The 55685-nt window shown below is 64.5% G+C and carries 46 protein-coding genes and 1 pseudogene (1 of these 47 only partly in view); 27 read left to right on the top strand and 20 right to left on the bottom strand.

What is annotated here, in order from left to right; all coding sequences use genetic code 11:
- The 5 genes from ACIPW4_RS11865 to ACIPW4_RS11845 form a co-directional block, all read left to right on the top strand.
- Positions 1-567: SRPBCC family protein (locus ACIPW4_RS11865; protein WP_400657958.1), on the top strand; the 567-nt coding region annotated here is incomplete at its 5' end.
- Positions 567-1043 carry an aromatic-ring-hydroxylating dioxygenase subunit beta gene (locus ACIPW4_RS11860; RefSeq protein WP_400657971.1) on the top strand — a complete coding sequence of 159 codons (477 nt, stop codon included), beginning with the start codon at positions 567-569 and terminating at the stop codon, positions 1041-1043. The genes ACIPW4_RS11865 and ACIPW4_RS11860, both read left to right, overlap by 1 nt.
- Positions 1044-1053: 10 nt before the next feature.
- Complete coding sequence (locus ACIPW4_RS11855; RefSeq protein WP_400657956.1) at positions 1054-1785, top strand: SDR family NAD(P)-dependent oxidoreductase; 732 nt, start codon at positions 1054-1056, stop codon at positions 1783-1785.
- A gap of 48 nt (positions 1786-1833) precedes the next feature.
- Positions 1834-2793 carry a PDR/VanB family oxidoreductase gene (locus ACIPW4_RS11850; RefSeq protein ID WP_400657954.1) on the top strand — a complete coding sequence of 320 codons (960 nt, stop codon included), beginning with the start codon at positions 1834-1836 and terminating at the stop codon, positions 2791-2793.
- An 11-nt stretch (positions 2794-2804) separates the two neighbouring features.
- Positions 2805-3302: a flavin reductase gene (locus ACIPW4_RS11845; protein ID WP_400657952.1), complete on the top strand. Its 498-nt coding sequence runs from the start codon at positions 2805-2807 to the stop codon at positions 3300-3302.
- Between the two features lie 69 nt (positions 3303-3371).
- On the opposite strand, the gene ACIPW4_RS11840 is transcribed toward ACIPW4_RS11845, so the two are convergent.
- The gene (locus tag ACIPW4_RS11840) at positions 3372-3851 is read right to left on the bottom strand and encodes a MarR family winged helix-turn-helix transcriptional regulator (protein WP_400657949.1); all 480 of its coding nucleotides are present in this window, start codon (positions 3849-3851) and stop codon (positions 3372-3374) included.
- Between the two features lie 174 nt (positions 3852-4025).
- Between ACIPW4_RS11840 and ACIPW4_RS11835 the strand changes: the two genes are divergently transcribed.
- Together ACIPW4_RS11835 and ACIPW4_RS11830 are read left to right on the top strand one after the other, a co-directional pair.
- The gene (locus tag ACIPW4_RS11835; protein WP_400657946.1) at positions 4026-5135 is read left to right on the top strand and encodes an amidase; all 1110 of its coding nucleotides are present in this window, start codon (positions 4026-4028) and stop codon (positions 5133-5135) included.
- A gap of 7 nt (positions 5136-5142) precedes the next feature.
- Positions 5143-5655: a nuclear transport factor 2 family protein gene (locus ACIPW4_RS11830; RefSeq protein ID WP_400657943.1), complete on the top strand. Its 513-nt coding sequence runs from the start codon at positions 5143-5145 to the stop codon at positions 5653-5655.
- Positions 5656-5821: 166 nt separating this feature from the next.
- Here the strand turns inward: ACIPW4_RS11830 and ACIPW4_RS11825 are convergent, their stop codons facing one another.
- The 8 genes from ACIPW4_RS11825 to ACIPW4_RS11790 all read right to left on the bottom strand — a co-directional run bounded on the left by ACIPW4_RS11825 (position 5822) and on the right by ACIPW4_RS11790 (position 17595).
- Positions 5822-7141 carry a hypothetical protein gene (locus tag ACIPW4_RS11825; RefSeq protein ID WP_400657942.1) on the bottom strand — a complete coding sequence of 440 codons (1320 nt, stop codon included), beginning with the start codon at positions 7139-7141 and terminating at the stop codon, positions 5822-5824.
- 182 nt (positions 7142-7323) lie between these two features.
- Entirely contained in the window at positions 7324-8238 is a 915-nt protein-coding gene (gene feaR / locus ACIPW4_RS11820; protein WP_400657939.1) for a transcriptional regulator FeaR, read from the bottom strand.
- Positions 8239-8500: 262 nt separating this feature from the next.
- A complete protein-coding gene (gene mrdA / locus ACIPW4_RS11815) occupies positions 8501-10390 on the bottom strand; it encodes a penicillin-binding protein 2 (RefSeq protein WP_400657938.1) in 1890 nt (629 codons plus the stop codon).
- A 199-nt stretch (positions 10391-10589) separates the two neighbouring features.
- On the bottom strand, positions 10590-12101 hold the full coding sequence (locus ACIPW4_RS11810) for a nucleobase:cation symporter-2 family protein (protein ID WP_400657936.1): 1512 nt from the start codon (positions 12099-12101) through the stop codon (positions 10590-10592).
- Positions 12102-12235: 134 nt separating this feature from the next.
- Positions 12236-13615: an 8-oxoguanine deaminase gene (locus tag ACIPW4_RS11805; protein ID WP_400657934.1), complete on the bottom strand. Its 1380-nt coding sequence runs from the start codon at positions 13613-13615 to the stop codon at positions 12236-12238.
- Between the two features lie 125 nt (positions 13616-13740).
- A complete protein-coding gene (gene nhaA / locus ACIPW4_RS11800) occupies positions 13741-15099 on the bottom strand; it encodes a Na+/H+ antiporter NhaA (RefSeq protein WP_400657932.1) in 1359 nt (452 codons plus the stop codon).
- A 280-nt stretch (positions 15100-15379) separates the two neighbouring features.
- Positions 15380-16441, bottom strand: coding sequence for a DUF6708 domain-containing protein (locus tag ACIPW4_RS11795; RefSeq protein WP_400657931.1), 1062 nt, complete (start codon positions 16439-16441; stop codon positions 15380-15382).
- Positions 16345-17595, bottom strand: coding sequence for a T6SS effector BTH_I2691 family protein (locus tag ACIPW4_RS11790; protein WP_400657930.1), 1251 nt, complete (start codon positions 17593-17595; stop codon positions 16345-16347). The genes ACIPW4_RS11795 and ACIPW4_RS11790 overlap by 97 nt, the downstream gene beginning before the upstream one ends.
- A gap of 636 nt (positions 17596-18231) precedes the next feature.
- Here ACIPW4_RS11790 and ACIPW4_RS11785 point away from each other — a divergent pair.
- Entirely contained in the window at positions 18232-21042 is a 2811-nt protein-coding gene (locus tag ACIPW4_RS11785) for an HD domain-containing phosphohydrolase (RefSeq protein WP_400657970.1), read from the top strand.
- Here the strand turns inward: ACIPW4_RS11785 and ACIPW4_RS11780 are convergent.
- A complete protein-coding gene (locus ACIPW4_RS11780; RefSeq protein WP_400657929.1) occupies positions 21039-21641 on the bottom strand; it encodes a TetR/AcrR family transcriptional regulator in 603 nt (200 codons plus the stop codon). The genes ACIPW4_RS11785 and ACIPW4_RS11780 overlap by 4 nt on opposite strands.
- Positions 21642-21725: 84 nt before the next feature.
- Here ACIPW4_RS11780 and ACIPW4_RS11775 point away from each other — a divergent pair, with 84 nt between their 5' ends.
- The 9 genes from ACIPW4_RS11775 to ACIPW4_RS11735 all read left to right on the top strand — a co-directional run bounded on the left by ACIPW4_RS11775 (position 21726) and on the right by ACIPW4_RS11735 (position 33822).
- Positions 21726-22475, top strand: a complete 750-nt coding sequence (locus tag ACIPW4_RS11775; protein WP_400657927.1) for an SDR family NAD(P)-dependent oxidoreductase — start codon at positions 21726-21728, stop codon at positions 22473-22475.
- Complete coding sequence (locus tag ACIPW4_RS11770) at positions 22468-23223, top strand: SDR family oxidoreductase (protein WP_400657925.1); 756 nt, start codon at positions 22468-22470, stop codon at positions 23221-23223. Before ACIPW4_RS11775 ends, ACIPW4_RS11770 begins: the two co-directional genes overlap by 8 nt.
- A 230-nt stretch (positions 23224-23453) precedes the next feature.
- Positions 23454-25529 (top strand): hydantoinase/oxoprolinase family protein, encoded by a 2076-nt coding sequence (locus ACIPW4_RS11765; protein ID WP_400657923.1) that lies wholly within the window; start codon positions 23454-23456, stop codon positions 25527-25529.
- Positions 25530-25552: 23 nt separating this feature from the next.
- Positions 25553-27217 carry a hydantoinase B/oxoprolinase family protein gene (locus ACIPW4_RS11760; RefSeq protein WP_400657921.1) on the top strand — a complete coding sequence of 555 codons (1665 nt, stop codon included), beginning with the start codon at positions 25553-25555 and terminating at the stop codon, positions 27215-27217.
- 3 nt (positions 27218-27220) lie between these two features.
- Positions 27221-28423 carry a pyridoxal phosphate-dependent aminotransferase gene (locus tag ACIPW4_RS11755; RefSeq protein WP_400657920.1) on the top strand — a complete coding sequence of 401 codons (1203 nt, stop codon included), beginning with the start codon at positions 27221-27223 and terminating at the stop codon, positions 28421-28423.
- A gap of 26 nt (positions 28424-28449) precedes the next feature.
- On the top strand, positions 28450-29262 hold the full coding sequence (locus ACIPW4_RS11750) for an NAD-dependent epimerase/dehydratase family protein (protein ID WP_400657919.1): 813 nt from the start codon (positions 28450-28452) through the stop codon (positions 29260-29262).
- A 141-nt stretch (positions 29263-29403) separates the two neighbouring features.
- A complete protein-coding gene (locus ACIPW4_RS11745; protein WP_400657917.1) occupies positions 29404-30600 on the top strand; it encodes an NAD(P)/FAD-dependent oxidoreductase in 1197 nt (398 codons plus the stop codon).
- A gap of 25 nt (positions 30601-30625) precedes the next feature.
- On the top strand, positions 30626-32311 hold the full coding sequence (locus ACIPW4_RS11740) for a thiamine pyrophosphate-binding protein (protein ID WP_400657915.1): 1686 nt from the start codon (positions 30626-30628) through the stop codon (positions 32309-32311).
- 62 nt (positions 32312-32373) lie between these two features.
- Positions 32374-33822, top strand: coding sequence for an NAD-dependent succinate-semialdehyde dehydrogenase (locus ACIPW4_RS11735; RefSeq protein ID WP_400657913.1), 1449 nt, complete (start codon positions 32374-32376; stop codon positions 33820-33822).
- 154 nt (positions 33823-33976) lie between these two features.
- On the opposite strand, the gene ACIPW4_RS11730 is transcribed toward ACIPW4_RS11735, so the two are convergent.
- The gene (locus ACIPW4_RS11730) at positions 33977-34702 is read right to left on the bottom strand and encodes a FadR/GntR family transcriptional regulator (protein ID WP_294335390.1); all 726 of its coding nucleotides are present in this window, start codon (positions 34700-34702) and stop codon (positions 33977-33979) included.
- Positions 34703-35033: 331 nt separating this feature from the next.
- On the opposite strand from ACIPW4_RS11730, the gene ACIPW4_RS11725 reads away from it, so the two are divergent.
- The 6 genes from ACIPW4_RS11725 (at position 35034) to ACIPW4_RS11700 (ending at position 41590) form a co-directional block, all read left to right on the top strand.
- Positions 35034-36182, top strand: a complete 1149-nt coding sequence (locus tag ACIPW4_RS11725) for a branched-chain amino acid ABC transporter substrate-binding protein (protein ID WP_400657910.1) — start codon at positions 35034-35036, stop codon at positions 36180-36182.
- A 129-nt stretch (positions 36183-36311) separates the two neighbouring features.
- Positions 36312-37250 carry a branched-chain amino acid ABC transporter permease gene (locus ACIPW4_RS11720; protein ID WP_400657908.1) on the top strand — a complete coding sequence of 313 codons (939 nt, stop codon included), beginning with the start codon at positions 36312-36314 and terminating at the stop codon, positions 37248-37250.
- 10 nt (positions 37251-37260) lie between these two features.
- Positions 37261-38508 (top strand): ABC transporter ATP-binding protein, encoded by a 1248-nt coding sequence (locus tag ACIPW4_RS11715; RefSeq protein WP_400657906.1) that lies wholly within the window; start codon positions 37261-37263, stop codon positions 38506-38508.
- The gene (locus tag ACIPW4_RS11710; protein WP_400657904.1) at positions 38505-39278 is read left to right on the top strand and encodes an ABC transporter ATP-binding protein; all 774 of its coding nucleotides are present in this window, start codon (positions 38505-38507) and stop codon (positions 39276-39278) included. The genes ACIPW4_RS11715 and ACIPW4_RS11710 overlap by 4 nt, the downstream gene beginning before the upstream one ends.
- Positions 39275-39991: an ABC transporter ATP-binding protein gene (locus ACIPW4_RS11705; protein ID WP_400657902.1), complete on the top strand. Its 717-nt coding sequence runs from the start codon at positions 39275-39277 to the stop codon at positions 39989-39991. Before ACIPW4_RS11710 ends, ACIPW4_RS11705 begins: the two co-directional genes overlap by 4 nt.
- A 195-nt stretch (positions 39992-40186) precedes the next feature.
- Positions 40187-41590 (top strand): amino acid permease, encoded by a 1404-nt coding sequence (locus tag ACIPW4_RS11700; protein ID WP_400657899.1) that lies wholly within the window; start codon positions 40187-40189, stop codon positions 41588-41590.
- On the opposite strand, the gene ACIPW4_RS11695 is transcribed toward ACIPW4_RS11700, so the two are convergent.
- The 3 genes from ACIPW4_RS11695 to ACIPW4_RS11685 all read right to left on the bottom strand — a co-directional run bounded on the left by ACIPW4_RS11695 (position 41546) and on the right by ACIPW4_RS11685 (position 44078).
- Positions 41546-41881: a DUF202 domain-containing protein gene (locus ACIPW4_RS11695; protein ID WP_400657897.1), complete on the bottom strand. Its 336-nt coding sequence runs from the start codon at positions 41879-41881 to the stop codon at positions 41546-41548. The genes ACIPW4_RS11700 and ACIPW4_RS11695 overlap by 45 nt on opposite strands.
- Positions 41874-42260: a YidH family protein gene (locus ACIPW4_RS11690; RefSeq protein ID WP_159411041.1), complete on the bottom strand. Its 387-nt coding sequence runs from the start codon at positions 42258-42260 to the stop codon at positions 41874-41876. Before ACIPW4_RS11690 ends, ACIPW4_RS11695 begins: the two co-directional genes overlap by 8 nt.
- Before the next feature lie 105 nt (positions 42261-42365).
- Positions 42366-44078, bottom strand: a complete 1713-nt coding sequence (locus tag ACIPW4_RS11685) for an FAD-dependent oxidoreductase (RefSeq protein WP_400657894.1) — start codon at positions 44076-44078, stop codon at positions 42366-42368.
- Positions 44079-44263: 185 nt separating this feature from the next.
- On the opposite strand from ACIPW4_RS11685, the gene ACIPW4_RS11680 reads away from it, so the two are divergent.
- From ACIPW4_RS11680 to ACIPW4_RS11670, 3 genes are all read left to right on the top strand, one after another.
- Positions 44264-45040, top strand: coding sequence for an IclR family transcriptional regulator (locus ACIPW4_RS11680; RefSeq protein WP_400657893.1), 777 nt, complete (start codon positions 44264-44266; stop codon positions 45038-45040).
- Positions 45041-45179: 139 nt separating this feature from the next.
- A complete protein-coding gene (locus ACIPW4_RS11675; protein WP_400657891.1) occupies positions 45180-46232 on the top strand; it encodes a Gfo/Idh/MocA family protein in 1053 nt (350 codons plus the stop codon).
- A gap of 23 nt (positions 46233-46255) precedes the next feature.
- Entirely contained in the window at positions 46256-47071 is an 816-nt protein-coding gene (locus ACIPW4_RS11670) for a sugar phosphate isomerase/epimerase family protein (RefSeq protein ID WP_400657889.1), read from the top strand.
- Between the two features lie 193 nt (positions 47072-47264).
- Here ACIPW4_RS11670 and ACIPW4_RS11665 read toward each other — a convergent pair whose 3' ends face one another.
- Positions 47265-49016, bottom strand: coding sequence for a murein L,D-transpeptidase (locus tag ACIPW4_RS11665; protein WP_400657887.1), 1752 nt, complete (start codon positions 49014-49016; stop codon positions 47265-47267).
- Between the two features lie 12 nt (positions 49017-49028).
- Between ACIPW4_RS11665 and ACIPW4_RS11660 the strand changes: the two are divergent.
- Positions 49029-49321 (top strand): annotated as a pseudogene (locus tag ACIPW4_RS11660) (murein L,D-transpeptidase catalytic domain-containing protein); the annotation flags it as partial.
- 184 nt (positions 49322-49505) lie between these two features.
- Here ACIPW4_RS11660 and ACIPW4_RS11655 read toward each other — a convergent pair.
- The 5 genes from ACIPW4_RS11655 to ACIPW4_RS11635 form a co-directional block, all read right to left on the bottom strand.
- Positions 49506-50831 (bottom strand): MFS transporter, encoded by a 1326-nt coding sequence (locus tag ACIPW4_RS11655; protein ID WP_400657885.1) that lies wholly within the window; start codon positions 50829-50831, stop codon positions 49506-49508.
- A gap of 165 nt (positions 50832-50996) precedes the next feature.
- Positions 50997-52667, bottom strand: a complete 1671-nt coding sequence (locus ACIPW4_RS11650; protein WP_400657883.1) for an FAD-dependent oxidoreductase — start codon at positions 52665-52667, stop codon at positions 50997-50999.
- 188 nt (positions 52668-52855) lie between these two features.
- Complete coding sequence (locus ACIPW4_RS11645; RefSeq protein WP_400657881.1) at positions 52856-53176, bottom strand: NIPSNAP family protein; 321 nt, start codon at positions 53174-53176, stop codon at positions 52856-52858.
- Positions 53161-54888, bottom strand: a complete 1728-nt coding sequence (locus ACIPW4_RS11640) for an FAD-dependent oxidoreductase (protein ID WP_400657879.1) — start codon at positions 54886-54888, stop codon at positions 53161-53163. Before ACIPW4_RS11640 ends, ACIPW4_RS11645 begins: the two co-directional genes overlap by 16 nt.
- Positions 54889-54892: 4 nt before the next feature.
- A protein-coding gene (locus ACIPW4_RS11635; protein WP_400657877.1) for a shikimate dehydrogenase family protein crosses the window boundary here: on the bottom strand, positions 54893-55685 show its 3' portion. It continues 17 nt past the right edge of the window; only the last 793 of its 810 coding nucleotides appear in the window; its start codon lies off the right edge, out of view; it ends in the stop codon at positions 54893-54895.

Genomic DNA, 55685 nt, shown 5'->3' with positions numbered 1-55685 from the left:
GGCTACGTCGAGGACCTGGGCAACGGCCACAGCGTGATGGTGATGATCCCCGAGCTGGTGGACCTGGAAGCCAACCTTGACCAGCCGATCCCCGAACGTTTCGAAAGCCTCGCCGCCGAGCTGCGCGACGAAGGCATCGAGGAGCAGCAGGTGCGCCGTATCGTCCGCGCCGTCGGCGGCTCGGGCTTCAACCTCAACCTGTTCCCCAACGTCGCCTGCTCGATGGCGTTCTTCCGCGTGCTGCAGCCGATCTCGGTGACCGAGACCGAGATCCACCACTCGGTGATCACCATGGACGGCGGCCCGGCGGCGGCCAACCGCTACCGACTGCGCCTGCACGAACACTTCCAGGGCCCGATGGGCTTCGGCACGCCGGACGATTCCGAGGCCTGGGAACGGGTACAGAAAGGCGCCAATGCCGGTGAGAACCTGTGGATCATGCTCAACCGCGGCCTGCCGGGCGAGAAGCCCAGCGAAGATGGCCTGGTCTCCGACGTCAGCGCCGAAACCGGCATGCGGGCGGCGTACCAGCAGTGGAAGAAGATGATGGCGGTGGAGGCGAAATGATGAACCTGAATCTGCTCAACGAAGTGACGGCCTTCATCTGGCAGGAAGGCGACATGCTCGACCATGGCGAGTACGACACCTGGCTGAACCAGTGGACCGAGAAAGGGACGTACATCATCCCGATCGATCCGAAAGAAACCGACTACGAAAACACCCTGAACTACGCCTACGACGACCACCACATGCGCGGCCTGCGCGTACAGCGGTTGATCGGTGGCGAGTCGATTTCCACCAGCCCGCAACCGCGCACCGTGCGCACGATCTCGCGTTTTCGTGTGCTGGCCGATGACGGCGTCAACGTCACCGTGCGCGCTGCGCAGAACATCCGCGAGTTCCGCAAGGAAAGCCTCAAGCACTACAGCGCCGACCTGACCTACACCCTGGTCCGCGCCGAGGGCGGTTTCAAGATCCACCGCAAGGTGATCAGCCTGATCAACAGCGATGATGCCCTCGCCGGCATCGGCTACATCCTCTGAGGTGCATGCCATGAACCAAGTCGCATTGGTAACCGGCGCCGGCCAGGGACTCGGCCAGCGCTTCTGTGCCCGGCTGCTCGCCGCAGGCTTCGACGTGGTCGTCTCGGACCGCGACCTGGCGCTGGCCCAGGCCACCGCCAAGGCGCTGGGCGGGCGCACCCTGGCGGTCAAGCTCGACGTCGGCAGCAAGGCCGACTTCGAGCAGGCCCTGGCTCAAGTGCTGGAGCACTTTGGCGCCCTGCACGTGGTGGTCAACAACGCCGCCGTGACCAAGACCACGCCGCTGATGCAGATCAGCCCCGAAGAGTTCGACGCGGTGGTCGGGCTCAATCTGCGCAGCATATTCCTCGGCTGCCAGGTACTTGGCGCGCACCTGGCCGAAGCCGGCTATGGGCGGATCATCAACATGGCCTCGCTGGCCGGGCAGAACGGCGGCACCGCCACCGGCGCGCACTACGCGGCGAGCAAGGGCGCGATCGTCACCCTGACCAAGATCTTCGCCAAGGAATTCGCCACCCGTGGCGTCACCGTCAATGCCATCGCCCCGGGCCCGATCGATTCGCCTGCAGTGCATGCCGCAGTGCCTGCCGAGCGGATGCAGGGCCTGCTGGCCAACATCCCGGTGCAGCGCCTGGGCGATGCGGATTTTCTGGGCGACCTGATCGTGCAACTGGCGCGGCCCGAGGCCTACTTCACCACCGGGGCGACCTGGGACGTGAACGGCGGCCTGTTCATGCGTTGATTTTTTCCGGGGCGCCCACGCGCCCCTCTGTTAGGCGGGACACCGGCCATGAATGAACAATTGTTGAACGTAGTCGTGCGCAAGCGCGAGATCCAAGGGGCCGACGTGGTCGTGCTCGACCTGGGCCTGGCCGATGGCGCGGCGCTGCCGGCCTTCGAGGCGGGCGCGCATGTGGATATCCATGTTGCCCCGGGCCTGGTGCGCCAGTATTCGCTGTGCAGCGACCCGGCCGATGCCTCGGTGTATCGCCTGGGCGTGCTGAAAGACCCGGCCTCCCGCGGTGGCTCGGTGAGCGTGCACGACACCCTGCTGGAAGGGCAGCAGGTGCAGATCAGCGCACCACGCAACCTGTTCCCGCTGGCGGCCGATGCCCGACGCTCGATCCTGCTGGGTGGCGGTATCGGCATCACGCCGATGATTGCCATGGCCCACACCCTGCATCAGCAGGGCGCCGAATTCGAACTGCATTACTGCGGGCGTTCGCGCAGCCGCAGCGCCTTCGTCGAAGCGCTGGCCAACGCGCCGTTCGCCGCACGGGTGTTCACCCACTTCGACGATGAAGAGGCCGCCCAGCGCCTGAACCTGGCAGACGTGCTCGGCGCGGGAACGGCCGGCACCCATATGTACACCTGTGGCCCCTCGGGCTTCATGGACTGGGTGATCGAAGGCGCACGGCAGCAAGGCTACAGCGAGGAGCACATCCACAAGGAGTACTTCCAGGTCGAAGTCGACGCCAGCGGCGCAGGCTTCGAGGTGGTTGCCGCACGCAGCAACAAGACGGTACAGGTCGCCGAGGGCCAGAGCATTCTCGACGCCCTGGCGCAGGTGGGCATCAAGATCGACATCTCGTGCGAGCAAGGCGTGTGCGGCACCTGCATGTGCGAAGTGCTCGAAGGCGAGCCGGACCACCGCGATGTGTATCTGACCGATGAAGAAAAGGCCGCGAACGACCAGATCCTGGTGTGCTGCTCGCGGGCCAAGTCCAACAAGCTGGTGCTGGATATCTGAGGAGCATGACCATGGTAGACGTATCGCAATTTCGCAACGCAATGGCCCTGCTCGGCGGCGCCGTATCGGTCATCACCACCGATGGCCCTGCCGGCCGCTTCGGTTTCACCGCCTCGGCGGTATGCAGCGTGACCGACTCGCCGCCTACCTTGCTGGTGTGCATGAACCGCTCCTCGTACTCCAACGAGCAGTTCAAGGCCAATGGCGCACTGTGCGTGAACGTGCTGGCGGGCACGCATCAGGAGTTGTCGGGGGCCTTCGCCAACCGCAACCTGAACATGGACGAGCGTTTTGCCGTCGCCGAGTGGACGGTGCTGGAGAGTGGCGCGCCAGTGATGCAGGAAGCGCTGGTGAACTTTGACTGCCGGATCGCCCAGGTGCATGAGGTGGGCTCCCACAGCATCTTCTACTGCGAGATCCAGGACATCCGCCACGGCGGTGCCGATGACGGCCTGGTGTATTTCAACCGGGCCTACCACCGCGTCTGCGAGTCGTCGAAAGCCTGCTGAACGCGGTCCTTGTAGGAGCGGCCTTGTGTCGCGAAAGGGCCGCAAAGCGGCCCCGGCAATCTCGAGGTATTACAAGGTCTCAAGGTTGTGAAACACCACTTCCAGCATCTTGTTCAACCGCTGCACCTGAGCTTCAGTCAACCCTTTGAAGCTTCGCTGGAACAGTTCGCGGGTCACCGCCTGCATGCGCTCGATGTTCTGCAAGCCGACCTCGGTGATGCGCACCTGGGTCACGCGCCCGTCTTCGGGGCTGGGCGCGGTGTCGACCAGGCCATCTTCCTTCATGCGGTAGACGATCTTGGTAATGGTCGACAGCTTGGCGATGGCGTGGGTGGAGATCTCGGAAATGCTCGACTCGCCGTTCTCGTTGAGGATCCACAGCACGCGCCAGCGCGGCACGTCGAGGTCGACCTTCTTCAGCAGACGTTCCATGTTCTGGGTGTAGCGGCCATGCACACGGGCCAGCCAATAGAAGGGGAAATCTTCCTTGCGAAATTCATCGCTGGCCGGGTCGTGATGGCTGTGTCCTTTGCTCTTCGAAGTGCTCATCGATTCACTACTTGTGCGGAAATAGTCGCGACATCATAGACCTTTCCGCGCATTTGACTACCGGAACCGTGCCAGGAATTACGGGAATGTTCAGTTGACATTTCAAGTAATGGCCACGCATGTTCACCGCTGGGCCATGGTCCGGCACCTATTCTTGAAAAGGGCTCCACGAAAATGACAATCATAGTTGAAACCCTGGACCTGGGCGGCAGCGGCCCCCGGGTCGTGGTCAAGGACACCATTGACGTCGCCGGCACCGCGACCCGCGCCAGCAGCCAGGCGCTGGAGCACGCCCCGCTGGCCGAACGGCATGCTGACGTGGTCAGCCAGTTGCTGGCCAGCGGTGCGCGTCTGACCGGCAAGGTCAGCCTGCATGAACTGGCGTTCGGCACCACCGGCATCAATCACTACACCGGCACGGCGGCCAACCCACGCTTCCCCGGGCGCATTCCCGGTGGCTCTTCCAGCGGCTCGGCGGCGGCGGTGGCAGCGGGCCTGGCCGACTTCAGCCTGGGCACCGACACTGGTGGCTCGGTGCGCGTGCCGGCCTGCTGCTGCGGCGTGTTCGGCCTCAAACCGACCTTTGGCCGGGTCAGCCGCAAAGGCGTGATGCCGGCGCAGACCAGCCTCGACTGTGTCGGCCCGTTTGCCGCCAGCCTGCCGATGCTGGTGCGGGCGATGACCATGATCGACCCGACCTTCACCCCGGCGCAGGTCCCGGCCCGGGCCCGTATCGGCGTGCTGCGGGTGACCGCCGAGGCGGCGATCCACAAGGTGGTGCAGGGCGCCCTGACGGCCAGCGGCTTGCCTTTGGGCAATGTCGAACTCAAGCATTTCGGTGCGGCCTACGAGGCCGGCATGGTGGTGATCAACCGCGAGACCTTCTCCGGCTGTGGCCACCTGCTGGAAACCGGCAAGGTCGGTACCGACATCGCCGGGCGCCTGGCGGCGGCGGGGCAGACCAGCGACACCGCACTGGCCGAAGCTGAAGAAGTGCGCCGACGCTTCAGCGCAGAAGTCGACCAGGCTCTTGCCAGCTACGATGTGCTGGCGTTGCCGACCATGCCGGACTTCCCACTGCGCCTGGAAGACGCTGCCGACACCCGTGCCGTGCTCGGCATGACCTCGCTGGTGCGGCCATTCAATCTGTCCGGGCACCCGGCCTTGAGCATTCCGCTGGGCAGCGAAGCCGGCCTGCCGGTCGGCTTGCAACTGGTGGCGGCCAAGGGCGCCGACGAGAAGTTGCTGGCCGTGGCCGAGCGTTTGCTGCTGAACCTGTACTGAGGTAGTGATGAGCGATATCCATGAGCTGCAGGCGCGCCTGCAGCGCTTCGAAGACCAGCAGGCCATTCGCGTGTGCATCAACCGCTACATGGAACTGTGCGACCAGCTCGATGCCAGCACCCCGCTGGATGAGCTGGCCGGGCTGTTCACCCGCGAGGCCGTGTGGGAAGGCAAGGGCGCCAAGTATGCCGCGAGCTTTGGTGGCTACCGGGGGCGTGAGGCGATCGGTGCGATGTTCGCCACCTACATGAAGACCCCGGCGCACTTCGCCTTGAATGTGCACTTCCTGACCAGCGAGGTCATCGAGGTGGCGGGCGGGCAGGGGCTGGGGCGTTGGGTGATGTTACAGACCAGCACCTTTGCCGATGGCGCTTCGCACTTGAACGCGGCGCGATTGACGGTGCGTTTCGCCCAGGAGGAAGGGCAGTGGCGGATGGCGCACTTCCAGACCGAGAACCTGTTCAGCCGGCCGGTGACTGGCTGGAACAGCGAGGCGCCGTTGCCGGTGCCAGAGCGCTAAGCCATTTCTCCACTGAGCAGAGATCCGGGTAGGAGCGGCCTTGTGTCGCGAAAGGGCCGCATCGCGGCCCCGGCAATTTCAGCTGCGAAGCTGAAAACCTGGGGCCGCTGTGCGGCCCTTTCGCGACACAAGGCCGCTCCTACAACGACAGCATGAAGCGGCTATCTCAGAAGGTACTGACGAACACGATCTGGCTATACAGGTTGCGGTCGTCATTGCCCAGCTGTGTCCCGCCTTGCTCGGCACTGCGATCCGGTTGGTAGAGGCCCACCAGCGGCACGATCATCAAGTGATCGTTGATCGTCCACTCCGCATACAGATCCACTTCATGCCCGTCGACATTGCCCAGGCTGCGGTCAATGGTGTCGAAGTTGAAGCCCATCAGTCCGATGTTCAGCGACGGCGTCGGGCTCACTGTCAGCCCCACCTTCTGAATACGCGCATTGCTGTTGAACGGCCCGGCATAGTTGCCGGCCACTTCGCCCTGGAACCAGGTGCCCAGGCCGCGACCAAGGCCGTAGAACAGGGTGTCGTAGCCTTCGGAGAAACGGCTGTAACGGTAGCTGATGTTCGGTTGCCATGGCACATCGGCGAAGGTCCAGCCCGCTTCCAGGTACCAGGCGTCTTCGGTGGCGGTGTGGGGTTTGTCCTGCTTGGCGTACTCGCCCGAAAGGAACAGGTTTTCCACCCCGGCATTGCCCTGGCCGCGCAGGCTGTAGGTCTTCATGCCGTCGCGTTCCAGCTGCTGGGGCGAGGCGAATTCCTCGTCGACGTGGGTGGTGCCGATGTAGGTCAGGCCGACCGTACCGGCATCGGCCACGTGCTCCAGGGTGGCGACGTGCATTTCGGTCTTGGCCTGGGCGCGGTTGTCCGACTGCAGCCACATCAGGTCGCTGCGCCAGCCCTGTTTGCCGCCCAGGCGCAGCACCGCAGTCTTGTCGAAGCTCTTGCGCGCAGCCAGGTAGTAAGCGCCGCCGCGGTTGAACTGGCCATCGGCCAGGCCATGGCCAACGTTGAGCGAGTCGCCCTGGATCAGGAAGCCGTCACCGACCGCGACCATCTGCTTGCCGAACGACAGGTCGATGCCATCCTCGCCTAGCGCCGGCACCAGGTTGCCGGACTTCCAGCCCAGGTAGGCATCCTCGATCTTGCTGGTGCGTTCGCTGCCGTCACTGAAGCCGGCGGCATCGCCATCGCCCCAGGTACCGGAACTGAGCAGGGCGAAGGCGCCGTACAGCGAGCCGCTGCCCCCCAAGCGCTGGTCGCCGCTCAGGCCGTACTTGATATAGCCCTCGCGCCACGAGGCGGAGCCGGGCTGGTCGCGGGCAATGGCGTAGCTTTCTTCACTGTGGAACGCACCGAACACGGCCTCCACGTTGGCATTGAGGTGGCGCTCGTCATCGCCGTAGAGCTCAATTGCAGACGCCTCCAGCGAGACCCCGGCGAGCACTGCGGCCAGGGTGAGACGGAACGGGCGGTGATGCATGGTCTGGCTTCCTTTGTTATGGGTTTGGCAGAAGTTCCGAAGACATTGCCAACGATCATGCAGGAAGCCCCGTTGCCGGCTTTTGTGCTGGCTGCCAGTTGCCTTTGGCAGCGTGCCAAGGTGATGGCCGGGCTGAAACGCCGAAGGCCCCGTTGCGGGGCCTTCGTGGGTAGAGCGGTTTGTCAGTTGGCGTGGCGTTTGCGGTACTCGCCGGGGGTCATGCCGAAGCGGGCCTTGAACGCGGTGCTGAAATAGCTCGAGTCGGAAAAACCCCAGGCATAGCCCAGCGACGAGACTTTCTGGTCCATGGCCGGGTTGCGCAGGCTCTCGGCGCAGAACTCCAGGCGGCGATTGCGGATGTACTGGGCGATGACCAGCTCGTGCTTGGCGAAGATGCGGTACAGGCTCCGCATCGAGATGCCCACTTCGCGGGCGATGAACTCGGGGCTCAGGCCTTCACAGGTGATGTGCTGGTCGATCAGCGCCAGGGCCTTGCGGAACATGCGTTCGTGGCTGCCCGGAATGGCGTCCTGGGCAATGGCCGGGCGCAGCAGGGCGATCAGGGCATCGAGCATCGCCTGGCTTTCATGGTTGGCCATGTGCTGGGTACGGCCGGCTTCGAGCATCATCAGCCGGGCCATGCTGGCCAGGGGAGTCTTGGCCTCGATGCGCCTGGCGCAGGCCACGCCGATGCCACGGGTGCCGCTTTGCACCTGACTGCGCGGCAGAATCAGCGACAGCTGGCGCGAGCGCTGGTGAAAGTGCATGTCCAGCGGCGTGCTGGCATCGATCAGGGTGAGGTCGCCGGCCTGCAGTTCGATACTCGCGTCCTGGTGCTCGATCCGCGAGGTGCCGGCCATCTGCAGCACGGCGTAGTAGTTGTCGGCACTGCTGGCACGGATTTCCCGCGGGCCACGGAACAGGTTGACCTGGGTCATGTCGACGATGCTCATGGAGATCTGCCCTACCTGGCACTTTTCCAGTTGGCCGACGAAGCCGGGGTCGAGTTTGCGCCCGTTGAAATGGCCGCAGGCCTCATTGACCTGGCTCAGCCAGGCCTGGAAGTGGTCGTCGGAAACACGGCTTGCAGGGGTCATGGGTGCCTCGCACTGTATGGCTTGACGCGGATCGCTCGGGCGAACTCTTGGTCTTTGGGCTTTGCATTAAAAATCACTTGAATATTCAAGCAAAAATCAGGCCTGCAGACCGTCACGGTCATCCTGCTATAGGTGTAAGTGACTGATATCAATCAACTAACTAGTGTTAGCTGGATGGTTGGCGCGCACCGTGCGGCTTTCAAGTGCGGTGTTGGCGCTTCGAAATGTAGCAATTTGAGACAGCAGTGTTTCCGCCTGCGCCTCAGCTGTGCGGCACGGCCTTTGCCGGCGTGCCGGCATACTCAGGCTTCAGATGGCCCTGCTCATCGAGCAGGTAGGCATCCATGACTTCGCGCACTACCGGCCCGGCAACGCGGCCGCCGGCCTCGCCGTTCTCGATCATCACTGCCACTACCACGCTCGGGTGGTCGGCCGGGGCAAAACCGACGAACAGGGCATTGTCGCGGTGCCGTTCGAGGGTCTTGTTGCGGTTATAGCGCTCCCCTTGCTTGATCGCCACCACCTGCGCCGTGCCGCTCTTGCCGGCGATACGGTACTGGGCGCCCGCCGCAGCGGCGCGGGCAATGCCGCGCGGGTCGTGCATGACCATCTGCATGCCGACGTTGACCTGGTCCCAGGCGTGCTTGTCGTGCAGCACGATGTCGGGCATCGGGTTGGGGTCGACCGGGGCCTCGCCGCCTACGGTCATGGCCAGGTGCGGGCGGTGCCACACGCCCTTGCTGGCCAGCAGGCTGGTGGCCTGGGCCAGCTGCAGCGGGGTGACCTGCATGTAGCCTTGGCCGATGCCGAGGATCAATGTCTCGCCCGGGAACCAGGCCTGGCGGCGGGTGGCGCGCTTCCAGGCCTGGGAAGGCATCAGCCCGGGCGCTTCCTCGAACATGTCCAGCGAGACCTTCTGGCCCAGGCCGAACTCGGCCATGTAGTCGTGCAGGCGGTCGATGCCGAGCTTGTGCGCCAGGTCGTAGAAGTAGGTATCGTTGGAACGCATGATGGCGGTGTACATGTCCACCCAGCCATCGCCGCTGTGGTTCCAGTTGCGGTACTTGTGGTCATAGTTGGGCAGCTCGTAGTAGCCCGGGTCGAACACCCGGCTGCCGGGAGTGATCACGCCGCTGTCGAGGCCGGCGATGGCCACTTCGGGCTTGACCGTCGAGCCGGGCGCATACAGGCCGCGCAGCACGCGGTTGAACAGCGGCCGGTCGATCGAGTCGCGCAGGGCGGCGTACTGCTTGAAGCTGATGCCCTTGACGAACAGGTTGGGGTCGAAGCTCGGGTTGCTGACCATCGCCAGCACGTCGCCGTTGGCCGGGTCGAGCACTACTACCGAGCCACGGCGGTCGCCCAGGGCCTTTTCGGCGGCCACCTGCAAGTGCGAGTCGATGCTGAGGATGATGTCCTTGCCGGGGATCGGGTCCTGGTGGTTGAGCACGCGCATCACCCGGCCCTGGGCGTTGGTTTCCACTTCTTCATAGCCCACGTGGCCGTGCAGCTGGGCTTCATAGAAGTGTTCGATGCCGGTCTTGCCGATCGACTGGGTGCCACGATACTCGGTGCTGTCGAGGGTCTTGGCTTCTTTTTCGTTGATGCGCCCGACATAGCCCACCGAATGGGCGAAATGCTCGGCCAGCGGGTATTCGCGGATGAACTGCGGCTCGACGTCCAGGCCGGGCAGGCGGAACTGGTTGACCGCGATCAGGGCGATCTGTTCTTCGCTCAGGCCGACCATCAGGGTCACCGGTTCGAACGGCTTGCGGCCGCGACGCAGGTCCTTGTCGAACTGCTTGCGGTCGTCTTCGCCCAGGCTGAGGATTTCGCTCAGGCTGTCGAGCACCTTGGCCGAGTCACCGGCGCGTTCGCGGGTCATGGTCAGGTCGAAGCTGGGCTTGTTGTCGGCCAGCACCACGCCGTTGCGGTCGTAGATCAGCCCGCGCTCGGGGGCGATGGGCAGGATGTGCACGCGGTTGTTTTCCGAAACCGCGCTCTGCTGGTCGTGCTGCAGCACCTGCAGCACGTAGAGCCGGCCCACGAGGACCGCGCACAGGCTGAACACGAGGGCGGCGCAGGCCAGCAGCCGGCGGTTGACCAGGTGTTTTTCTGTTTCGTGGTCCTTGAGGGGGATCGGTTGCGGCATGGTGGCTCTGTGCGGTAGCGGATCGGCAGGCGAGGGCTTGCCCCGCGAATGGGCCGCCCAGCGGCCCCAGGGCCGGCGATGCTACGCAACCCGGTCGTGGGGCTCAAGGCAAGTGCGACCCGGGCACAGCCCCGGATCGCGTATCCACCCCACTATCAGGGCGTTGACGGCCAACATGAAGATTTGTTCATGTCGTCGGTCAGTGCGCGTGCTCAACCTGTCGTCTGGGAGGGGCAACGGCATGCCCATGGTCATCGTCGGTTTCGACGATCGGCACTTCCTTGCCGTCGCAGTCGAACAGCTTGCCATCGCGGTAGAAGTCGCCTTCATTCAACCAGGCCACATCCCGGTAGCGCAAGGTACGCTCGCTGGCAGCGACAAATACCGACTGCTGGTCGGAGTTGCCGGCGCGCAGGTGGTTGAACAACAGGTTGAGCAGAATCGCCATGATCGCCGACGAGCTGATGCCAGAGTGGAAGATGGTCTCGAACCAGCTCGGGAAGTGGTGGTAGAAGCCCGGTGCAGCGATCGGGATCATGCCGAAGCCGATCGACGTGGCAACGATGATCAGGTTCATGTTGTTGCGGTAGTCCACCTGGGCCAGGGTGCGGATGCCGCTGGCTGCGACGGTGCCGAACAGCACCACGCCGGCGCCGCCGAGCACGGCGGTCGGCACCGCCGCCACCAGCCGGCCCATCACCGGCAGCAGCCCGAGGGTGACCAGGATCAGGCCGGCGCTGGCCACCACATAGCGGCTCTTGACCCCGGTCACCGCCACCAGGCCGACGTTCTGCGCGAAGGCGCTCTGGGTGAAAGAGCCGAACAGCGGCGCCAGGGCGCTGGAAATCATGTCGGCGCGCAGGCCGTTGCCCAGGCGCCGGGCATCGACGTCGGTGCCGATGATTTCGCCCACCGCCAGGATGTCTGCCGAGGTTTCGACCATGGTCACCACGATGACGATCAGCATCGACAGGATCGCTGCCAGCTGGAACTCGGGGGTGAAATGCAGCACCTCGGGCAGCGCCACCGAAGGGCCATCCAGCGCTCGGGAGAAGTCGGCCATGCCGAAGGCCATCGCCACCAGCGTACCTATCACCATCGCCAGCAGGATCGACAACCGCGACAGGCTGGCGCTGCCCAGCTTGCTCAGCAACAACACGCAGGCCAGGGTGAACGCGGCCAGGCTGATATTGGCCACGCTGCCGAAGTCGGCGGCCTGGCTGTTGCCGCCCATGGCCCAACGCGCGGCCACCGGCATCAGGGTCAGGCCGATGGTGGTGATGACGATGCCAGTCACCAGCGGTGGGAAGAACTTGATGATGCGTGAGAACAGCGGGGTGATCAGTAGGCCGATCAGTGATGAGACGATCACGGCACCCATCACCACCTGCAGGCCGTTGGTGCCATCATTGCCAATGATCGCCACCATGGTCGCCACGCTGGCGAAGGACACGCCCTGGACCAGGGGCAGGCGGCAGCCGAAGAAGGGCACGCCAAGGGTCTGCAGCAAGGTGGCCAGGCCCCCGGCGAACAGGGAGGCGGCAATCAGCATGCCGACATCGGCCGGCGACAGGCCGGCGGCCTGGCCGATGATCAGCGGCACGGCGATCATGCCGCCATACATGGTCAGCACATGCTGCAGCCCGTAGGCGAAGTTGGCGCCAATACCGAGGTTCTCGTCTTCAGGACGAGGTGTAGCGGTAGATGTCATGGTGAGTAGCTCGCTTTTGTTATTGTTACGCGTCTAACTGCACGGATTCAGTCGCATTTCGGTAGAACAGGTATTACAGGGCCGCAGCCGGGCGCGCCGCGCTCTTGCGAGCACGGCGGCTGGGGTGGTTCAGGTCATTCGCCGCTGACGAGCTGGTAGGCCAGCTGGTTGTGGCGTTCCAGTACCCGCGGCAGATCGATGGTGGTGATGCGGCCATCCTGCACCACCACCCGGCCATTGATCACGCTGGTATCGACGTGGGTCGGGGTGCAGAACACCAGGGCCGCCAAGGGGTCGTGCAGGGCGCCGGCGTAGGCCACATGGCCCAGGTCGAAGGCGACGAAGTCGGCGATCATGCCCGGCGCCAGGGCGCCGATGTCGTTGCGGTTAAGCACTTTGGCGCCGCCCAGGGTGGCGATTTCCAGGGCTTCGCGGGCGGTCATCGCGTCCGGGCCAAAGCCCACGCGCTGCAGCAGCAACGCCTGGCGCACTTCGCCGATCATGCTGGCACCGTCGTTGGAGGCCGAGCCGTCGACACCCAGGCCCACCGGTACACCGTGGTCGCGCATCTTGCGAATGGGCGCGATACCCGAGGCCAGGCGCATGTTCGAGCAAGGGCAGTGGGCAACGCCGGTGCCGGTGCGGGCGAACAGCTCGATGCCGTGCTGGTCGAGCTGCACGCAGTGGGCGTGCCAGACGTCGTGGCCGACCCAGCCGAGGTCTTCGGCATATTCGGCCGGGGTCATGCCGAACTTTTCGCGGCTGTAGGCGATGTCGTTGACGTTTTCGGCCAGGTGGGTGTGCAGCGACACACCGTAGTTGCGTGCCAGTACCGCGGCTTCGCGCATCAGGTCACGGCTCACCGAGAACGGCGAGCAGGGCGCCACCACCACGCGCAGCATCGAACCGTGGCTGGCATCGTGGTAGTCCTCGATCAGGCGCTGCGACTCCTTGAGGATGTCGCTTTCCTTCTCCACCACCGAATCTGGCGGCAGGCCACCCTGGCTACGGCCCACGCTCATGCTGCCGCGGGCGGCATGGAAGCGCATGCCGATCTCGCCGGCGGCATGGATGCTGTCGTCGAGCTTGCAGCCGTTGGGGTAGATGTACAGGTGGTCACTGGAGGTGGTGCAGCCCGAGAGGATCAGCTCGGCCATGGCCGTCTGGGTCGAAACCGAGATCATTTCCGGGGTCAGTCGCGCCCAGATCGGGTACAGGTTGGTCAGCCAATTGAACAGCTCACCGTCCTGGGCCGCCGGCACTACCCGGGTGAGGCTCTGGTACATGTGGTGGTGGGTGTTGACCAGGCCGGGGATGACCACCTTGCCGGCCATGTCCAGGACTACGTCGGCCTGTTGCGGCAGCGTATCGCTGGGGCCGACCTGCTTGATCACATTGTCTTCGATGTACAGGCCGCCGCCTCTGATCTCGCGGCGTTCGCCGTCCATGGTGACCAACAGCGCGGCGTTCTTGACCAGGAGGGTCTTGGGGGTGTTTTGCAGAGGAGCTTGCATGGCTTGTGCCTGGCGCAATACGCAGCGACGTTTGCCGGTGTCGTAGGCGCACAGCCATGCATGTAATCAAAGTTTGAAATTTTTGTATACAGAAAAATGCCGGGGCCCGCAGGCCCCGGCTGGCTTCAGGCTACTTCTGCGGGCGCTTTGTTGGCGCCTTTGCGCAGGCCGGTGACGCCCCACGCGAGGCCCAGCACGGCCGCGATCACCGAACCTGACAGCACGCCGAGTTTCGCGGCGCCCAGCGCTGCCGGGTCGCTATAGGCCAGGTTGGCAATGAAGATCGACATGGTGAAGCCGATGCCGGCCAGCAGGCCGATCAGGGTGATGCCGCGCCAGTTGACCTGGGCCGGCAGGCTGCACCAGCCCACGCGCACCATCAGCCAGCTGACGCCGATGATGCCCAGTGGCTTGCCGGCCACCAGTGCGACGGCGACGGCAGTCATCACCCAGTGCGGCCCCTCGGCCGACAGGTCGATGCCCGACAGGCCCACACCGGCGTTGGCCAGGGCGAACAGCGGCATGATCGCGTAGGCCACCCAAGGGTGCAGGGCGCCGCCCACGCGGGTGACCGGGGCTACCAGTTCACGCTGGGCCAGGCGCAGGCGCTTGAGGGGGTCGATCAGTTCACCGGTATCCGATTCAGGCGTTTTGGCGCGCCCCAGCAAGTCATTGGTGAAGCGCGAGATCGCATCCACTGGGCGCTCGCCCAAGGGCATGGCAACTACCGGAGTCATCAGGCCGAGCACCACGCCGGCCAGGGTCGGGTGGGCACCGGTCATCAGCATGCCGACCCAGGTGATGGCGCCTGGGATGACATAGGCCCAGGCCGATCCGACGCCGATCTTCTGCAGGCCGATAACCAGCAGCAGGCCGACGGCGGCCACACCAAAGCCACTGTAGTCGAGGCCGCCAGAGTAGAAGATGGCGATGATCAGCACGGCGATGATGTCATCGATGATCGCCAGCGCCAGCAGGAACACGCGGATGTTCGACGGGATCGACTTGCCCAGCAGGGCCAGCACGCCGACCGCGAAGGCGATGTCGGTGGCGGTGGGCACCGCCCAGCCTTGCTGCTCGGCCGGGGCATGGCCGAAGGCCAGGTAGATCAGTGCAGGGACGGCGACACCACCCACCGCGGCGGCCATGGGCAGCGTGGCCTGGCGCAGGCTGGACAAGGCGCCTTCATGGATTTCGCGACGGATCTCCATGCCCACCACCAGGAAGAAGATGGTCATCAGGCCATCGTTGATCCAGAAGTGCAGGGATTGCGAATAGCTCAGCGAGCCGAGGGTGAAGCCTACCGGGGTGTGCCACAGGGCGTCGTAGCTGGCGGCAGCGGGCGAATTCGCCCAGATCAGGGCAGCAACGGCGGTGATCAGCAGGACGATGCCGCTGACGGCTTCGATGTGCAGGAAACGCTCGAAATTGGCGAAGGCCCGTTGGGCCAGGCGCTGGGCAGGGGACAGATGTGTTTTTTGCATAGGCGCAAGAACTCCCGCAGGCGGCCCGACCGGCGTTGTTCATTTAACCTGCTTCACTGCACCTTGCAGCTAGCACCCGGCGGGGATTTTACCGGGTGCAAGCTCCGAGGCCAAGCGATACCGCCTGATCCTGTGGTTTCACGATTGCTCGGTTTGAGCGGGAGCGGTGCGGGATTCCAGGTCCATTTCGGCTGGCCAATTGACTTCGGGGGCCAGGTGGTCGAACGGGTTACGGAAAACTATTTGTTCGTCACCGTTCGGAGTCTGATTCTCGTCCTTGTTACTGGAGGGATGGAGGAAATCGGGAATTGCTTCGGGGCCTTTGCATGAAAAGCCTGACGATGGCCCAGTATTGCTCGCCTTCCTCTATGTCGTCGGTAAAGAACACGCGATCGATTACTTCGTTGGTGCCAGGTTTGCAGATCGAGATCTTCACTTCTTCCTTGAGCCCACCGTAACCGGGAGCATAAATTCGGTAAGCCTCGAGGGTGAGGTCATCCCAGTCGTACGCTACGGGTATCACGCCCCAGTTCTTTTTGCCGAATGGGTTTAGGAGGTTGAATCTGTACTGATAGAAATAGACCTTGCGGCGTTGCCTGTTGAAACGGATGGGTTCGTTTTTGGGGAAGCCAAGATCCGTTCGGATGTAAGGGGTGAGGAAGCAGAAGATACAGGCGTGAAAGAAAATATACCAAAAGAACTCTTCTAGTCCTGCTGAATTCAGCTTGAGCGGGAAGTGGCTGAAATAACCGATAGTGAAGTGCAGGGTCATCATTGATATCACCACGCCTAAGACAATCCAAGCGCCTCTTAGTGCATTGGCCAGTTTTTCACTGGCGCTGTTCTGCAGTTCACGCAGGTGCGCGCTCTGCAGGGCGTAGTACTCGCCTAGCTTCATCTGCACCTGTAATTCGATGAGATGCACGCCGTTGTAGACCCGCTGACTGGCACTGTTCAGATGCCGCACGGCCTGCTGGATGCCAGGATCGAGCAGCGTTTGCAGGCGCTGGCTGGCGGCGTTGACCGAGCCCTGCAGTTCGGTGATAGCTTGCTTCACCGAATCACGCATCTTGAAGCCGATGTCATCACTGGCGATCAGCTTGCTCAACGCGTTGTAGAGCTTTTCGCTGTCGTTCCAGTTGGTCAGCTCGTTCGCCGAGAAACTTGGCAGCAGCGCTGCCATCAGAGGGCCGTCGCGCAGCATCAACGCGCGGTACGGTGGACTGTCAGGTTTTTGCAGCCACTTCAGCCACAGCGCTTCGCTGGTGCCGGGCGCTGGCTGGGTTGGTTCGGAGTGGGTGGAAGGCGCTTCGGTGATGCCACCGGTGAGGCAGGCAGCCATGGTCTTGCTGTAGGCGATACCCGATTCACGGTCCCGGCCGTCGTAGTCGTGCCGCTCGATGAGGGCGAAGGCAGCGCTCTCGCAGAGGTGCTGGCATGCCGGTCGATGAAGCCCTGGAAGCGGGCTTCCTCTTGTTCATACTCCGCTTGGAACGCCGCGCGCCGGGATTCGTCATAGCGCTCCTCCAAGTTCTCATCACTTTTAAGCCGACGCTTCTCGACCACACGCTGTCGTACCACCTCGGGATCGTTGAACACCGGTAGCCTGTCTCTGATCTGTGGCTCGACCGTCGGCACTTCCTGCGCCGCCCACTCGCGCTGGGTAGCGCGGATGATCTGCAGAATCTGCGAGGTCTGCAGCTGGTAGGCACGCAGCGGGTCCTCGCGCCAGGCCTGGCGTTTGACCACCCAGTTCAGGCGCTGGTGGTTGTATTCCTGGATCAGGCCGACCGTGTCGTTGATCACCACCGCGAGCATACCGTTCTCCAGCTTGTGCTGGGCGATGGCGTTGGTCAGGTACCCGCGCAGGGCGGTCTTGCGCAGGAAGCGGCTGTGAAAACCATGGGCGCTGTCGAACGGGCCGTTCAGTTGCTGGGCGTATTCGAACACTTGGCGGTCGACCTGGAGATTGTCTGGGGTCATGGCCAGGCCCAGCAGCTCCGGATTTTTGCGCGCCTGAACCAGGTCCAGGCCCTCGAAGCGGTGCGCGGGGCCCCGGCCGCTTTTGTAGGCCTGCAGCACGCTGACCGGCCAGGGATCGCTGGAAAACGCCAGCCAGGCCGAGCCGTAAGTGTCGGTGTCGATGTTGAGGAAGGACGACGGGATGTCATGGTCCTCATGCACGCAGTACTCGGGCAGGGACGGTGGCGGCCCTGGATTAGGTTCGTAGGGATCGAAGCGACGCAGGTGACCTTGAGCAGTGACTTCGTAGGCATGCCAGATGCGCTGGTCGAGCAGCACGTAGAGGTAGCCGCTGCGCAAGGTGCGCAGGCCCATGCGGGTTTGCGTGACGGGGTCGCTGCCGGGTCGGGTATCGGGGACCACGGCGTGGCGCAGGGGGAGGATGGGCAGACCCTGGCGCTGGCAGGCTTTGCAGGGGCTCAGGAGGAAGTCGACTTCGGCGACTGCATTGACAATGTCTTGAGTGATGGTCATGGAATGCCCTCGTCTAACAGCTGGCCGCGCTCGCTGTAATGCTGATTGGTAATTTGAGCCAGCCTTTGCAATTAAGCTGAAGCGAAAACATTAGCGAGGAATCAATTCGTCGTGAAACTTTCAGATTCCTAAAATGCCGTAGGAAAAGTTACCAAAACTGGGGATTATCTTTGTTGGATAATAATTGGTTCCAAAGTTCGTGAGCTCTAATTTCAAGTGGATTTATACGAAGCTTGTTGTAAGGAACAGCTTCAGATTTTCCATCTTCATTCACGCTTGCCGGAGCCGCTGCGCAGCCCTTTCCGACCGGTCCTGCGCCCCGGCAAGGCCGCACCTACAAAAAAGCTGAACCGGGCATGGCCGATGATTGAATTAGGTAATGTCTCCGTGCCACTATCTGGCATGCCTAGCCGCCAGCGTTCTGCCTCCGACGGGCATGTTTGTCTCGACTGATTACACTGTTGAAGTCGCCACATAAGGAATGCCGCGGATGGTCTGCGTGTTGCTGGGTCGTGCTGCCGAGTCGGCAGGTCGCCTGTGGGCGAACAGGGTGTGTATCGAGCGTTCAGGGAGAGTGCATCCTTGAACAGATCCGGCCATGGAATCTCCCTGCAATGGCTGATAGCCCTGGCCATCATGCTTGGCATGCTGCTACTCGGCGCCGGCCTGGCCTGGCAGGGCTATCGCGGCATCAGCCAGGCCCTGGTGGCCGCCGCTGGCGATGCTGCCCAGCAAGTCGGCAAGACCATCGATGAGCGTGCCCGGCGCCTGGTCGACCCCGCCCAGAGCAGTATCCGCCTGCTGGCCTTCAACCCGGCTGCCAACAACCTGCAGCAGCGCCTGGAGCGCTTGCCGCAACTGGTCGAAAGCCTGAATGCCAACAAAATGCTCAGCGCCGCCTACATCGGTTACCCCAACGGCGAGTTCCTGCTGGTGCGTCGTTTGCGCGACCCGCAGTTGCTGGCGCGCTTTGCCGCGCCAGCGGGTAGCCGTTTTCTGGTGCAAAGCGTCAGCGTGGGCGAGGGCGGCTCGATGCGCGGCGAATGGCGCTTTTATGACAAGGCCCTGACCCTGCTCAACGCCCAGGCCATGCCGGACTATCACTATGATCCACGCCCGCGCCCGTGGTTCGTCGACGCCTCCTCGCAACCCGGTACGGTCCTGACCCACCCTTATGTGTTTTTCACTACCCGCGAGATCGGCATGACCATGGCCCAACGTAGCGTCGACGGCGCAGCGGTGCTCGGCATGGATGTCTCGGTCGACGACCTGGCCAGCGAAACCCGCGACCTGCGCATGACGCCCGGCACCGAAATCGCCGTGGTCGATGAGCAGGGCAACGTGGTGGCGTACCCGGACCTGCAGCGGGTCATCATCCATGAGGGCGATACCGTGCGCCTGTCGCGGATCGCCGAACTGGGTGTGCCCAGCTTGCAGCAGGTCTACAGCAACCTGCCTCAGGGCACGCGGCCGCAGCTCTATCAGGTCGAGGGTGCCAAGTGGTTTGGCATGCGCGTCCCACTGACCAACCTGGCCGGGCAGCGCCTGCAGGTGCTGATCGCGGTGCCGGCCCATGAACTGCTGGCGGGGGCACGCAAGGTGCTGTTCGAGCAACTGCTGTGGACGGCCGGCTTGATGGCCGTGCTCCTGCTGCTCGGCGGTTTGCTCGGGCGGCGCATCGGCCGGCCGCTGCACCAGCTGGCCGAGCAAGTGCGTGGCCTGGCCGACTTCGATTTCGGTCGCAAAGTGGGTGTGGCCTCGCGGGTATCCGAAGTGCGTGAGCTGAGCCGCGTGCTAAGCCGCATGTCCGGCACCATTCACAGTTTCCAGGCCATTACCCTGACACTCAGCCGCGAGACCCAGCTGGAGCGCATGCTCGACGGCGTGCTGACGCACCTGGTGGAAGCCGCCGGAGTCAGCGCAGGGGCGGTGTACCTGCTCGATGACCAGCATGCTCATCTGCGTCTGGCTGCGTCCTGTCGAGGCACGGGCTACCCCGAGGCGCTGGCGCTGGCCGAGGCCGATCATGGCGACCTGGCGGGAGCCGTCATCCAGGCGCTGGCGCTGGGCGGGCGCAGCCTTGCGGTGGTGCTCAACGACCGTGGGCATGAACTGCTGGGCATTCTCGTGCTGGAAACGCAGCGTACAGCCAGTGAAGTGGGCGAACCGTTCTGCCGGTTCGTCGAAGAACTGTCCGGCGCCGCCGCCGTGGCCATCGAGACGCGCCAGCTGGTCGAAGCCCAGCAACGCCTGCTGGACGCGATGATCAAGCTGCTGGCCGACGCCATCGATGCCAAGAGCCCTTACACCGGCGGCCATTGCGAGCGCGTGCCGCAACTGGCGCAGATGCTGCTGGACAAGGCCATCCAGGCCGACAGCGGCCCCTGTGCCGATTTCAGCATGACCGAGGCCGAGCGCTACGAGTTCCGCATTGCCGCCTGGCTGCATGACTGCGGCAAGGTCACCAGCCCCGAATACGTGGTGGACAAGGCAACCAAGCTGGAGACCCTGTACAACCGCATCCATGAAGTCCGCATGCGTTTCGAGGTGCTCTGGCGCGATGCCGAGCTGGCCTACTGGCAAGGCCTGGCGGCGGGTGAGGACAAACCGCAGTTGCAGCGCACGCTGGAGCAGTGCCGCAGCGCACTGCAGGATGAATTCGCCTTCGTCGCCAAGGCCAATATCGGCGGCGAGTTCATGCAGGATGCGGACGTCGAGCGCCTGCAGCGCATCGGCCAGCGCCGTTGGCGGCGGCATTTCGACAACCGCCTGGGCATTTCCCGCGATGAGGAGCAGCGCCATGCCGGTGCCGCGCCTGCGCCCTTGCCGGTGGACGAGCCGCTACTGGCTGACCGCCCCGATCACCAGGTGCCTTGGGGGCCGCGCAAGCCGCCGGTGGCCAAGGACGATCCGCGCAACGTCTGGGGCTTCGACATGCGCCTGCCGGCCAATGCCAGCGACCATGGCGAGCTGTACAACCTGTCGATTCGCCGGGGCACGTTGAACGATGAGGAACGCTTCAAGATCAACGAGCACATCGTGCAGACCATCATCATGCTCACGGCGCTGCCGTTCCCGCGCCAGCTGCGGCGGGTGCCGGACATCGCCGGCAACCACCACGAGCGGATGGATGGCAACGGCTACCCACGGCGGTTGGGCAGGGACGACCTGAGCATCGCCGAGCGGGTGATGGCCATTGCCGATATCTTCGAGGCGCTGACTGCGGCCGACCGCCCTTACAAAGCAGCGAAGACGTTGTCCGAGTCGGTGAAGATCCTGGTCTTCATGGCCCGCGACAACCACATCGACGGGCAGCTGCTGCGGCTGTTCCTCACCAGCGGCGTGTACCTGGAGTACGCCCGCCGGTTCCTGCGTAGCGAGCAGATCGATGAAGTGGATGTGGCGTACTGGCTGGCCCAGCTGGATGGGCATGCCGAGCGGATCTAACGCACTTCACTTACCTTGCCCGTGCACACGATGCCCTGCACGAAGGCCACCATCTGCTCCCGCGCTGCAGCAATGGTGCCCCAGTGTGCTTGCCCGCATAGCAGGCTGAGCACCGCCTGGGCAATCGATCGGGCACGCGGCGCGGAGGCCGGCCCGCACAAACCGCATTCGGCAACGACGATCTCGCTGAGCAGGCCGGTGTAGGCGTTTTTCAACCGTTCCACCTGGAGTGCCTGTTCCTCGCTCAGGTTCACTGCTTCGCGTGTCAGCAGGATCAGCTTGTCCGGGTGGGCCTGGCTGTAGGTGACGAACGCCTGGACGAAACACGGCAAACGCTCACTGGTGGAGCGGGCCCCCTTGAGGCATTGTCGGGTTTCATACAGCAGGTCGGTCAGGCTCGACTCGATCAGCTCGAACAACAGGCCTTGCTTGCTCTCGATATGGTGATACAGCGAGCCGGCGCGCAGCCCCAGGTGGCTGGCCAGGTCCCGCAGACCGATAGCCTGGTAGCCATGGTTGGCAAACAGGTTGCTGGCCGCTTCCAGCAGGCGGTCACGGGCATCGGGCGAGGCAATGTGCGAGTGGCTGGAGGCGGGCATGGCAGGACCTGTCGGCGATTTGATGTTTGACCAAATGTAAGACAACAGGCATCTTACGTAAAGACTCAATCGCGGAGGTGTTGTGTGGACAATCAAACTGTTGTGATCGTAGGTGGTGCCTCGGGTCTGGGCCTGGAAACAGCCCGCCTGATGGTCAAGCGTGGCGCCGGCAAGATCGGCCTGATCGACCGTAACGAGCAATTGCTGGTACAAGCTGCCGAGGGGCTGCGCAGCCAGGGCGTGGAGGTGGCCATCGCGGTCGGCGACATCGCCCGCAGGGACACTGCCCATGCCGCCTTCGGCGAAATCGTCAGTGCCCTGGGCCGGGTGCATTGCCTGGTCAACAGCGCAGCGATCTACCCACGCCAGGACATCTTCGAGATCACCGACGAAGAGTGGGACCTGGAGAACGCCGTCAACATCAAGGGCACCTACCACATGATGGTCGCCGCCGTGCGCCACATGCAGCAGTACGTCGCCGCGCCAGCGGTGACCGGGCGCATCGTCAACGTGACCTCGGTAGACGCCTTCAAGGCGCACCCGCAGAACGCCCACTATGCAGCTACCAAGGCGGCGGTAGTGAGCCTGACCAAGTCCTTTGCCCAGGCCTGTGCCAAGGACCAGATCCTGGTCAACTCGGTAGCGCCAGCCGGTTTTGCCACCGAGCGTGCCAGGCAGTTGGGCTTCCTTGGCGAACTGGCTGCCGCCAACCCGCTGGGCCGTGCCGCCGAGCCTGCGGAAATCGCCGAATGGATCGTGATGATGGGCAGTAGCCGCAACAGCTACGCCACCGGCGAGAACGTTATCGTCAGCGGAGGTTATATCTATGCCTGAAGTCGCATTTCCCGAGGGCTATCAGCGCGCGCTGGTGACCGGGGCTACCAGTGGTATCGGCAAGGCCATCGTGCTGGCGCTGCGCGATGCCGGGTTGCAGGTGATTGCCGTTGGCCGTAGCCAGGAAGGGCTGGCGGAGCTGGCGCGTGAGCCGGGTGTCAGCACCTTGCAGGTCGATGTCCGCGACTATCGGTCGTTGAGCGCGGCGCTCGAAGGGCAGACAGTGGATGTACTGGTCAACAATGCCGGGATTCTGTCTACACGGGCGGCTTTCCAGGACATCGACGAGGCCGAGATCGACAACATGATCGACATCAACCTCAAGGCGCCCCTGCACCTGGCGCGCCAGGTGTTGCCGGGCATGGTCGGGCGGGGCAGGGGGCACCTGTTCTTCATCGGCTCCAGCGCAGGCCGCGCGCCGCACCCGGGGGCGGCGGTGTATGGCGCCTCCAAGGCCGGGGTAAGCCTGTTCTGCGATGCCCTGCGCTGCGACTTGCTGGGCAGTGGCGTGCGGGTCACCGAGATCGCCCCGGGGCGAGTGCAGACTCAGCTCTACAAGGCCGCCATGGGCATGCAGGCGGCGGGCAGCGAGCTGTATGACGGCTATGAATCGATCCAGCCGGAGGATATCGCCGCGCTGTTGCTGGCGGCGCTGAAGATGCCGCGGCAGGTGGATGTGTCGCGCCTGGAGGTATTCCCCACGGCACAGGCGGTGGGCGGCGGGCGGATGGTCAAGACCGGCGCCTGATCCGGCAGCTGCTTTGACTGTGGCGGCCTCTTCGCGGGCTTGCCCGCTCCCACAGAAATCATGCATTCCTCAGGGAATGTGGGGGCCTGTGGGAGCGGGCAAGCCCGCGAAGAGGCCGGCGCAGATTTTCAATGAATAGGTGCTTGACCACCTGTAAGACAACATATAACTTACATGAAGACCGCTTCAGCGGATCGGTACAACTACAAAGCATTGCAGGGGATATGACGATGACTGCGACATCATGCCGGGTCGGCGTGGACATAGGCGGCACCTTCACCGATATCGCGCTGGACGTGGACGGCGTGCTGCATTCGACCAAGATCCTGACCGACTACGAGCTGCCCGAGCGGGCCATCCTCACCGGCGTGCGCCAGGTGGTGGAGCAGGCCGGCCTCAAGCTTTCGGATATCGACCAGCTGATCCACGGCACCACCCTGGCCACCAACGCCCTGATCGAGCGCCGTGGCGCGCGCACCGCCTTCATCACCACCGAGGGTTTTCGTGACACCCTGGAGATGCGCACTGAAAACCGCTTCGAACAGTACGACATCAACATCGCCCTGCCGCCGCCGCTGATCGACCGTGAACACCGCTACACCCTGCGCGAACGCCTGGACGTCAAAGGGCAGGTGCTGATCGCCCCGCAGCAGGCCGAGATCGATGCGCTGATCGAGCGCATTGCCGAAGGCAACTACGAGAGCGTCGCCATCGGATTCCTGCACAGCTACGTCAATGGCGCCCACGAGCGGCATCTCCGCGATGCTCTTCAGGCGCGCCTGCCGCACGTGTCGATCTCGATCTCCAGCGAAGTCTCGCCGCAGATGCGCGAGTTCGAACGCTTCAATACCGTGTGTGCCAACGCCTACGTCAAGCCATTGATCAAGTCCTACCTGGACCGCCTGGTGGTCACGCTTGAAAAGGAAGGCGCCGATTGCCCGGTCTTCATGATTCATTCGGGTGGCGGCATCATCTCGGTACAGAGCGCGGCCGAGTTCCCGGTGCGCCTGGTCGAGTCGGGGCCTGCCGGCGGGGCGATTTTCGCCGCCGACATCGCCCGCCGTTATGCGCTCGAGAACGTGCTGTCGTTCGACATGGGCGGCACCACGGCGAAAATCTGCCTGATCGAAGACCAGGTGCCGAAAACCGCCAAGACCTTCGAAGTGGCGCGTACCTACCGCTTCAAGAAGGGCAGTGGCATGCCGATTTCCATCCCGGTGGTGGAAATGGTCGAGATCGGTGCCGGTGGGGGCTCCATCGCCAGCATCGACAGCATGCGCCAGATCCGCGTCGGCCCGCACAGCGCGGCGTCCGAACCTGGCCCGGCCTGCTACGGCCGCGGCGGCAAGGAGCCGACCATTACCGACGCCAACCTGTTGCTCGGCCGCCTGGATGCCGACAATTTCGCCGGTGGTGCCCTGCGCCTGTCCACCTTGGACGCGGGTAACGCCATGGCGCGGGTGATTGCCCAGCCATTGGGAATGACGCCTGAAACCGCAGCCTTCGGCGTCTGTGAAGTGGTCGACGAGAACATGGCCAATGCCGGCCGCGTGCATGCGGTGGAAAGCGGCAAGGACATCGCCGACTACACCATGATTACCTTCGGTGGCGGCGGGCCGCTGCATGCCGCCCGCCTGTGCGAGAAAATGGGCGTGGCCCGGTTCATCGTCCCGGCCGGTGCCGGCGTGGGTTCGGCCATCGGCTTCCTGCGTGCACCCTTTGGCTACGAAGCGGTACGCAGTTCTTTCGTGCGCCTGTCCGAATTCGATGCAGTTGCCATCAATGGCCTGATCGCGGAAATGAAAGCCGAATCGCTGGGCTTCCTGCGCCAGGGCATGCCGGAGGGCGAGCCGGAAATGGACTGCACGGCATTCATGCGCTACGTCGGCCAGGGTTGGGAAATCCCCGTGGCGCTGCCGTTCAAGGCGTTCAGCGCAGCAGATACTGCGCAGTTCAAGGCGCTGTTCGAAGAGGCCTACACGCGCTTCTTCGGCCGCCCCATCGAAGGCCCGGACATCGAGATCGTCAGCTGGTCGGTCAAGGCCAGTTCGCCGCTGCCACCAGTCGAGCGCATCGAAGAGGTGGGCGCCGCTTACCGTGCCCATGAGGTCGCCCGCCGCCAGGTGTTCGATGTGGCCGCCGGTGGTTTCGTCGAGACGGCCATCCACCCGCGCGAAGAGCTGCAGGTCGGTGCCCGCGTCGATGGCCCGGCCATCATCGTCGAGCGCGAGACTTCGACCTTCGTCACCTCCAACTTCACCGCCACGGTCCAGCCAGACGGCTGCCTGCTGGTCGTGCGCCGCTAACGCCTGATTCGGAAGCCAGAACAATGAGCGATACCTTGATCGACATTCAAATGCAGGTGATGTGGAACCGCCTGGTCTCCGTGGTCGAAGAGCAGGCGCTGACCCTGATCCGCACCGCCTTCTCCACCAGCGTGCGCGAGGCCGGCGACCTGTCTGCCGGCGTGTTCGACCGCGCCGGCAACATGCTCGCCCAGGCGGTGACCGGCACGCCGGGCCACGTCAACACCATGGCCGAGGCGGTGGTGCACTTCATCAACGACATCGGCGAAGACAACATCTTCGAAGGCGATGTGTACGTGACCAACGACCCGTGGAAGGGGACTGGCCACCTGCACGACATCACCATCGTTTCGCCGTCCTTCTACAAGGGCAAGCTGATCGGCTACTTCGCCAGTACCGCCCACGTGGTCGACATCGGCGGCCGCGGTTTCGGCCCGGATGCCCGCGAGGTGTACGAGGAAGGGCTGTTCATCCCGATCATGAAGCTGTTCGAGCGCGGCAAGGTCAACCGTGACCTGATCAACATCCTGCGCAACAACGTGCGCGAGAACGACCGGGTGGTGGGTGACTTCTATGCGCTGTCGGCGTGCAACGAAACGGGCCACAAGCGCCTGCTCGACATGCTCGAGGAGTTTCAGCTGGACGACCTCGACCACATCGGCGGCTTCATCCTCGAGCACAGCCGCCGCGCTACGCTGGAATGCTTCAAGTCGCTGCCTCATGGCACCTACAGCAACAGCATGACCCTCGACGGTTACGACGTGCCGGTGACCTTGGCGGTAACCCTCACGGTCGGACCGGACGGCATCAAGAGCGATTTCACCGGCACCTCGGGCATGAGCCAGTTCGGCATCAACGTGCCGCTGGGGTACGCCAAGGCCTATGCCTGTTATGGCCTCAAGTGCATCGTCGCGCCGGAGATCCCCAACAACACTGCATCGCTGGCACCGTTCGAAGTCACTGCGCCGGAAGGCTGCATCCTCAACGCCAAGCACCCGGCACCGGTGTCGGTGCGCCATGTCCTTGGCCATTTCGTGCCCGACCTGGTACTCGGCGCGCTGCACAAATGCCTGCCGGGCAAGGTACCGGCGGAAGGTGCCAGCGCCCTGTGGAACCTGCACCTGAGCGTGCGTCCGTTGGAAACCAATCCGAACGGCCGCAACGCCGAAATGCTGATGTTCAACAGCGGCGGCATGGGCGCACGCTCGGCGATGGATGGCCTCAGTGCCACCGCCTTCCCAAGCGGCGTGCACACGATGCCGGTGGAGGCCACCGAGCATGCGGGCCCCGTGGTGGTCTGGCGCAAGGAGCTGCGTGAAGGCTCCGGCGGTGCCGGCCAGCTGCGCGGCGGGCTGGGCCAGGAAATCGAAGTCTCGGCAGCCGAGGGTTACAGCTTCCGCTTCAGTGCCATGTTCGACCGCATCCAGTACCCGGCCCGCGGGCTGGCCGGCGGCCTGCAGGGCGCCGAAGGTTTCGTCGGCCTGGACGATGGCACCTTGCTGCGCGGCAAGGGCCAGCAGTTCGTGCCGGCCGAGCGCCGCCTGGTGCTGCGCCTGCCCGGTGGCGGTGGATACGGCGACCCGCGTCAGCGCGACCGCCAGCAGGTCGAGCGTGACCTGCGCTATGGCTACATCAGTGCCGAACAGGCCCGTGACGACTACGGCTTCGATGCCGCCCAGGAGCGCTGAACCATGGACATCCAGAGCAGCCGCGTGCGTGCGGTAAAAAGCTCGCCGAGCATGGCGGTGTCGGTGCTGGCCAAACAGATGCTGGCCCAGGGCGAACCGGTGATCAACCTGGCGCTGGGCGAGCCGGACTACAACGTCCCGGGCCATGTGATCGAGGCAGCCCACCAGGCCATGCTGGCCGGCAACAACCACTACACCGCGCCCAATGGCCTGGAAAGCTTGCGCCAGGCCATCGTCGACAAGTTTGCCCGGGAAAACGACCTGGCCTATGGCCTGGACGAAATCTGCGTGGGCAACGGCGCCAAGCAACTGCTGTTCAATGCCTTCCTGGCGACCTTGGAGGAGGGGGATGAGGTCATCACGCCGGCACCGTACTGGGTCTCCTACACCGACATGGCCATGCTCAACGGTGGTGTGCCGGTGGTCATCCCGTGTGGTGCCGAGCAGGGCTTCAAGGTCACCCCGCAGCAGCTGGAAGCGGCCATTACCCCGCGCACGCGCTGGGTGATGCTCAACTCGCCGAACAACCCGAGCGGGGCGATCTTCACCCGTGAAGAGCTGGCCGCCCTGGGCAAGGTGCTGGAGCGCCACCCGAAGGTGCTGATCATCTCGGACGAGATCTACGAGCACATCGTGCTGGGCGATCAGCCGTTCGTGTCGTTCGTCACGGCCTGCCCGCAACTGCGCGAGCGCACTTTGCTGATCAATGGGGTGTCCAAGGCCTACGCCATGACCGGCTACCGCCTGGGTTACGCGGCAGGGCCGAAGGACCTGATCGTGGCCATGAACAAGACCCAGTCGCAGACCACCACCTGCCCGTCGAGCATCTCGCAGCTGGCAGCGGTGGCGGCACTGAACGGCCCGCAGGACTTCGTGCGTGACGCCAACCGCGAATACCAGGCGCGTGGCGAGCTGGTGATGCGCGGCCTGGCGCAGATCCCGGGGCTAAGGCTGGCGATGCCGCAGGGGGCGTTCTACGCCTTCCCCGAGGTCAGCGCCTACATCGGCAAGCGCACCCCGGACGGCCAGCTGATCAGCAACGATACCGAGCTGTCGGCCTATTTGCTGCGCGTCGGCAAGGTGGCCACGGTGCCGGGCTCGGCGTTTGGTGTCGAGCCCTACGTACGCCTGTCCTTTGCCACCTCGCGCCAGGAACTGGAACAGGCGCTGGGCCAGTTGCGCGAAGCGTTCGCGGCGCTGGCCTGAACACACGAATCGAACCGAGGTAAACCATGAGCAAGCCATTCAAACGTCTGTTGATCACCGGTGCCGCCGGGCGCCTGGGCAGCGTGCTGCGCAAGCACCTGGCGCAGTTCGCCGACGAGTTGCGCCTGACCGACATTGCCGACCTGGGCCATGCCGCGCCGAACGAAGAGCTGATCCGTTGCGACCTGGGCAACTTCGATGACGTGCTGCCACTGACCGAGGGCGTCGACGCGATCGTGCATGCCGGTGGCGTGCCGGTCGAAGATACTTTCCAGAAGATCCTCAACGGCAACATCGTCGGCACCTACAACATCTACGAGGCCGCCCGGCGCAATGGCGTCGGGCGCGTGGTGTACACCAGCTCGAACCACGCCATCGGCTTCTACGACCGCACCGAAACCATCGATGCCACCGCTGCTCATCGGCCTGATAGCCTGTACGGCGTGAGCAAGTGCTTCGCCGAGGACCTGGGCCGCTATTACTGGGACAAGTTCGCCATCGAGTCGGTGAACCTGCGCATCGGTTCGTCGTTCCCCGAGCCACTGGACCGGCGCATGCTCGCCACCTGGCTGTCGTTCGACGACTTCGCCCAGCTCACCGAGCGTGCGCTGCTGGCGCCGCGAGTCGGCCACATGATCGTGTACGGCATGTCCGATAACCGCGAAAGCCTTTGGGACAACCGCCTGGCCTCGTCGATTGGCTACGTGCCGAAAGACAGCGCCGACGACTACCGCGAGAAGGTCCTCGCCGAGCACCCGCCACTCAAGCCCGACGAACCGGCTGCGCGCTACCACGGCGGCAACTTCGCCGGTGCCGGCCATTTCGAAGACTCCAAATAACCAGAGGACACAGCATTTCTTCTGTGGGAGCGGGCGTGCCCGAGAACACCGGCAAAGCCGGTGCCAAGCACTGCGTTGCCTGCTTCGCGGGCACGCCCGCTCCCACAGGGTTCCCCGGCTACTTTCTAGAGAGCTACTTACATGGCTTCCACCGCTAAACAACAGAACTACGATGTGGTGATCGTCGGCGGCGCGGTCAACGGCAGCGCCACCGCCTACTTCCTGGCCAACAACCCGGACTTCAAGGGCTCGGTGCTGGTCATCGAGCGCGACTGGACCTACAACAAGTCAGCCACCGCACTGTCGAGCAGCTCGATTCGCCAGCAGTTTTCCAACCCGATCAACATCGAGATCTCGAAATTCGGCGCCGAATTCGTGCGCAATTTTCCGGACGTGATGGAGGTGGACGGCGACCGTCCGGACCTGGCCTTCCACGAGAACGGCTACCTGTTCCTCGGCGATGACAAGGGCTTTGAGGTGCTGCGCCGGCTGCACGATACCCAGGTGTCCCACGGCGCCGACGTGCATTTGCTCGACCCCGAGCAACTGCAGCGCAAGTTCCCTTGGGTCAACATCGACAGCTTGGCCGGTGCCAGCTATGGCCAAAGCGGCGAAGGCTGGTTCGACAGCCTGGGCATGCTCAATGGCTTGCGCCGCAAGGCGCGCGCGATGGGCACCGAATACATCGAGAACCAGGTGGTCGGCATTCAACGTGAAGGCGATCGCATCACTGGCGTGCAGCTGGCCAGTGGCGAACGCATCGGCTGCGGCCTGCTGGTCAATTGCGCCGGTACCCGCGGTACCCAGGTGGCGCGCATGGCGGGCCTGGACATCCCGGTCGAGCCACGTCGCCGCTCGCTGTTCGTGTTCGACTGCCGCACGCCGCTGGAAGGCACGGTGCCGCTGACCATCGACCCGACCGGGGTGTTCTTCCGCCCGGAGGGCAAGTTCTACCTGGGTGGCACTTACCCGAAAAACGACCCGGAAGTGGACTTCGAGGACTTCGAGGTGCTGCACGACGAGTTCGACGAAGAAGTCTGGCCGATCCTCGCCGAGCGGGTGCCGGCATTCGAGGGCATCAAGGTCGTCAACTACTGGGCCGGCCATTACGACTTCTGCGTGCTCGACCACAATGCCATCGTCGGGCCGCACAACGAAGTGAGCAACTTCCTGTTCTGCAACGGCTTCAGCGGCCACGGCCTGCAGCAGGCGCCGGCCATCGGCCGCGGCCTGTCCGAGCTGATCACTTACGGTGGCTACCGCTCGCTGGACCTGGGCGCGCTGAGCTACCAGCGGGTTATCGACAACAAGCCGTTCCTGGAAGATTCGGTCATCTGAGCGCACTGCCTGAGGGAGAACAACAATGAGCAACTCCGAAGTGAAACGCAGTGGCGGCCAGGTGCTGGTCGACGCGCTGCGTGTGAATGGCGTCGAGCGTGCGTTCTGCGTGCCCGGTGAAAGTTACCTGGCGGTACTCGACGCGCTGCATGACGTGCAGGACGAGATCGACCTGATCGTCTGCCGCCAGGAGGGCGGGGCGGCCTACATGGCCGAGGCCTACGGCAAGCTGACCGGCAAGCCGGGCATCTGCTTCGTCACCCGTGGCCCCGGCGCGACCAACGCCTCGGTGGGCGTGCACACCGCCTTCCAGGACTCCACGCCGATGCTGCTGTTCATCGGCCAAGTCGCCCGCGACCAGATCGAGCGCGAAGCCTTCCAGGAAGTGGACTACCGGCGCATGTTCGGCCAGATGGCCAAGTGGGTGGTGCAGATCGACGACGCCGCGCGCATTCCCGAACTGGTCAATCAGGCTTTCCAGCGTGCCATCAGCGGCCGCCCAGGGCCGGTGGTCATCGCCTTGCCGGAAGACATGCTGACCGATCTGGTACAGGTGGCGGATGCCCGCCCGGCCAAGCGCGTCGAGGCAGCGCCGGCACCTGAAGCCCTGGGTGAGCTGCAGCAGTTGCTGGCAAAGGCCGAGCGCCCGCTGGTGGTTGCCGGTGGTGGCGGCTGGACCGCAGAGGCGGTAACCGACCTCAAGACGTTCGTGCACACCCAGAATCTGCCGCTGGCGGCGTCGTTCCGCTGCCAGGATCTGTTCGACAACACCGACCCGCATTACGCCGGGGACCTGGGCCTTGCGGCTGGCCCGGTGCTGGTGGAGGCGGTCAGGCAGTCCGACCTGCTGATCGTGATCGGTGCGCGCCTCGGCGAGATGACCACCGGCGGTTATGCCCTGGTCGACATCCCCACGCCTAAACAGGCCCTGGTGCATGTGCATGCCAGCGCCGAGGAAATCGGCCGGGTCTACCAGCCGGCCCTGGGCATCAATGCCGGCCCGGGCAGCTTTCTGCGCCAGGCTAATGTCCTCGGCCCGGTACGCCCGCAGGCGTTCGAAGGCTGGACCGCCAAGCTCAACACGGGCTACCGCGGCAACTTCGAAACCCCACGTTCGCCGGGCGCCGTGCAGATGAGCGAAGTGATCGCCTGGCTGAACACGACCCTGCCATCCGACAGCATCCTCACTTGCGGCGCCGGCAACTACACCGGTTGGGTGCATCGTGGTTACCAGCACCAGGTATTCCGCACGCTGCTGGGCCCAACCAACGGCTCGATGGGCTATGGCGTGCCTGCGGCGGTGGCGGCCAAGCTGACCTACCCGCAGCGCACGGTGGTGGCCTTTGCCGGTGACGGCTGCTTCCTGATGAATGGCCAGGAACTGGCCACGGCGGTGCACTACGACGCCCGGTTGATCACCATTGTGGTCAACAACGGTATGTACGGCACCATCCGCATGCATCAGGAGCGCAGCTACCCAGGCCGCGTCTCGGGCACCGAGCTGCACAACCCGGACTTCGCCGCCCTGGCCCGTGCTTATGGGCTGCATGCTGAAACCGTGACCCGTACCGAAGACTTCGCAGGTGCCTTCGAGCGTTGCCAGGCCTCGGGCAAGCCCGCGCTGATCGAGATCCAGGTCGACCCCGAAGCCCTGACCCCGCGCATGACCCTCAGCCAGATCCGCGACAAGGCCCTGCAGGCCAAACGCTGATTCGCCTCAGGTGGGGCGCGGTACGGCCCCACCTTTTTTCCCTTTGCAACGAGCCCATCGACATGAACCTTGCCGATCACGATCTGCTGCGTGAAGTTTGCTACCTCGACGGAAAATGGCTGGCGGCCGACAGCGGCCAGCGCATTGCCGTGACCAACCCCGCCACCGGTGCCGTGCTCGGCCATGTGCCGCGTATGGGGGCGGAAGAAACCCGGCGCGCCATCGCCGCTGCCGAGCGTGCCTTGCCGGCATGGCGCGCGCTCACGGCCAAGGAGCGCGCGGCGCGGCTGCAGGCCTGGTTCCGCGAAATCCTCGCCCACCAGGAGGACCTGGCGCGCATCATGACCGCCGAACAGGGCAAGCCGCTGGCTGAGTCCCGTGGCGAAATTGCCTTTGCTGCGGCCTATGTGGAGTTCTATGCCGAGGAGGGCAAGCGCCTCTATGGTGATGTCATTCCTTCGCCCAGTGCCGACCGCCGTTTGCTCGTCACCAAGGAGCCCATCGGCGTATGCGCGGCGATCACGCCGTGGAACTTCCCGGCGGCGATGATCACCCGCAAGGCCGCACCGGCGCTGGCGGCTGGCTGCACGCTGGTGCTCAAGCCCGCCTCGCAGACGCCCTTCAGTGCGCTGGCGCTGTGCGTGCTGGCCGAGCGTGCGGGCATCCCTGCCGGTGTGCTGAGCGTGGTCACGGGCGATTCTGCGGCCATTGGTGGCGAGCTGACGGCCAACCCGACCGTGCGCAAGCTGTCCTTCACTGGCTCTACGCCAATTGGCATCCAGTTGCTGCAGCAGTCGGCGGCGACGGTGAAGAAGGTGACCCTGGAGCTGGGCGGTAATGCGCCCTTCATCGTGTTCGATGACGCCGACCTGGAGAAAGCGGTGGATGGCGCGCTGATCGCCAAGTTCCGCAACAGCGGGCAGACCTGCGTGTGCGCCAACCGCTTCTATATCCAGGAGGGCATCTACGAGCGCTTCGTTGCGCGCTTTGCCGAGCGGGTGCGCGAGCTGGTGGTGGGGCAGGGTGATGCGCCGGGTACCCAGGTCGGGCCGATGATTGATGGGCGTGCCGCCAGCGGCGTCGAGCGCCTGGTTGGCGAGGCAGTGGAAGCGGGCGCACGGGTGGTGGCAGGTGGGCGCCGCCATGCGTTGGGCGAGGCATTTTTCGAGCCGACCTTGCTGGCGGATGTGACCCCGGACATGCGTGTGGCGCGTGAGGAAATTTTCGGGCCGGTGGCGCCGATCTTCCGCTTCAGCAGTGAAGAGGAGGTGATTGCCCAGGCCAATGACACCGAGTTCGGCCTGGCCTGCTATCTGTATGCGCGCGATGTCGGGCGCATCTGGCGGGTGTCCGAGGCCCTGGAATACGGCATGGTCGGGATCAATGTCGGGGTAGTGGCCACCGAAGTGGCGCCGTTTGGCGGGGTGAAGGCTTCGGGGTTGGGGCGGGAAGGGTCGCGGTACGGGATCGAGGATTATCTGGAGATCAAATACGTGTGCCTGGGGCTCTGAGGCCGGGCTTGCTTACTTGTAGGAGCGGCCTTGTGTCGCGAAAGGGCCGCACAGCGGCCCCGGGGTTTCAGCAGCGCCGCTGAAATTGCCGGGGCTGCTTCGCAGCCCTTTCGCGACGCAAGGCCGCTCCTACAGGACCGGTGCAGGGATCACTTCAGGCCTTGCTGTCGAGCAACCGCTGGTACCGCGACAGGCTCTCTTCCAGATGCTTGCGCAGCGCCGTGCGCGCACTGCCCACATCGCCCATGCTGATCGCCGACAGGATCGCCCCGTGTTCACGGCCGATCTTCTTGATGTGCGCCTGGCGGTTCTTGCCGGTCACCTGCCCGTGCTTGAGGTTCAGGTCGAGGATGATGTCCGGCCCCAGCGCTTCGAGCAGCTGGGTGAAGTGCGGGTTGTTGGTGGCGCGGGCGATCGCCAGGTGGAACTCGAAGTCGGCGCGGGCTTCTTCTTCCTGGCTGGCACCGTCGAGCGAATTGAAGCGGTCGAACGCCTCGGTGATCGCCGCCATGCTGGCCGGGCTGCGGCGCTCTGCAGCGCGGGCCACCGACTCGGTCTCGATCCCCAGGCGCAATTCAAGGATCTGCGCTGCGGCACGCACGTCGTCGACCACGCTGTCGATGGCAAAGCCGATGCGCTTGACGTCCTGCTCGACCACGAACACGCCCACGCCCTGGCGGGCGATCAGGCGCCCGCCCAGGCGCAGCGAAGCCACCGCCTCACGGATCACCGGGCGGCTGACATTGAACTCCTTGCACAGCTCCTGCTCGGACGGCAGCTTGTCGCCCGGGCCATAGGTGCCGTTGTCGATCCGGCCGGACAGCTCCTGGATCACGGTTTCCGCCAGATTGGCGCGGCGCGTGCCTAACGACGCATTCATAGACGTGTTGCTCCTGAAACGGGTTGGCTCATCACGGTTGTTCTCCGGCAGGTGGCGCGAAGCCCGAAAGCCCTCGCGGTGGGATCCGTAGCCAACCAGCGGTGATGTTGTCGGCATATGTTATCAAACATCTTACCAGCTGGCAGGGCAGCGCTTTTTATGCCGACCGTTTCGCTGGTCGGCGGCCCAGTTATTTACCGACTCCCGTAGCATACACCCATTGACAGTTGCCTGCTGACTGTTATCTTACAAGTGCGACGGCATCCGTGCCAATTCGCAGGCGGTAAGCACAGTGTTTCGAGGTTCGTCCAACTACGACTGGGAGCTGAGCATGAATAACAACAACGGCGGGCGTACAGCCCTCGCCACCGCGGTAACCTTGCTGATGGCCATGGGGACGGCAAACGCAGCAGACAGTGAAGTGGTCAGGATCGGCTTTGCAGGCCCCCTGACCGGGCCATCGGCGCACCAGGGACAGGACGTCGAGCATGGCATTCAGATTGCCGTGGAGGAGGCCAACCAGCAGCAGCTGAAGATTGGCGACAAGGTGGCGCAATTCAAGCTGGTCTCCGAAGACGACGTCGCCGACCCGCGCACCGGCACCGCCGTTGCGCAACGCCTGGTGGACTCGAAAGTGGCCGTGGTGATCGGCCACTACAACTCCGGTACCAGCATCCCCGCCTCGAAGATCTATGCCGCAGCCGGCATCCCGCAGATCTCGCCCTCGGCCACCAACCCCACTCTGACCCAGCAGGGCATCCCGTCGGTATTCCGCACCGTCAACGACGATGCCACCCTTGGCCGCTACGCCGGCAACTACCTGGTCAACCAGCTCAAGGCCCAGCGCATCGCCATCTTCGACGACCGCACCGCCTATGGCCAGGGCCTGGCCGATGAGGTGACCCGGGCGGTCAAGGCGGCGGGCGGCAACGTGGTCGTGCGCGAGTACACCAACGACAAGTCCACCGACTTCAACGCCATCCTCACCACGGCCAAGGCGCAGAAGGCCGATGCGGTATTCTTTGCCGCCCTCGACTACCAGGCCGCGCCCATGGCCAAGCAGATGAAGAACCTGGGCCTGAAGGCGCGCTTCATGAACATTGGCAACCTGCCCAACGACTCGTTCAAGCAAATGGCCGGCAGCGCTGCCGAAGGTACCTACGCGTGGAACTACGGCACGCCGTTGCTGGATATGCCCAAGGGCGCAGCCTTCGAGCAGAAGCTCAAGGACAAGTTCGGGGTAGGCGTGGTGCAGTCTTCGCCGGCCGCCTATGACGCCACCTGGGCTGCAATCAACGCGATGGTGAAGGCCGGCTCCGATGACCCCAAGGTCTACCTGCCGGTGCTCAAGCAGCAGAGCTATGACGGCGTCACCGGCACCATCGCCTTCGATGACAAGGGCAACCTGAAAAACCCTGCCGCCACCGTGTTCCAGTTCGCCGATGGCGGCTGGAAGACCCTGTCGGTCGAGCGCGACTGAGCGCCACCCCATAACAAGCAGGCGCAGCCTGCACCATAACAACAAGACTTTTCCCACCTGCCAGGCCTGTCGGTGCATGGCGCTGAGCCACCGTGCACCGACGACAACGCAGTTTCGAGGATTCAGCGCGTGGACGGTACTTTCGATATCTTGTTGCAACAGGTCCTCAACGGCCTGGTGCTGGGCAGTATCTATGCCCTGGTAGCCCTGGGCTACACCATGGTCTACGGCATCATCGGCCTGATCAACTTCGCCCATGGCGAGGTAGTGATGGTCGGCGCCATGGTCACCATTTCGGTACTCACGATGCTGGCCGGTGCCGGCTTCGCGCCGGGTATTCTGACCTTGCTGCTGGCGATCATGGCGGCGGCGGTGGTCTGCATGCTGCTGGCCCAGGGCATGGAGAAATATGCCTATCGGCCGCTGCGCAAGGCACCGCGGCTGACCCCGCTGATCCTTGCCATCGGCATCTCCATCGCCCTGCAGAACCTGGCGATGATGATCTGGGGGCGCGGCTACAAGACGTTCCCCGAAGTGGTCGAGGTGCAGCCGGTCGAGGTGTTCGGCGCCACCCTGACCAATGTGCAGGTGTCGATCATGCTGATCGCCGTGGTGATCATGTTCGGCCTCTGGCTGCTGGTCGACAAGACCCGCCTGGGCAAGGCCATGCGCGCTACCGCACAGAACCAGGAAGTGGCCGGGCTGATGGGCATCAACATCAACCGGGTGATCTCGGCGACCTTCCTCATCGGCGCCAGCCTGGGGGCAATTGCCGGGGTGATGCGTGCCATCAACTACGGTCAGGCCGACGCCTACATGGGCCTGCTGCTGGGGTTGAAGGCGTTCTCGGCAGCGGTGCTGGGCGGTATCGGCAACCTGTTCGGCGCCATGGCCGGTGGCCTGCTGCTGGGGTTGATCGAGTCGCTGGCGGCCGGTTACACCGGTCAGCTCACGGGCGGCTTTCTCGGTGCCAACTACCAGGACATCTTCGCATTTGCCGTGTTGATCCTGGTGCTCCTGTTCCGGCCTAACGGCTTGCTTGGCGAACGCCAGGCCGACCGGGCGTGAGGAGGCAGCCATGAAAAACCTCAAGAGCCAGTACCTGCTGTTGATCCTGGGCTTCATCGCCTTGCCGTTCCTGGTCGATGCCATCCCGATGCTTGGCCCGACCTGGGTGCGTATCCTCGGTTTCGCCATGCTCTACGTGCTGCTGGCGCTGGGCCTGAATATCGTCATCGGTTACGCCGGCCTGCTCGATATGGGTTATATCGGCTTCTACGCCATCGGCGCCTACCTGTACGCCTTGCTGGCCTCGCCACACCTGAACCTGGCGGGCCTGGCCAGCGGCGTGATGGACTGGCCGTTGTGGGTGATCATCCCGGTGGCAGCGGTGGCTGCCGCGATCTGCGGGGTGCTGATCGGTGCGCCGGTGCTCAAGCTGCGCGGCGATTACCTGGCCATCGTCACCCTCGGTTTCGGCGAGATCATCCGCATCTTCATGAACAACCTCGACCAACCGCTGAACCTCACCAATGGCCCCCAGGGCATCAGCAACATCGCCCCGTTGCACGTGGATGGCGGGCCCTGGATGCATGCGGCAGGCGAGGGCGCTGCGCCGCTGCTTTCGCTGCAGCAGGGCTGGAACCTGTTCGGCCTGCAGGTCTCGCCGGTGATCAACTACTACCTGTTCTTCCTGGCCATCGTCATCTTCTGCATCGTGCTGTCCAAGCGCCTGGAAGTGTCGCGCATCGGCCGCGCCTGGATGGCCTTGCGCGAAGACGAAGTGGCGGCCGAAGCCATGGGCCTGAACAAGCGCAATCTGAAATTGCTGGCCTTCGCCATGGGGGCCACTTTCGGCGGTGTCTCGGGTGTGCTGTTTTCCAGCTATCAGGGGTTCGTCAGCCCCGAGTCGTTCACCCTGATGGAATCGATCATGGTGCTGGCCATGGTGGTACTCGGTGGCATGGGCTCGATCCGTGGCGTGGTGCTGGGGGCGCTGATCCTGTCGGTGATGCCCGAGCTGTTCCGCGACCTGGTCAACTGGGTGCAGCCGTGGGTGATGGACAACGTCAGCTTCGTCAGCCGCGACATCCTGCGCAACGTGCTGGATGCCTCGACCCTGCGCATGCTGGTGTTCGGCCTGGCACTCATCCTGGTGATGCGTTTTCGCCCCGAGGGCCTGTGGCCGTCCGACCGCCGCCGTGCCGAGCTGCACGATGCCGACCCGGAGGTCGAACCGCTGCCGGCGGCACTCAGTACCGCCGTGCAGGCCCCGGCCAGCGAAGCCTCCTTCGAACACCCGATCAAACAGGCGGACAAGGCATGAGCGAAATCCTTCTCGAGCTGCACCAGGTCAGCAAGTTCTTCGGTGGCCTGCAGGCTCTGCACAACATCGACCTGAGTATTCGCCGTGGTGAGATCCGCGGCCTGCTGGGCCCCAACGGCGCCGGCAAGACCACCCTGTTCAACGTGCTCACCGGGTTGTACCGGGCCGAGCAGGGGCGGGTGATGTTCGATGGCCAGCCACTGCGCATCAGCAAGCCGCACAAGGTGGTGGAGGCCGGTATTTCCCGTACCTTCCAGAACATCCGCCTGTTCCACAACATGACCGCACTGGAGAACGTGATGATCGGCCGCCATGTGCGCACGCGCAGTGGCGTGTTCGGCGCCATCCTGCGGACCCCGGCCTGCGTGCGCGAGGAGCGCGAGATCCGCCAGGCAGCGCGCTACTGGCTGAACTATGTCGGTATCGCCCACCTCGCGGGTGAGCTGGCGAAGAACCTCTCGTACGGCGACCAGCGTCGCCTGGAAATCGCCCGCGCGCTGGCCACCGAACCCAAGCTGATCGCCCTCGACGAGCCGGCCGCCGGCATGAACGCGGCGGAAACAGAAGGCCTGCGCCAGCTGATGTGCAAGATGCAGGCGGACGGCAAGACGGTGCTGCTGATCGAGCACGATGTGAAGCTGGTGATGGGCCTGTGCGATCACATCACCGTGCTGGAGTTCGGCCGCAAGATCGCCGACGGCCTGCCGGCCGATGTACGCAAGGACCCACGGGTGATCGAGGCTTATCTCGGCGCGGAGGCAGTGGCATGAGAAGCATCCTGGAAGTGAATGACCTCAAGGTGTCCTACGGTGCCATCCAGGCGATCAAGGGCATCGACCTGAAAGTGGGCGAAGGTGAAATGGTTGCGCTGATCGGCGCCAACGGCGCGGGCAAGACCACCACCCTCAAGACCCTGGCCGGGCTGCTCAAGCCCAGCGCCGGGCAGATCACCTTCGATGGCAAGTCGCACGCGGCGATCAAGGGCCACGACCTGATTCGCGAAGGCCTGGCCCTGGTGCCGGAAGGGCGGGGCATATTCCCCAAGCTGACGGTGCACGAGAACCTCGAGATGGGGGCGTTTTCCCGGCGTGATGGCAAGGAGGCGATCAGTGCCGACATCGAGCGCATGTATGGCATCTTCCCGCGCCTCAAGGAGCGCGCCTTTCAGTTGGCCGGGACGATGTCCGGCGGCGAGCAGCAGATGCTGGCGATTTCCCGGGCGCTGATGGGGCGGCCGAAGTTGCTGCTGCTCGACGAGCCGTCGATGGGGCTGGCGCCGATCATCGTGCAGAAGATCTTCGAGACCATCGTCGAGGTGGTCAAGGGCGGGGTGACGTTGCTGCTGGTGGAGCAGAACGCGCGCCTGGCCTTGCAGACCTGCGACCGCGCCTATGTGATCGATGGCGGGCAGATCAGCCTGGAAGGCTGTGCGAAAACCCTGCTGCACGATGATCAGGTGAAGAAGGCCTACCTCGGCGATTGACCCATGCCCCGGTGTCTGGCCGGGGGCTCTGACAAGAAAAGACAAGAAGACTTGCACATACTGCACTGGCCTCTTCGCGGGCACCCCCGCTCCCACAAGGGCCCCCTTGAACCGGGGCTGTGGTTATCCTGTGGGAGCGGGCGTGCCCGCGAAGAGGCCGGTGAGTCTGAACCAAGTCTCTCGAAGGCTCACAAGATGTCGCTGCAACCAAACAAGAATGCTGCACTGCAACACGGCCTGACCTCGCGCCAGGTCTCGATGATTTCCATCGCCGGCATCATCGGTGCCGGGCTGTTCATCGGCTCGTCCAAGGCCATCGCCTCGGCCGGCCCGGCGATCCTCATCTCCTACGCCATGACCGGCCTGCTGGTATTGCTGGTCATGCGCATGCTCGGCGAAATGGCCGTGGCCAACCCCAACAGCGGTTCGTTCTCCACTTACGCCGCCGAGGCCATCGGGCCGTGGGCGGGCTTTACCATCGGCTGGCTTTACTGGTGGTTCTGGGTGCTGATCATTCCGGTCGAGGCCATCGCCGGGGCGCAGATCCTGCATGCCTGGTTCCCTGCCGTGCCGTCCTGGGCATTCGCCTTCGTGATCATGGCGGTGCTCGCGGCCAGCAACCTGATCAGCGTGAAGCATTTCGGTGAATTCGAATTCTGGTTCGCCCTGGTCAAGGTGATCGCCATACTGGCGTTCATCGTCGTCGGTGGCATGGCGGTGTTTGGCGTCTGGCCGCGGGCCGACGTCTCGGGGGTGGCCCAGCTGTGGGCCAATGGCGGCTTCGTGCCCAACGGCTGGGGCACCGTGCTGGGTGGCGTGCTGATCACCATCTTCTCGTTCTTTGGCGCCGAGATCGTCACCATTGCCGCCGACGAAACCGCCAACCCCCAGGCGAAGATCCGCCGCGCCACCAACCTGGTGGTGTACCGCATCGCCATCTTCTACCTGGCGTCGATCTTCCTGGTGGTGGCGCTGGTGCCGTGGAACGACCCCCGATTGCTGGCGGCCGGCTCGTTCCAGCGGGTGCTCGAAGTACTGGATGTACCGGGCGCCAAACTTGTGGTCGACATCGTGGTGCTGGTGGCCGTCACCAGTTGCATGAACTCGGGCCTGTATACAGCGTCGCGCATGCTGCATTCGCTGGGTGCGCGCGGCGAAGCACTGGCCGTCACCTGCAAGGTCAGCGGCAACGGTGTGCCGGTGGTGGCGGTGCTGACCTCGACCGTGGCGGGGTTTGCCGGTTGCCTGGTCAACTATGTGTTTCCGGGCAAGGTGTTCGACTTTCTGCTGTCCACCACGGGTGCGATCGCCTTGATCGTCTACCTGGTGATCGCCATCTCGCAGCTGCGCTTGCGCGCCCGTGCCGAGCGCGAAGGCAAATGCCTGGAGCTGCGGATGTGGTTGTTCCCCTGGCTGACCTGGCTGGTGATCGGTGTCATCGCCCTGGTGCTGGGCTACATGCTGTTCAGCGATGCCTACCGTTACGAAGTGCTGATGACCGCCGGGGTGACGCTGTTCATCCTGCTGGTGTGCGTGAGCCGCCGCTGGCTGGGCTCAGGCCGCATACAGCACGATGGCCGCCAGCTCGATTGCACATAATACGGTGACACCAAGGGCAAGCAGCAGGTGTTCGGTGACACCGGACACCACGCCCTCGTCATGCAGGCCGCGCACCAAGTAGTGATAACGCCGCCGCAGTCGCAGCCAGGTGGCGCCGGCCAGCAGCAGGCAGAGCGCGGCGGGCAGCGCGGCAAACCAATGGTGGTGAGGCACCCAGCGCAAGTACATGCAGCAGCAGACGACCAGCGCGAGGATGGTACGCCGCCACGCCAGCAAGGTGCGCTCCGGCTGCAGGCCATCGTCGGCGTGGACCGGTTGCGGGTCAGGCATGGAAGAACACTGCATAGGCGAAGAAGGCCATCACCAGCGACACGCCAATCGACAGCGCCGGGGCGATCAGCGGGAACGGCAGCGGGCGCTTCTGGCGCATTGCCCGTTCCACATTGAGCCAGCGGACGAAGGCCGGCAGGCTCAGCAGCAACGCCAGGCTGATCAACGCCAGCGCCAGCAGGCGGCGGGTGCCGGCGCTGAAGATCTCGGCGGTGAACATGTCCACGGCAATGCCGCTGGCCAGCAGTGCCAGCGCGGTCCTGATCCAGGCGAGGAAGGTGCGCTCGTTGGCCAGGGTGAAGCGCGGGTCCGGTTCCTGGCCGTCGGCGAGGAGCTTGCTGGCCAGCCACCCGCGTGACGGTTCGGTGTTCTTGTTCAAGGGCGGTCGTCCTCCTCGGGTAAGGTCGGTTTGGCACTTTTGTAAGGGCTGGCTCAGTTTGAGTGGCAAACCCTGCCCCTGTCCATGGTTCGCCAGCCGCTGGCGCTATTCGTACTCCGTTACGCCGCTGATATGCCGCCCGGCGACATAACCGAAGGTCAGCGCCGGCCCAAGGTTGATGCCGCCAGACGGGTACCAGCCGCCGAACACGCTGGCCATGTCGCTGCCGGCCGCATACAGGCCGCTGATCGGCTGGCCGGCGTCGTTCAGCACGCGGGCCTGGCCGTCGGTGCGCAGGCCGGCGAAGGTGCCGAAGCACCCGGGTTGCACTTTCACCGCATAGAACGGCCCTTGCTCGATGGGCGCCAGGCAAGGGTTCGGCCCCTTGTGCAGCGGGTCGCCCTGTTTGCGGTTGAACGGCGTCGAGCCGCGGCCGAAGGCCGGGTCCTGGCCTGTGCACGCATGCAGGTTGTACTCAGCGACCGTCGTGCTGAGCCCAACGGGGTTGATACCGCAAGCCTTGGCCAGTTGCTCCAGGGTGGCGCCGCGTTTCAGGTAGCCGCTGCGCAGGTGTGGCCTCACAGGCAAGGGCGCAGGGCGCGCGTGGCCGAGGCCGAAGCGGCGCAGGAAGCGGTGGTCGCAGATCAGCCACGAACAGACTTCCTCACCGTGCGGCACTGCATCGACCATGGCCGACACATAGTCGTAATAGCCGTGCGCCTCGTTGACGAAGCGCTTGCCGCTGGCGAGCACGCCGATGATGCCCGGCTTGCCGCGTTCGATGATGTGCGGGAAGTGCCCGACGCTGCCGTCGCGTTGGGGCACTTTGGACACCGGCGCCCAGGCCACCGGCGACTTCAGGTCGGTGGCCACCACGCCGCCTGCCGATTCGCCCAGGCGCAGGCCGTCGCCGGAGCAGGACCGCGGGGGCAGGGCGAGGTTGTCGTAGCCGCTGGCGTCGCGCGGGAACAGCTGCCGGCGCCGAGCGGGGTCATTGGGGAAGCCGCCTGCGGCCAGTACCACGGCCCGGGCGCGGATTGTCCGTTCGCCTTGCGCGGTTGTAACCACAGCCCCCAGTACCTTGCCGTCTTCGATCAGCAGGCCCTTGGCCGCGGTCGACTCGATCATGCGCACGCCCAGGTCCTGCGCCGACTTTGCCAGCCGTGCCACCAGCGCCACACCGTTGACCAGGTGCATGGCCCGGCCATGGCGGGCCAGGTGGTAGAGGTGGCGGGTGAAGCGTTTGCACACGTGCAGCAAGGCGCGCGGCGAGCGGGTCATGTTGAGAAAGGCAGCCAGGTCGGCGCCGGCCATGATCGGCATGCCCATGAACGAAGTCTCGCGCATCGTCTTGCGCAGGCGCGGCAACAGTGCGCCGAGCTGGCGGGCATCGTACGGTGCGGCGATTACCTGATGGCCGCCGAGGGCGGCACCGGGCGTGTCGCCATGCATGTCCGGAATGGCGTTGCCGTCGGCGAACTGCAGCGAGGTGTGCCGCTCGAAAAAGGCAACCATGTGCGGGCAGGCTTCGAGGAAGGCGTCGACACGCTCTGCGTTGAAGTGTGTGCCCAGTTCGTTGCGCAGGTAGGTGCGCGGCTGTTCGATGTCCTCGATGATGCCGGCGCGCCGGGCCAGCGGATTGCGTGGCACCCAGGCCCAGCCACCCGACCAGGCAGTGGCGCCGCCAAGCACCGCGTCCTTTTCTACCAGGACGACCTTCTGCCCATGCCAGGCGGCGGTGACCGCCGCTGCCAGGCCGGCCGCGCCGGAGCCGATGACCAGAACATCGCAGTCGCTTGGGAGGGATTCGGCGGGCATTACGGTGTCTCCTGCATTATTATTGGAACATGATTCCATAATATTCTTTTCAAGCAGTTGGTACTGCAAGGCCGTGAGCCACTTTCTGGTCGATAACCGGACACTTCACAGCTTGCAGGGTGCGCTGGCTGTCCAGGGCTTGGAATCTTCTTCTAGAATTCGGCAATTTTTAAGGGATACGTGTTATGGCCGGTAGTCAGATCGAACGTGCTTTCAGCCTTGTTGAAAGCCTCACCGGCGAGCCTCATGGCTTGCCGCTGCAAACCCTGGCCGAGCGCCTGGACATTCCCAAGAGCGCCGCCCACCGCATGCTCACAGAGCTGGTGCGCCTGGGCTATGTGCGGCAGAACCGCGACAACAGCCGCTATCAGCTGTCCGCCAAGCTGGTGGCGATGGGCTTTCGCTACCTCTCCAGCAGCGGCGCCGACATCATTCAGCCGATTCTCGACCGTCTGGCCCAGGACAGTGGCGAGCTGGTGCGTCTGGGCGTGATCGAAGGCCACCGCCAGACCTGGATCGCCAAGTCCCAGGGCGCGCGTTCCGGGCTACGCTACGACCCGGACATGGGGCGGGATGCGCCATTGTTCTACACCGCCTCCGGGCACGCCTGGCTGGCCAGCCTGAGCGATGACGAAGCGCTGCAGATGGTGCTGCGCCAGGGCATCGCTGACCCGGCACAGTTCGGCCCCAATGCGCCCCGTTCGACCGATGAGCTGCTGACCTACCTGCATCGTGCCCGCGAGCGCGGCTATGCCTGGGTCGAGCAGACGTCGGCCATCGGTACCTCAGCCTTGGCCGCCGTGGTGCGGCGCCCACAGAGTGACGAGGTGATCGGCGTGCTCAGCATTGCCGGGCCCAGCGCTCGCCTGGCGCACACGCGCCTGGCCGAGTTGGCGCCGCTGCTGTTGGCGGCGGCGGAAGAGCTGTCGACGGCCAGCCGGGCCAGTGAATTGTTCGCCTGATGGGCATTTCCGGTCGGTAATCGCACAGTCTTCGGGGTGGGTCGTTCTGGAAAGCTGAACTTGGTTCTACATTGTGCAGTGTCGATTCCGGAACTTGGTTTCACTATCGGCACCACAATAACGACAAGAGGACAGTGCGTTGAACTCACCCCTACGAATCGCCCTGATCGGCGCCGGCATCATGGGCCGCCAGCATTACCAGCACTTGCGCCGGCTGCCGCAAGCCCAGCTGTGCGCTGTGGCAGATCCAGGCCCACAGGCCGAGGCGTTTGCCGCGGAATGTGGCGTTGCCTGCTTCGCCGATTACCGGCAGATGCTCGAGCAGGCCCGGCCCGATGCGGTGATCGTCGCCAACCCCAACAACCTGCACGTGGCCACCGCCCTGGATTGCGTCGAGGCCGGTGTGCCGGTGCTGGTGGAAAAACCGGTGGGCGTGCACCTCGACGAAGTCCGCGCACTGGTCGAGACCTCGCGCCGCCGTGGCGTGCCGGTGCTGGTCGGCCATCACCGGCGGCACAACCCGCTGATCGCCAAGGCCCGTCAGGTCATCAACGAAGGCAAGCTGGGCCGGCTGATCAATGTCACCGCGCTGTGGCAACTGCAAAAGCCCGACAGCTACTTCGAAACGCCCTGGCGCCGCGAGCCGGGGGCGGGCTTCCTGCTCACCAACCTGATCCATGACCTCGACCTGCTGCGCCACCTGTGCGGCGAGGTGGTGCAGGTGCAGGCCTTTACCCGCAACGACGTGCGCGGCTTCGCCAACGAAGACAGTGCGGCGGTGCTGCTGCAGTTTGCCAACGGGGCGCTGGGCAGCCTGACCGGTTCCGACGCTGTGGCCGCGCCGTGGAGCTGGGAGCTGGATTCCGGGGAAAGTCCGATCTACCCGCGTCAGGACGGGCAACCGTGCTACCTGCTGGCTGGCACCCAAGGGGCGCTGAGCATTCCGCAACTCAAGCGCTGGCGTTACGCCGAGGCCGGTTCTGGCTGGCACACGCCGTTGCTGCAAAGCGAGGAGGCCATCCCCGCAGGCGAGGCGCTGACCTTGCAGTTGCAGCACTTCATCCGCGTTGTCCAGGGCACTGAGGCGCCGTTGATCGATGCCGCCGACGGTGGCCGTACCCTGGCCCTGATCGATGCAATCCGTCAGGCCGCCGAAACGGGCCGGGCCTGTGCGCCAGAACTGATCGCCTGATTTCTCGTCCTTAGGTAAATGACATGACCGACCGTATCTTTTCCCTCGCCGCCCTGACGGTGCTCGAACTGTCCCCGCCAGACATGGTTGAGGCTGCCGCCCGTGCCGGTTACAGCCATGTGGGCCTGCGCCTGGTGCCGGCCACCGAGCAGGAGCAGCACTACCCGCTGGTGGCGGACGCCGGCCTGCGCCGGCAGACCCAGGCGCGCCTGCGCGATACCGGCATCAAGGTGCTCGACCTGGAAATCCTGCGCCTCAAGGCCGACACCTGCGTGGCCGACTTCGAACCGATCCTGGCGGTCGGCGCCGAACTGGGCGGCACCGAGCTGCTGGTGGCCGGCAACGACCCGGATGAAGCGCGCCTCACCGCGCGTTTTGCCGAACTGTGCGACCTGGCTGCCGGCTACGGCATTCACCCGCACCTGGAGTTCATGCCCTGGACCGACGTGCGCGACCTGCGCCAAGCCATGCGCGTGATGGCCAACGCCGACCGGGTCAACGGCTGTGTGCTGGTCGATGCCTTTCACTTCAACCGCTCGCGTTCTTCGCTGGACGACCTGGCGCAACTGCCGGCGCAGTGCATGCGCTATGCCCAGCTGTGCGACGTCGCAGGTCCGGTGCCGGCCGACATGGACGAGATCCTGCGCCAGGCGCGCAACGAACGGCGGTTCCCGGGGGAGGGTGATGCCGACCTGGTGGGGCTGTTGCGTGGCTTGCCGGCGAGCGTGCCGTTGAGCCTGGAGATCCCCACCCGGCAGCTGATGGAGCAGGGCATCAGTGGTGAGCAGCGTGCGCGCATGGCGCTGGAGAAGGCCAAGGCGGTACTCGCCAGAGTCTGAGCCCATGGCACGGGCTACGCCTGTGATGGCCGGCAAGCCGGCTCTCACAGGGGCGCTCGAATGTTCTGTTGCGCCAGACAGCTACCTTGTGGGAGCAGGCTTGTCCCGCGACCGGGTGCGCAGCACCCGCTATTCAGACAGGCCGGCCTAATCGCGGGACGAGCCCGCTTCCACAGTGAGGCTCACGCGCTGCCTAAATCTGGCTTTGTCCTGTAACCACCATAGTCGTTTCAGCCTGCGGCAACGCCAAGGCGGGCAGTTTTGAAGGCAAGTTCAACTGCCGCAATAGCGGCGTGTCGTAGCCATAAACGTCGGGTTTGAACGTCACTCGCCCCTCGTTGCTCAAGTCGACCGTCCAATAGGCCAACAACACCGGTACCTTGACCGGAAGCTTGATGTTCTCGGTCCTGCCTTTGGCCAACTGTTTTTGAATACCCTCGCTGTTCCAGCGCACCGGGTCGTTGAGCAACAGCTCGACCAACTGCAGGGGATTCTCCACCCGAATACATCCGGAGCTAGTGGTGCGCACCGCCTTGGCGAACAACTCGCGATGCGGCGTGTCGTGCAGGTAAATCGCATAGTCGTTGGGGAAACGAATGACCACCTGCCCTAACGAGTTGGTAGGGCCGGCGTCCTGGCGCAGCGTGAGGCCGCGCGCGTTGTACCAGTCGACGTTCGCCGGATCGAGTTCATTGCCAGCCCGATCAAGGACCCTGATCCGGCTGGCCGCCAGGTAATCTGGATTCTGCTGAATCTTGGGCAGCATATCCTTTTGCAGAATCGTCGGCGGCACAGTCCAGGTGGGGTTGAAGGTGATGTAGGTGATCTCGGATTGAAATACCGGAGTGCTGCGCACAGGCTTGCCGACCTGCACCCGGGAACGCCAGATGGGTTTGCCGTCGCGGTATAGCGCCACCTTGTAGCCGGCGATATCGACAACGACAAAGGTGCCATGGAGTTTGTAGAGCAGCCAGCGCGCCCGTTCCATGTTCACCCGGACCTGATCAATCCGTGCCTCGACAGGCACATTCAGCGCCGTCAGGGTGGCCGCGCCAGCCACGCCATCCACACCAAGGTACTGGTCGGCCTGATACTTCTTCACCGCAGCAATGACTGTGTCGTCGTAATCGCTGCGCTTGCCCTTATGCGGATCCAGGTAACCACCGGCCACCAGACGGGCACGTAACTGTGCGACCACAGCGCCGCCCATTCCCGGTTTGAGTGACTGCCCTTCGGCGATTTTCGGCCAACCGCCGGCATCGCGAACCTGACGCAACTGCGCCAATGCCTCACGCATGTTGTCATAAACTGCCTCTTGCGGCGGTGCCTGGGCGAACGCACGGGCCACATCGTGGGCATCCAGGGCAGCAAAGAAACTGCTCACATCTTCACGGGGATAAACACCGACCGGGTCGAAGTTCCAATGAAAATCCAGCTGCGATGGGTTGACCTTGCCGCGCCGCAATTGCAGGAGTGCAGTGATGTAGGTGCGGGTCAGCGCGATATCAAAAGCCGCCGCTTGCGCTGGCGTCGGCGCGGAGGCCTGCAATAACGATTGAGCCTCGGCCAACTCGCCGACCCGGAAGTCCGCAGGGTTCAGGCCGTCGATGTGAGTGTCATTCAGACTTTTGAGCAACTGGGTGACATCGCGCCCGTCTGTCCAGGCGGCGCGATAGTTGCGATGGGAATAGAAATCGAGAACAACGCGATTGATGTCCGCGCGCTGATGCTTGCGCGAGGTAATCAAGGGAGGAAATGACGATGCCAGGGGTTCGAGCGCGGCCTGGATCTCTTGTCCAACGATGTCGTCAGGCGCTGCAGTCGCCGAACTGACTTGCGTAGATGCCGACACGATCTGCGACGTTTCACCCAGCGCAGTGCCACTGATCAGAAAGACCATAAATACAGCGCGGCTTATGACGAACAACCTTGTTGATTGCACCATGGAAAATCCTTAATGCGCATGCAAGGCCTGGAACCGGGCTTTAACGATAACGCTTTTGATCGGGCAATCGTCATCCATGGTGCACCGTACGTCAGCCCGGTGCTGGCCCGGGCCAATGGTCGCATCGGCAGAAGCCTCGGCTGTCCGGCAGTGAGACCGGCAATTGCGCACCGGCTGATCGACGCCATGAAAGATGGGCAGTTACTGTTTTCCTACTATCCCGACCAATGCTGGCTGAAGTCTTCTTCCTACATCAATTGTGCGGCACGGTGGCGTCGTCTGAGAAGGCTACGAAGCGTCAGTAACCCAAGCCCTCGCCTGTCAAAATTGAAATCCCTGCCTCAGCCTGCCTCGACAACATCGACGAGCAGGGCAGTTGTTCCCACAAGTACTGCACAGGTCTCGGGGCCGGTGGTTTACCAGTGAAAACCCAGGCACGCATAAAAAAGGGGCCCGTCAGGGCCCCACCGAGGTAACTGGAGTTCGCGCCTATTGGGCTTCGATCTTGCGCGGCGCCATGAAGTACATCCAGACCAGCGCCAGGAAGTACATCGCCGGAATCATGGTGAACAGCACGGCATAGTTGTTGTTCGTCGCCATCAGCACGCTACCGACGATCTGGGTCATGAACATCCCGCCAATCGCCGCGCACATGCTGGCGAAACCGAACACCGTGCTGATCAGGTGCTTGGGCGTGTAGTCCATCACCAGGCTCCAGATATTCGCCGTCCAGGCCTGGTGCGCGCCGACCGCCACGGCGATGGCCAGCACCGCGATCCACAGCCCGCTGGCATGGGCGGCGAAGGTCACGCTGAGCATGGTGCAGGCGAAGATCAGCATCGATACCAGGCGCGCCGTGGTGGCGCGCACGCCGCGGCCGATCAGCCACGAGGACAGGATGCCGCCGCCGATGCTGCCGAAGTCGGCGGTCAGCCAGATCAGCATCAGCGGGATGCCCATCTGGGTCACGCTGATGCCCAGGTTGTACTGCTGGTTGAGGAACGGCGGCAGCCAGTACAGGTAGAACCAGAACACCGGTGCAGTGATCGCGTAGGCCACGGCGAAGGCCCAGGTGCCGCGCATGCCGAGGATACGGCTGAAGGGCAGGCGCGCCACCTCCGGCTCGACGTCCTGCTGGATGTAGTCGAGCTCGCTCTGACGTACCCGTGGGTGTTCTTCGGGGTTGAAGTACTTCAGGCCCCAGAACACCAGCCAGACCAGGCCCAAGCAGCCCATGGCGATGAATGCAGCCTGCCAGCCCCAGACAGTCAGGATCAGTGGCAGCAGGGCCGGGGTGACCATGGCGCCGACGTTGGTGCCGGCGTTGAACAGGCCGGTGGCGATGGCCCGCTCGCCAGCCGGGAACCACAGCCGCACGGTCTTCACGCAGGCCGGGTAGTTGGCCGCTTCGGTCAGGCCGAGGATGAAGCGGCAGACCATGAAACCGGCCGCCGAGGTGGCCAGGCCATGGGCACCGGTGGCCAGGCTCCACAGCAGCACGGCGGCGAAGAAGGCGCGCTTGACGCCGACCTTGTCGATCAGCCGGCCCTGGAGCACGAAGCCGACCGCATAGCCGACCTGGAACCAGAAGTTGATGTTGGCGTAATCCATCGCCGTCCAGCTCATGGCCTTGGCCAGTTCCGGCTGCATGATGCCGAGTGCGGCGCGGTCGATGTAGTTCAGGGTGGTGGCGAAGAACACCAGGGCGAGCATGCCCCAGCGGGTCTTGCCGACGGCGAAGGCGCCACGGACCTTGTCGCCGATGCCGGCGGATGGCAGCCGTGGGCTGGCGGTAGTGAGCTTGGAGTGGTTCATATCCTGGTCGTTTCTTGAAATTGTAATTAACAGCTGTTTCTCGAACGTGACCTGGCCCCAGGCAGGGGGTACACGCAAGGCCGGTGCATGGTGAGCAGTCAATCGGCGACCGTCAATTCGCAGGAATGGGCTATTGTTCGATAATCGAACAATAGCGAGCCCCGCTCACACGCTGGCCAGCGCCTTGCCAGCCAGGTAGCCGAACGTCATGCCCGGGCCAAGGGTGATACCACCGCTAGGATAATGCCCGGCCATCACGCTGTGCATGTCGTTGCCGACCGCGAACAGGCCGGGTATCGGCTGTTGCGCGTGATCCAGCACGCGCGCCGAGGCATCCGTGCACAGGCCGGTGAAAGTGCCAAGGCTGCCGGGTAGCAGTTTCACCGCATGGAAAGGGCCGTGCAGCAAGGGCCGCAACGAAGGGTTAGGCCCATGCAGCGGTTCGCCCTGGGCCTTGTTGTAGGCCGAGGTGCCGCGCTGGAAGGCGGGGTCTTCGCCGAAGGCGGCATGCCGATTGAAGTCGGCCACGGTGCGTTGCAGTTGTTCGCTGTCGATGTCGCAGCGCTGTGCCAGTTCTGCCAGGGACTGGCCGCTGAACAGATAGCCACGTCGCTGATAGAAGCCGGTCGGGAAGGGATACGGCTTGGCCCAGCCGATACCGTAGCGCCGTTGTGCAGCATGGTCGCAAATCAGCCAGGCTTCGTGCGCTTCGCCCGGTGGCGTGGCGGCGAACAGCGCATTCATGAAGTCGTGATAGCAGTCGGCTTCGTTGACGAAACGTCGGCCATCACGGCGCACGGCGATGAAGCCGGGCTTGGCCCGGTCGATCAGGTGCGGGAAGTGGCCAATGCTGCCGTCACGGCGCGCAACCCTTGAGACCGGTGCCCAGGCGCCGGCCTGAACCAGTGTGCCGACGCGAGCGCCAACCTGTTCGCCCAGGCGCAGGCCATCACCGCTGTTCTGCGGCGGTGCGGCCGAGTAATGCTGGTCGCCATCAGGCGCATGGGGCATCAGCTGGGCAATGCGCTGTCGATCATGGGCGAAGCCGCCACAGGCAAGGACCACACCACGGCGTGCGCGGATCACCTGGCCATCGGCGAACTGGGCGCCGTCGACGCGCCCATCGCCGAGCAGGCGGGTGGCTGGTGTGTCGGTGAGGAAGGTCACATTCAGGTCCAGGGCACTGCGCAACAGGCGCGCGACCAGGGCGTTGCCGTTGACCAGCTGCAGGCCGCGACGGTGCAGCAGCAGGTCGCGGCCATGGCGCAGCAGGCGCTTGCCGACATGCAGGGCGGCCTTGGCTGAGCGGCGCGCATTGAAGAAGGCGGCCATGTCCGCGCCACCGGCGATGCCCATGCCCGCCAGGCTAACGATGTCCAGTGGCGGGCGCAGCGTGTGCAGCCACGGGCCAAGCAGGCGGCCATCGAACGGCAGCGCGCACAGCGAGCGCCCGCCACCCGCGCTGCCGTCGCCTGCATGCATGTCGGGCATCTTGCTGCCGGACTGGAATTGCACGGCCGTGTGTTGCTGGAAGAACGCCACCATCTCCGGGCCATGGCGCAGGAAGGCGCGCTGGCGAGGGTCCAGTTCGGCGGTGTGGGTCTGGGCGCGCAGATAGCGTTCCGGTGCGTCGTCCCTTTCGACGATGCCTTCGGCGATGGCCAGCGGGTTGCGCGGAATCCACAGCCAGCCCCCCGACCAGGCACTGGTGCCGCCAAGCTGGCTGGTCTTTTCCGCGACGATCACTGTCAGGCCGTGATGTGCGGCGGTTACGGCGGCCGCCAGGCCGGAGGCACCGGAGCCGATGACAAGTACGTCACATTCGCGGGGTTGCATGAGTAGATCCTTATGCGGTCAGACACGGTTGTTGTGGGAGCGGCCTCGCGTCGCGAAAGGGGAGCGAAGCGCCCCCAGGATTTCAGCTTCGCCGCGTGAATTGTCGGGGCCGCGCTGCGGCCCTTTCGCGACGCAAGGCCGCTCCCACAGGCCGCTCCCACAAGGTCGGCGTTGAATCATGGGGCGGGTTATTGCAGCGGCGAAAAGCCCGTAGGCCGCAGCAGCCGCGAGTGCAACTGCAACACCGCGCCCAGTTCGCGGTTGCGCCGCGAGAACTCGGCCCAGCGTGGGTCGGCTGCCATCGAGGCACGGCGCGCCATACGCTCGTCGAGGCTTGCATAGGCCCACATATGCACCACCTGGTTGACCTCGCCGAATTCGCTGGTGAAGAAGCCCACCAGGTTGCCCAGGTGCTCGCTTTGCACTGCCAGTGCATGGCTCTGGTACAGGGCCAGCCAGTCGGCCATCTTCAGCGGGTCGAGGGTGTAGGTTCTCAGTTCGTAGTACATGCGGGTTGCTCCAGGTGAGGGGCTGGCGCCTGCAGGCGCGCGGCGATATGGCTGGCAGCGATCCAGCCGAAGGTGAGGGCGGGGCCCAGGGTGATGCCGGGGCCGGGGTAGGTGCCGTTCATCATCGAGTTCATGTCGTTGCCCACGGCATACAGCCCGGCAATGGGCACGCCGCTGCGGTTCAGCACGTTGGCATTGGCGTCGGTCACCAGGCCACGTGCCGAGCCGAGGTCGCCGGTATGGATGCGGATGGCGTAGTACGGCGCCCTGGTCAGCGGCGCCAGGCAAGGGTTGGGTTGGTGCTGGGGGTCGCCCATATAGCGGTTGTAGCTGTTGCCACCTTTGCCGAACTCACGGTCGATGCCGTTGCGGGCGTCGGCATTGAAGTGCTCCAGCGTCTGCTGCAAGGTCTGTGGATCGACGCCGATGGCCGCCGCCAGGGCTGGCACGCTGGCGGTGCGCCGCAGGTAGCCGGCGGCGATCAGCGCCGAGTTGTCCACCGGTTTTGGCCGCGCCAGGCCCAGGCCATAACGGTTCATTGCCTCGGCGTCGCAGATCAGCCAGCAATGGCCGATACCCTTGGCGAACATGGTCTGCACGAAGTGGTGGTACGAGTTGGACTCGTTGACGAAGCGCCGCCCGGCCGGGTCGACCGCGATCACCCCCGGTTTGGCACGGTCGGTGACGAGGTGCGGAAAACGCTCGCGCTCGCCGTTGGCATGGCGCAGCTCAGACACCGGCGCCCAGAAGAAATTGGCCGCCAGACCCTCGCCCTGGGCCGCCGCCACTGCCTCGCCCAGGCGCAAGGCGGCGCCGTCGTTGGTGGGTGGCGACATGCTCAGGTGGGGCGCTGCGGCGTCCGGACGGTAGCTGGCCGCCAGCGCCCCGGCAGCGAAGCCGCCCATGGCGCAGACCACGCCTGCGCGCGCACGCACCCTCACCAGTCGGCCGTCACGCTTGACGATTACACCGGTTACCACGCCGCGTTCGACGATCAGCTCCTGCGCTTCGCTGCGCAGCCAAAGCTCGCTGCCGTGGGCAAAGGCGCTGCTGGCCAGACGCGCGATCAGCGCATTGCCGGTGGTCAGGCGGGTGCCCCGTGGGTGACGCAGGCGGTCCCGCGCATAGCGCGCCATCAACTTCAGGCAATGCCACAGCGAGGCCGGCGAGCGGCGCAGATTGAGGAAGTGCTGGATATCCACCCGGTTGACCATCATGCCGCCGAACAGCAGCATGCCCGGCGGTGGCATCTTCAGGTCCTTGAAGCGTGTGCCCAGGGAGCGACCATCGTACTCGACCATCTCCAGGGCGCGGCCGAACTCGGTGGCGCCAGGCTCGTCGGGGTAGTAGTCCGGCGAGTGCGGACGCAGGCCGTAGCGCAATTCGGTGTTGTGCTCCAGCCAGCGCAAAGCCTGGTGCCCTTGCTCGATGAAGGCGTCCACCAGCGCGGGGTTGTAACCTGCGCCGATGATCGTCCTCAGGTAGGTGCGCATGGCCTCGGAGGAGTCCTTGGCGCCGGCAGCACGGGCTTGATCGCTGCCGTAGATCCACACCGCGCCACCGGAAATCGCCGAGGTGCCGCCAAAGTGTTCGGCCTTTTCCACTACCAGTACTTTCAGCCCGCGGCGGGCCGCCGTGGCCGCCGTTGCAAAGCCCCCGGCACCGCTGCCGAGAACGACCAGATCGAACACTGCTTGTTCGCTAGCGCTCATGGCTTCAGATCTCCAGCGGTGTGACGCCCATGAAGGCGCCGAGGTGGCCCAGTTGGGCGAAGGCCATCTGTGCACCGGTCTGGATCGGGCAGCCGCGTTCGCGCGCCCGTTGCAGCAGCGGGGTGATTTCCGGCGAGGTGACGACGTCGGCCACCAGCGTGGTGGCGTTCAGGGTCTCCAGCAGTTCGGCCGGCAAAGGCAACTCGCCGCTGTCGCCCATGCCGACCGGGGAGGCGTTGACGACCAGGTCGAAGCCCTCCAAAGAGCGGTACCGGGTAGCGATTTCCAATGGCGCGAAGGCATTGCCGAGCACTTCACCCAGCGCCCCGACGCGTGCGGCGCTGGGGTCGACAAGGGTTATGCTGGCGATACCCGCTTCGCCCAACGCATAGGCGATCGCGCTGCCGACCCCGCCGCAGCCCACCACCAGCGCGCGCTTGCCGTTGGCCACGAAGCCATGCAGGCGCGCGGCGCCGAGAAAACCCGCACCATCGACGTTGTCGCCCAGCAGGCGGCCGTCAGGTTCGCGGCGGATCACGTTGACCGATCCCAATGCCCTGGCGCGCTCGCTGAGCCCGTCCAGCTGTGTGGCCAGGGCCTGCTTGTACGGCACGGTGACCACGCAGCCGCGCAGGTTGCGCCAGCCGCGCAGGTTGTCGACAAAGGCGCCCAGCGCCGTTGCCTGCAGGTCGATGGGAAGCATCGCCACGTCGCGGGCGTTGTTGGCGAACCAGGTGTTGAAGTTTTCCGGCGACTTCACCTGGGCAATGGGCGAACCGACGATGGCGACCAGTGCT

Source organism: Pseudomonas sp. NPDC089996, assembly GCF_044748405.1.
GTDB lineage: Bacteria > Pseudomonadota > Gammaproteobacteria > Pseudomonadales > Pseudomonadaceae > Aquipseudomonas.
This window is presented reverse-complemented; position numbering and strand designations above follow the sequence as displayed.

Excerpts from the sequence above, each read along its gene's own strand:
- ACIPW4_RS11860 (WP_400657971.1), top strand. The coding sequence starts at position 567 with ATGAACCTGAATCTGCTCAACGAAGTGACGGCCTTCATCTGGCAGGAA.
- ACIPW4_RS11855 (WP_400657956.1), top strand. The coding sequence starts at position 1,054 with ATGAACCAAGTCGCATTGGTAACCGGCGCCGGCCAGGGACTCGGCCAG.
- ACIPW4_RS11850 (WP_400657954.1), top strand. The coding sequence starts at position 1,834 with ATGAATGAACAATTGTTGAACGTAGTCGTGCGCAAGCGCGAGATCCAA.
- ACIPW4_RS11845 (WP_400657952.1), top strand. The coding sequence starts at position 2,805 with ATGGTAGACGTATCGCAATTTCGCAACGCAATGGCCCTGCTCGGCGGC.
- ACIPW4_RS11840 (WP_400657949.1), bottom strand. The coding sequence starts at position 3,851 with ATGAGCACTTCGAAGAGCAAAGGACACAGCCATCACGACCCGGCCAGC.
- ACIPW4_RS11835 (WP_400657946.1), top strand. The coding sequence starts at position 4,026 with ATGACAATCATAGTTGAAACCCTGGACCTGGGCGGCAGCGGCCCCCGG.
- ACIPW4_RS11830 (WP_400657943.1), top strand. The coding sequence starts at position 5,143 with ATGAGCGATATCCATGAGCTGCAGGCGCGCCTGCAGCGCTTCGAAGAC.
- ACIPW4_RS11825 (WP_400657942.1), bottom strand. The coding sequence starts at position 7,141 with ATGCATCACCGCCCGTTCCGTCTCACCCTGGCCGCAGTGCTCGCCGGG.
- feaR (WP_400657939.1), bottom strand. The coding sequence starts at position 8,238 with ATGACCCCTGCAAGCCGTGTTTCCGACGACCACTTCCAGGCCTGGCTG.
- mrdA (WP_400657938.1), bottom strand. The coding sequence starts at position 10,390 with ATGCCGCAACCGATCCCCCTCAAGGACCACGAAACAGAAAAACACCTG.
- ACIPW4_RS11810 (WP_400657936.1), bottom strand. The coding sequence starts at position 12,101 with ATGACATCTACCGCTACACCTCGTCCTGAAGACGAGAACCTCGGTATT.
- ACIPW4_RS11805 (WP_400657934.1), bottom strand. The coding sequence starts at position 13,615 with ATGCAAGCTCCTCTGCAAAACACCCCCAAGACCCTCCTGGTCAAGAAC.
- nhaA (WP_400657932.1), bottom strand. The coding sequence starts at position 15,099 with ATGCAAAAAACACATCTGTCCCCTGCCCAGCGCCTGGCCCAACGGGCC.
- ACIPW4_RS11795 (WP_400657931.1), bottom strand. The coding sequence starts at position 16,441 with ATGGCTGCCTGCCTCACCGGTGGCATCACCGAAGCGCCTTCCACCCAC.
- ACIPW4_RS11790 (WP_400657930.1), bottom strand. The coding sequence starts at position 17,595 with ATGACCATCACTCAAGACATTGTCAATGCAGTCGCCGAAGTCGACTTC.
- ACIPW4_RS11785 (WP_400657970.1), top strand. The coding sequence starts at position 18,232 with ATGCTTGGCATGCTGCTACTCGGCGCCGGCCTGGCCTGGCAGGGCTAT.
- ACIPW4_RS11780 (WP_400657929.1), bottom strand. The coding sequence starts at position 21,641 with ATGCCCGCCTCCAGCCACTCGCACATTGCCTCGCCCGATGCCCGTGAC.
- ACIPW4_RS11770 (WP_400657925.1), top strand. The coding sequence starts at position 22,468 with ATGCCTGAAGTCGCATTTCCCGAGGGCTATCAGCGCGCGCTGGTGACC.
- ACIPW4_RS11765 (WP_400657923.1), top strand. The coding sequence starts at position 23,454 with ATGACTGCGACATCATGCCGGGTCGGCGTGGACATAGGCGGCACCTTC.
- ACIPW4_RS11760 (WP_400657921.1), top strand. The coding sequence starts at position 25,553 with ATGAGCGATACCTTGATCGACATTCAAATGCAGGTGATGTGGAACCGC.
- ACIPW4_RS11755 (WP_400657920.1), top strand. The coding sequence starts at position 27,221 with ATGGACATCCAGAGCAGCCGCGTGCGTGCGGTAAAAAGCTCGCCGAGC.
- ACIPW4_RS11750 (WP_400657919.1), top strand. The coding sequence starts at position 28,450 with ATGAGCAAGCCATTCAAACGTCTGTTGATCACCGGTGCCGCCGGGCGC.
- ACIPW4_RS11745 (WP_400657917.1), top strand. The coding sequence starts at position 29,404 with ATGGCTTCCACCGCTAAACAACAGAACTACGATGTGGTGATCGTCGGC.
- ACIPW4_RS11740 (WP_400657915.1), top strand. The coding sequence starts at position 30,626 with ATGAGCAACTCCGAAGTGAAACGCAGTGGCGGCCAGGTGCTGGTCGAC.
- ACIPW4_RS11735 (WP_400657913.1), top strand. The coding sequence starts at position 32,374 with ATGAACCTTGCCGATCACGATCTGCTGCGTGAAGTTTGCTACCTCGAC.
- ACIPW4_RS11730 (WP_294335390.1), bottom strand. The coding sequence starts at position 34,702 with ATGAATGCGTCGTTAGGCACGCGCCGCGCCAATCTGGCGGAAACCGTG.
- ACIPW4_RS11725 (WP_400657910.1), top strand. The coding sequence starts at position 35,034 with ATGAATAACAACAACGGCGGGCGTACAGCCCTCGCCACCGCGGTAACC.
- ACIPW4_RS11715 (WP_400657906.1), top strand. The coding sequence starts at position 37,261 with ATGAAAAACCTCAAGAGCCAGTACCTGCTGTTGATCCTGGGCTTCATC.
- ACIPW4_RS11710 (WP_400657904.1), top strand. The coding sequence starts at position 38,505 with ATGAGCGAAATCCTTCTCGAGCTGCACCAGGTCAGCAAGTTCTTCGGT.
- ACIPW4_RS11705 (WP_400657902.1), top strand. The coding sequence starts at position 39,275 with ATGAGAAGCATCCTGGAAGTGAATGACCTCAAGGTGTCCTACGGTGCC.
- ACIPW4_RS11700 (WP_400657899.1), top strand. The coding sequence starts at position 40,187 with ATGTCGCTGCAACCAAACAAGAATGCTGCACTGCAACACGGCCTGACC.
- ACIPW4_RS11695 (WP_400657897.1), bottom strand. The coding sequence starts at position 41,881 with ATGCCTGACCCGCAACCGGTCCACGCCGACGATGGCCTGCAGCCGGAG.
- ACIPW4_RS11685 (WP_400657894.1), bottom strand. The coding sequence starts at position 44,078 with ATGCCCGCCGAATCCCTCCCAAGCGACTGCGATGTTCTGGTCATCGGC.
- ACIPW4_RS11680 (WP_400657893.1), top strand. The coding sequence starts at position 44,264 with ATGGCCGGTAGTCAGATCGAACGTGCTTTCAGCCTTGTTGAAAGCCTC.
- ACIPW4_RS11670 (WP_400657889.1), top strand. The coding sequence starts at position 46,256 with ATGACCGACCGTATCTTTTCCCTCGCCGCCCTGACGGTGCTCGAACTG.
- ACIPW4_RS11665 (WP_400657887.1), bottom strand. The coding sequence starts at position 49,016 with ATGGTGCAATCAACAAGGTTGTTCGTCATAAGCCGCGCTGTATTTATG.
- ACIPW4_RS11655 (WP_400657885.1), bottom strand. The coding sequence starts at position 50,831 with ATGAACCACTCCAAGCTCACTACCGCCAGCCCACGGCTGCCATCCGCC.
- ACIPW4_RS11650 (WP_400657883.1), bottom strand. The coding sequence starts at position 52,667 with ATGCAACCCCGCGAATGTGACGTACTTGTCATCGGCTCCGGTGCCTCC.
- ACIPW4_RS11645 (WP_400657881.1), bottom strand. The coding sequence starts at position 53,176 with ATGTACTACGAACTGAGAACCTACACCCTCGACCCGCTGAAGATGGCC.
- ACIPW4_RS11640 (WP_400657879.1), bottom strand. The coding sequence starts at position 54,888 with ATGAGCGCTAGCGAACAAGCAGTGTTCGATCTGGTCGTTCTCGGCAGC.